59 protein-coding genes and 3 tRNA genes (2 of these 62 cut by a window edge) are annotated in these 54,993 nt (G+C 70.9%); 23 read left to right on the plus strand and 39 right to left on the minus strand.

Translation table 11 applies throughout. The features are described from left to right. Positions 1–96: the 5' portion of a hypothetical protein gene (locus tag ACIQVL_RS05390; RefSeq protein WP_403474482.1), read on the minus strand. The gene continues 75 nt to the left of window position 1, outside the view; the window shows 96 of its 171 coding nt (coding positions 1–96); the start codon lies at positions 94–96; its stop codon lies beyond the left edge, outside the window. A gap of 42 nt (positions 97–138) precedes the next feature. On the opposite strand from ACIQVL_RS05390, the gene ACIQVL_RS05395 reads away from it, so the two are divergent. From ACIQVL_RS05395 to ACIQVL_RS05405, 3 genes are read left to right on the plus strand one after another with little or no spacing between them, the layout of a single operon-like run. Then, complete coding sequence (locus tag ACIQVL_RS05395; protein ID WP_403474484.1) at positions 139–351, plus strand: hypothetical protein; 213 nt, start codon at positions 139–141, stop codon at positions 349–351. A gap of 6 nt (positions 352–357) precedes the next feature. Beyond that, entirely contained in the window at positions 358–1,554 is a 1,197-nt protein-coding gene (locus ACIQVL_RS05400) for an MAB_1171c family putative transporter (protein ID WP_403474485.1), read from the plus strand. Then, on the plus strand, positions 1,551–2,744 hold the full coding sequence (locus tag ACIQVL_RS05405; RefSeq protein ID WP_403474486.1) for a cytochrome P450: 1,194 nt from the start codon (positions 1,551–1,553) through the stop codon (positions 2,742–2,744). The genes ACIQVL_RS05400 and ACIQVL_RS05405 overlap by 4 nt, the downstream gene beginning before the upstream one ends. A 46-nt stretch (positions 2,745–2,790) precedes the next feature. Here the strand turns inward: ACIQVL_RS05405 and ACIQVL_RS05410 are convergent, their stop codons facing one another. Together ACIQVL_RS05410 and ACIQVL_RS05415 are read right to left on the minus strand one after the other, a co-directional pair. Continuing rightward, positions 2,791–3,738 (minus strand): recombinase zinc beta ribbon domain-containing protein, encoded by a 948-nt coding sequence (locus tag ACIQVL_RS05410; protein ID WP_403474488.1) that lies wholly within the window; start codon positions 3,736–3,738, stop codon positions 2,791–2,793. Positions 3,739–3,863: 125 nt separating this feature from the next. After that, complete coding sequence (locus ACIQVL_RS05415; RefSeq protein WP_403474489.1) at positions 3,864–4,067, minus strand: helix-turn-helix domain-containing protein; 204 nt, start codon at positions 4,065–4,067, stop codon at positions 3,864–3,866. 182 nt (positions 4,068–4,249) lie between these two features. On the opposite strand from ACIQVL_RS05415, the gene ACIQVL_RS05420 reads away from it, so the two are divergent. Beyond that, entirely contained in the window at positions 4,250–6,136 is a 1,887-nt protein-coding gene (locus ACIQVL_RS05420) for a tyrosine-type recombinase/integrase (RefSeq protein ID WP_403474490.1), read from the plus strand. 149 nt (positions 6,137–6,285) lie between these two features. On the opposite strand, the gene ACIQVL_RS05425 is transcribed toward ACIQVL_RS05420, so the two are convergent. The 3 genes from ACIQVL_RS05425 to ACIQVL_RS05435 all read right to left on the minus strand — a co-directional run bounded on the left by ACIQVL_RS05425 (position 6,286) and on the right by ACIQVL_RS05435 (position 6,702). Beyond that, positions 6,286–6,362, minus strand: a tRNA-Ile gene (locus tag ACIQVL_RS05425). 189 nt (positions 6,363–6,551) lie between these two features. Then, positions 6,552–6,624: transfer RNA gene (locus tag ACIQVL_RS05430), tRNA-Asn, on the minus strand. A 5-nt stretch (positions 6,625–6,629) separates the two neighbouring features. Then, a tRNA-Asn gene (locus ACIQVL_RS05435) sits at positions 6,630–6,702 on the minus strand. A gap of 134 nt (positions 6,703–6,836) precedes the next feature. On the opposite strand from ACIQVL_RS05435, the gene ACIQVL_RS05440 reads away from it, so the two are divergent. From ACIQVL_RS05440 to ACIQVL_RS05455, 4 genes are all read left to right on the plus strand, one after another. After that, positions 6,837–7,142: a YtxH domain-containing protein gene (locus ACIQVL_RS05440; protein ID WP_403427927.1), complete on the plus strand. Its 306-nt coding sequence runs from the start codon at positions 6,837–6,839 to the stop codon at positions 7,140–7,142. Between the two features lie 158 nt (positions 7,143–7,300). Next, a complete protein-coding gene (locus ACIQVL_RS05445) occupies positions 7,301–8,755 on the plus strand; it encodes an FGGY family carbohydrate kinase (protein ID WP_403427926.1) in 1,455 nt (484 codons plus the stop codon). 165 nt (positions 8,756–8,920) lie between these two features. Next, positions 8,921–10,654, plus strand: coding sequence for an ABC transporter ATP-binding protein (locus tag ACIQVL_RS05450; RefSeq protein WP_403427924.1), 1,734 nt, complete (start codon positions 8,921–8,923; stop codon positions 10,652–10,654). Beyond that, a complete protein-coding gene (locus ACIQVL_RS05455) occupies positions 10,654–12,582 on the plus strand; it encodes an ABC transporter ATP-binding protein (protein WP_403427922.1) in 1,929 nt (642 codons plus the stop codon). Before ACIQVL_RS05450 ends, ACIQVL_RS05455 begins: the two co-directional genes overlap by 1 nt. Positions 12,583–12,773: 191 nt before the next feature. Here ACIQVL_RS05455 and ACIQVL_RS05460 read toward each other — a convergent pair whose 3' ends face one another. The 5 genes from ACIQVL_RS05460 to ACIQVL_RS05480 form a co-directional block, all read right to left on the minus strand. Then, a complete protein-coding gene (locus tag ACIQVL_RS05460; protein ID WP_403427920.1) occupies positions 12,774–14,075 on the minus strand; it encodes a sigma-70 family RNA polymerase sigma factor in 1,302 nt (433 codons plus the stop codon). Between the two features lie 103 nt (positions 14,076–14,178). Then, positions 14,179–16,089, minus strand: a complete 1,911-nt coding sequence (dnaG, locus tag ACIQVL_RS05465; protein ID WP_403474491.1) for a DNA primase — start codon at positions 16,087–16,089, stop codon at positions 14,179–14,181. Between the two features lie 132 nt (positions 16,090–16,221). After that, positions 16,222–17,484 (minus strand): NAD(P)/FAD-dependent oxidoreductase, encoded by a 1,263-nt coding sequence (locus tag ACIQVL_RS05470; RefSeq protein ID WP_403427917.1) that lies wholly within the window; start codon positions 17,482–17,484, stop codon positions 16,222–16,224. Positions 17,485–17,642: 158 nt separating this feature from the next. Then, the gene (locus ACIQVL_RS05475) at positions 17,643–18,923 is read right to left on the minus strand and encodes a deoxyguanosinetriphosphate triphosphohydrolase (RefSeq protein ID WP_403427915.1); all 1,281 of its coding nucleotides are present in this window, start codon (positions 18,921–18,923) and stop codon (positions 17,643–17,645) included. A 208-nt stretch (positions 18,924–19,131) separates the two neighbouring features. Beyond that, complete coding sequence (locus tag ACIQVL_RS05480; protein WP_403427913.1) at positions 19,132–19,866, minus strand: sirohydrochlorin chelatase; 735 nt, start codon at positions 19,864–19,866, stop codon at positions 19,132–19,134. A 162-nt stretch (positions 19,867–20,028) separates the two neighbouring features. Here ACIQVL_RS05480 and ACIQVL_RS05485 point away from each other — a divergent pair, with 162 nt between their 5' ends. Beyond that, a complete protein-coding gene (locus ACIQVL_RS05485) occupies positions 20,029–20,709 on the plus strand; it encodes a vancomycin high temperature exclusion protein (protein ID WP_403427911.1) in 681 nt (226 codons plus the stop codon). Positions 20,710–20,788: 79 nt separating this feature from the next. On the opposite strand, the gene ACIQVL_RS05490 is transcribed toward ACIQVL_RS05485, so the two are convergent. Together ACIQVL_RS05490 and ACIQVL_RS05495 are read right to left on the minus strand one after the other, a co-directional pair. Next, positions 20,789–22,066: an AMP-binding protein gene (locus ACIQVL_RS05490; RefSeq protein ID WP_403474493.1), complete on the minus strand. Its 1,278-nt coding sequence runs from the start codon at positions 22,064–22,066 to the stop codon at positions 20,789–20,791. 546 nt (positions 22,067–22,612) lie between these two features. After that, positions 22,613–23,047 carry a gamma-glutamylcyclotransferase family protein gene (locus ACIQVL_RS05495; protein WP_403474494.1) on the minus strand — a complete coding sequence of 145 codons (435 nt, stop codon included), beginning with the start codon at positions 23,045–23,047 and terminating at the stop codon, positions 22,613–22,615. Positions 23,048–23,185: 138 nt separating this feature from the next. Here ACIQVL_RS05495 and ACIQVL_RS05500 point away from each other — a divergent pair, with 138 nt between their 5' ends. The 8 genes from ACIQVL_RS05500 (at position 23,186) to ACIQVL_RS05535 (ending at position 31,999) form a co-directional block, all read left to right on the plus strand. Continuing rightward, positions 23,186–24,829 (plus strand): M4 family metallopeptidase, encoded by a 1,644-nt coding sequence (locus tag ACIQVL_RS05500; RefSeq protein ID WP_403474495.1) that lies wholly within the window; start codon positions 23,186–23,188, stop codon positions 24,827–24,829. Positions 24,830–25,098: 269 nt separating this feature from the next. Continuing rightward, a complete protein-coding gene (locus tag ACIQVL_RS05505; protein WP_403474496.1) occupies positions 25,099–25,773 on the plus strand; it encodes a YceI family protein in 675 nt (224 codons plus the stop codon). 343 nt (positions 25,774–26,116) lie between these two features. Beyond that, complete coding sequence (locus ACIQVL_RS05510) at positions 26,117–26,641, plus strand: hypothetical protein (RefSeq protein ID WP_403427903.1); 525 nt, start codon at positions 26,117–26,119, stop codon at positions 26,639–26,641. Between the two features lie 167 nt (positions 26,642–26,808). Next, positions 26,809–27,432: a class F sortase gene (locus tag ACIQVL_RS05515; protein ID WP_403427902.1), complete on the plus strand. Its 624-nt coding sequence runs from the start codon at positions 26,809–26,811 to the stop codon at positions 27,430–27,432. 125 nt (positions 27,433–27,557) lie between these two features. Further along, positions 27,558–28,010 carry a hypothetical protein gene (locus tag ACIQVL_RS05520; protein ID WP_403474498.1) on the plus strand — a complete coding sequence of 151 codons (453 nt, stop codon included), beginning with the start codon at positions 27,558–27,560 and terminating at the stop codon, positions 28,008–28,010. Beyond that, a complete protein-coding gene (nirB, locus tag ACIQVL_RS05525) occupies positions 28,010–30,628 on the plus strand; it encodes a nitrite reductase large subunit NirB (protein ID WP_403474499.1) in 2,619 nt (872 codons plus the stop codon). The genes ACIQVL_RS05520 and nirB overlap by 1 nt, the downstream gene beginning before the upstream one ends. Beyond that, complete coding sequence (gene nirD / locus ACIQVL_RS05530) at positions 30,625–30,975, plus strand: nitrite reductase small subunit NirD (RefSeq protein ID WP_403427895.1); 351 nt, start codon at positions 30,625–30,627, stop codon at positions 30,973–30,975. The genes nirB and nirD overlap by 4 nt, the downstream gene beginning before the upstream one ends. 91 nt (positions 30,976–31,066) lie before the next feature. After that, on the plus strand, positions 31,067–31,999 hold the full coding sequence (locus ACIQVL_RS05535; RefSeq protein WP_403427893.1) for an aminoglycoside phosphotransferase family protein: 933 nt from the start codon (positions 31,067–31,069) through the stop codon (positions 31,997–31,999). A 116-nt stretch (positions 32,000–32,115) separates the two neighbouring features. Here ACIQVL_RS05535 and ACIQVL_RS05540 read toward each other — a convergent pair whose 3' ends face one another. Both ACIQVL_RS05540 and ACIQVL_RS05545 read right to left on the minus strand, forming a co-directional pair. After that, positions 32,116–32,685: a YciI family protein gene (locus ACIQVL_RS05540; RefSeq protein ID WP_403427889.1), complete on the minus strand. Its 570-nt coding sequence runs from the start codon at positions 32,683–32,685 to the stop codon at positions 32,116–32,118. Positions 32,686–32,752: 67 nt separating this feature from the next. Beyond that, complete coding sequence (locus ACIQVL_RS05545; RefSeq protein ID WP_403474500.1) at positions 32,753–33,355, minus strand: TetR/AcrR family transcriptional regulator; 603 nt, start codon at positions 33,353–33,355, stop codon at positions 32,753–32,755. A 103-nt stretch (positions 33,356–33,458) separates the two neighbouring features. On the opposite strand from ACIQVL_RS05545, the gene ACIQVL_RS05550 reads away from it, so the two are divergent. Then, positions 33,459–34,268: an SDR family NAD(P)-dependent oxidoreductase gene (locus ACIQVL_RS05550; protein ID WP_403474501.1), complete on the plus strand. Its 810-nt coding sequence runs from the start codon at positions 33,459–33,461 to the stop codon at positions 34,266–34,268. 107 nt (positions 34,269–34,375) lie between these two features. Here ACIQVL_RS05550 and ACIQVL_RS05555 read toward each other — a convergent pair whose 3' ends face one another. Further along, the gene (locus tag ACIQVL_RS05555; protein WP_403474503.1) at positions 34,376–35,536 is read right to left on the minus strand and encodes a lactate 2-monooxygenase; all 1,161 of its coding nucleotides are present in this window, start codon (positions 35,534–35,536) and stop codon (positions 34,376–34,378) included. Between the two features lie 138 nt (positions 35,537–35,674). Here ACIQVL_RS05555 and ACIQVL_RS05560 point away from each other — a divergent pair, with 138 nt between their 5' ends. From ACIQVL_RS05560 to ACIQVL_RS05570, 3 genes are all read left to right on the plus strand, one after another. Then, the gene (locus tag ACIQVL_RS05560) at positions 35,675–36,709 is read left to right on the plus strand and encodes an Lrp/AsnC family transcriptional regulator (protein WP_403474504.1); all 1,035 of its coding nucleotides are present in this window, start codon (positions 35,675–35,677) and stop codon (positions 36,707–36,709) included. A 97-nt stretch (positions 36,710–36,806) separates the two neighbouring features. Further along, positions 36,807–37,562 (plus strand): rhomboid family intramembrane serine protease, encoded by a 756-nt coding sequence (locus tag ACIQVL_RS05565; RefSeq protein WP_403474505.1) that lies wholly within the window; start codon positions 36,807–36,809, stop codon positions 37,560–37,562. 104 nt (positions 37,563–37,666) lie between these two features. Further along, a complete protein-coding gene (locus ACIQVL_RS05570; protein ID WP_403427878.1) occupies positions 37,667–37,954 on the plus strand; it encodes a hypothetical protein in 288 nt (95 codons plus the stop codon). 192 nt (positions 37,955–38,146) lie between these two features. Here the strand turns inward: ACIQVL_RS05570 and ACIQVL_RS05575 are convergent, their stop codons facing one another. The 19 genes from ACIQVL_RS05575 to ACIQVL_RS05665 all read right to left on the minus strand — a co-directional run bounded on the left by ACIQVL_RS05575 (position 38,147) and on the right by ACIQVL_RS05665 (position 50,581). Next, the gene (locus ACIQVL_RS05575; RefSeq protein WP_403474506.1) at positions 38,147–39,382 is read right to left on the minus strand and encodes a tyrosine-type recombinase/integrase; all 1,236 of its coding nucleotides are present in this window, start codon (positions 39,380–39,382) and stop codon (positions 38,147–38,149) included. Between the two features lie 63 nt (positions 39,383–39,445). Continuing rightward, positions 39,446–39,634, minus strand: coding sequence for a helix-turn-helix domain-containing protein (locus ACIQVL_RS05580; protein WP_398882003.1), 189 nt, complete (start codon positions 39,632–39,634; stop codon positions 39,446–39,448). Between the two features lie 462 nt (positions 39,635–40,096). After that, positions 40,097–41,572 carry an ATP-binding protein gene (locus ACIQVL_RS05585; protein ID WP_403474507.1) on the minus strand — a complete coding sequence of 492 codons (1,476 nt, stop codon included), beginning with the start codon at positions 41,570–41,572 and terminating at the stop codon, positions 40,097–40,099. A gap of 2 nt (positions 41,573–41,574) precedes the next feature. Further along, positions 41,575–42,417, minus strand: a complete 843-nt coding sequence (locus ACIQVL_RS05590; protein ID WP_403474508.1) for a bifunctional DNA primase/polymerase — start codon at positions 42,415–42,417, stop codon at positions 41,575–41,577. Next, entirely contained in the window at positions 42,414–43,700 is a 1,287-nt protein-coding gene (locus ACIQVL_RS05595) for a DNA cytosine methyltransferase (protein ID WP_403474509.1), read from the minus strand. Before ACIQVL_RS05595 ends, ACIQVL_RS05590 begins: the two co-directional genes overlap by 4 nt. A gap of 88 nt (positions 43,701–43,788) precedes the next feature. Further along, on the minus strand, positions 43,789–44,079 hold the full coding sequence (locus ACIQVL_RS05600; RefSeq protein WP_403474794.1) for a hypothetical protein: 291 nt from the start codon (positions 44,077–44,079) through the stop codon (positions 43,789–43,791). Between the two features lie 8 nt (positions 44,080–44,087). Next, positions 44,088–44,405, minus strand: coding sequence for a hypothetical protein (locus ACIQVL_RS05605; RefSeq protein ID WP_403474510.1), 318 nt, complete (start codon positions 44,403–44,405; stop codon positions 44,088–44,090). Next, on the minus strand, positions 44,402–44,581 hold the full coding sequence (locus tag ACIQVL_RS05610) for a hypothetical protein (protein ID WP_403474511.1): 180 nt from the start codon (positions 44,579–44,581) through the stop codon (positions 44,402–44,404). Before ACIQVL_RS05610 ends, ACIQVL_RS05605 begins: the two co-directional genes overlap by 4 nt. Positions 44,582–44,592: 11 nt before the next feature. Further along, a complete protein-coding gene (locus tag ACIQVL_RS05615) occupies positions 44,593–44,742 on the minus strand; it encodes a hypothetical protein (protein WP_403474513.1) in 150 nt (49 codons plus the stop codon). Positions 44,743–44,770: 28 nt separating this feature from the next. Further along, positions 44,771–45,046 carry a hypothetical protein gene (locus ACIQVL_RS05620; RefSeq protein WP_403474514.1) on the minus strand — a complete coding sequence of 92 codons (276 nt, stop codon included), beginning with the start codon at positions 45,044–45,046 and terminating at the stop codon, positions 44,771–44,773. 150 nt (positions 45,047–45,196) lie between these two features. Then, positions 45,197–47,278, minus strand: coding sequence for a cell division protein FtsK (locus ACIQVL_RS05625; RefSeq protein ID WP_403474515.1), 2,082 nt, complete (start codon positions 47,276–47,278; stop codon positions 45,197–45,199). Positions 47,279–47,370: 92 nt separating this feature from the next. Further along, entirely contained in the window at positions 47,371–47,580 is a 210-nt protein-coding gene (locus ACIQVL_RS05630) for a DUF6257 family protein (RefSeq protein ID WP_403474516.1), read from the minus strand. An 85-nt stretch (positions 47,581–47,665) separates the two neighbouring features. Further along, the gene (locus tag ACIQVL_RS05635; RefSeq protein WP_403474517.1) at positions 47,666–48,043 is read right to left on the minus strand and encodes a DUF6251 family protein; all 378 of its coding nucleotides are present in this window, start codon (positions 48,041–48,043) and stop codon (positions 47,666–47,668) included. Beyond that, positions 48,027–48,422, minus strand: coding sequence for an RRQRL motif-containing zinc-binding protein (locus ACIQVL_RS05640; RefSeq protein ID WP_403474518.1), 396 nt, complete (start codon positions 48,420–48,422; stop codon positions 48,027–48,029). Before ACIQVL_RS05640 ends, ACIQVL_RS05635 begins: the two co-directional genes overlap by 17 nt. Beyond that, positions 48,422–49,288: a protein spdB gene (locus ACIQVL_RS05645; RefSeq protein ID WP_403474519.1), complete on the minus strand. Its 867-nt coding sequence runs from the start codon at positions 49,286–49,288 to the stop codon at positions 48,422–48,424. Before ACIQVL_RS05645 ends, ACIQVL_RS05640 begins: the two co-directional genes overlap by 1 nt. Next, the gene (locus ACIQVL_RS05650; protein WP_403474520.1) at positions 49,285–49,611 is read right to left on the minus strand and encodes a hypothetical protein; all 327 of its coding nucleotides are present in this window, start codon (positions 49,609–49,611) and stop codon (positions 49,285–49,287) included. The genes ACIQVL_RS05645 and ACIQVL_RS05650 overlap by 4 nt, the downstream gene beginning before the upstream one ends. A 23-nt stretch (positions 49,612–49,634) precedes the next feature. Beyond that, positions 49,635–49,904, minus strand: coding sequence for a DUF6284 family protein (locus ACIQVL_RS05655; protein WP_403474521.1), 270 nt, complete (start codon positions 49,902–49,904; stop codon positions 49,635–49,637). 210 nt (positions 49,905–50,114) lie between these two features. Continuing rightward, positions 50,115–50,306: a hypothetical protein gene (locus tag ACIQVL_RS05660; protein WP_403474522.1), complete on the minus strand. Its 192-nt coding sequence runs from the start codon at positions 50,304–50,306 to the stop codon at positions 50,115–50,117. 107 nt (positions 50,307–50,413) lie between these two features. Next, entirely contained in the window at positions 50,414–50,581 is a 168-nt protein-coding gene (locus tag ACIQVL_RS05665) for a hypothetical protein (RefSeq protein ID WP_403474523.1), read from the minus strand. 886 nt (positions 50,582–51,467) lie between these two features. Here ACIQVL_RS05665 and ACIQVL_RS05670 point away from each other — a divergent pair. Together ACIQVL_RS05670 and ACIQVL_RS05675 are read left to right on the plus strand one after the other, a co-directional pair. Then, positions 51,468–52,235: a helix-turn-helix domain-containing protein gene (locus ACIQVL_RS05670; RefSeq protein WP_403474524.1), complete on the plus strand. Its 768-nt coding sequence runs from the start codon at positions 51,468–51,470 to the stop codon at positions 52,233–52,235. Then, positions 52,235–52,708, plus strand: coding sequence for an NUDIX domain-containing protein (locus tag ACIQVL_RS05675; RefSeq protein ID WP_403474525.1), 474 nt, complete (start codon positions 52,235–52,237; stop codon positions 52,706–52,708). Before ACIQVL_RS05670 ends, ACIQVL_RS05675 begins: the two co-directional genes overlap by 1 nt. Here the strand turns inward: ACIQVL_RS05675 and ACIQVL_RS05680 are convergent. From ACIQVL_RS05680 to ACIQVL_RS05695, 4 genes are all read right to left on the minus strand, one after another. After that, positions 52,696–53,265 (minus strand): HD domain-containing protein, encoded by a 570-nt coding sequence (locus tag ACIQVL_RS05680; protein WP_403474526.1) that lies wholly within the window; start codon positions 53,263–53,265, stop codon positions 52,696–52,698. The genes ACIQVL_RS05675 and ACIQVL_RS05680 overlap by 13 nt on opposite strands. Positions 53,266–53,276: 11 nt before the next feature. Continuing rightward, positions 53,277–53,723, minus strand: coding sequence for a GntR family transcriptional regulator (locus ACIQVL_RS05685; protein ID WP_403474527.1), 447 nt, complete (start codon positions 53,721–53,723; stop codon positions 53,277–53,279). Positions 53,724–53,924: 201 nt separating this feature from the next. Beyond that, the gene (locus ACIQVL_RS05690) at positions 53,925–54,677 is read right to left on the minus strand and encodes a transposase family protein (protein WP_403474528.1); all 753 of its coding nucleotides are present in this window, start codon (positions 54,675–54,677) and stop codon (positions 53,925–53,927) included. Between the two features lie 131 nt (positions 54,678–54,808). Continuing rightward, a protein-coding gene (locus ACIQVL_RS05695) for an alpha/beta hydrolase (RefSeq protein ID WP_403474795.1) crosses the window boundary here: on the minus strand, positions 54,809–54,993 show its end. Its footprint extends 658 nt past the window's final position; the window shows 185 of its 843 coding nt (coding positions 659–843); its start codon lies off the right edge, out of view — the gene reads right to left on this strand; the stop codon is at positions 54,809–54,811.

Genomic DNA, 54,993 nt, shown 5'->3' on the forward strand with positions numbered 1-54,993 from the left:
GAAGCCCAGGACTTCATCATCTACGAGGCGCGCCTGGCCCCCGTGCACCAGCGCCAGGTCGTCCTCCACGAGGTCGGCCACCTCCTCTGCGGCCATGCGACGCATACCGCCATCTCCCCGCTCCTGACGGAGCTTTTCGTGCCCTCTCTGGACCCCGCCCTGGTGCGGCGTGTGCTGGGGCGCGATCACTCGCACACCGACGCGGAACGCGAGGCCGAGTACATCGGCTCGCTCATCGGACAGCGGCTCAGCTCCTGGAGCACCGAGCGGGCACAGACCGTCCCTCCAGAGGCCCATGATCTCGTGGCCCGCCTGTCTGCCCTGGAATCTCCGCGGCCGTCGTCCACCTAGGAAAACATGAACAGCATCGTGTATCCCGTCATTGCCGGCGTGAACTTCATAGCGTTCCTCTACAAGCTGCGCATCCTGCGCAGAGACCGGTCACCAGCCCAGTGGGCACTCTGCGGGAACTTCCTCATCGCCGCTGTCATATACACAGCGTCCACCCCAGCTGTGTGGGTGGCCTTAAGCGCCTCCGTGGGCGTCGTGAACTTCTCCGGCATCTTCACCCAGAGCCTGGCCATACTTCTGGCCGGATGCCAACAACTCGTCCTGCTGCACCTCACTTACGACAGGGACGTGGCCTGGCACAAGGCGAAGTTCCGACTCACGGGCATCAGTGCCGTCCTGATCGTGATGATCACGCTCTTCGTCTTCGCCACGCATGCCAGCGAGTCACCCACCGAGTTCGCGGTGACAACCGCCCGCTACTACCCGGCCTATCTCTCGATCTACATCGCGGCCTATCTCTGGAACCAGATCGACGTCTGTGTCCTGTGCTGGCGGCACGCACGGGTGTCGCCCCGGCCATGGCTGCGCCGCGGGCTACGGATAGCCGCCCTGACCCTGCCCGCCGCCCTGGTCTACGCAGGTTGCCGGATCGCGGACATCATCGCCGGCCAGTTCGGGACAACGGGCCACGCGTGGGAGCCCCTGGTGCCCATCGCCCTCCTGACCGGAACTGTCGGCAAGACCATCGGCTGGACGCTCCCCGACTGGGGGCGCTACCTCACCGCCGCCCAGGAGCGGCTCTCCCGCCAAAGGGCCCATCACGAACTCGCGCCACTGCACCGGCAGATCACCACGCACGTCCCGGAACCGGTCCTCGAACTGGACTCGGGGGAAGACATCCGAACTCGCCTGTACCGCATCGTGGTCGAGATACGGGACGCGCAGTGGGCGCTGCGTCTGTGGATGACGCCTGAAGCGGCCTCCGCAGCTCACCGGGAGGGCGAAGCTCTCGGGCTGCACGGCGATGACCTCCTCGCGTACGTCGAGGCCCAGCAGCTCAAAAGCGCCGTATCGGCGAAGGCGCGGGGGGCCGAACCGGTCGATCAGGCGGTCACGCCGCGTCTCGCCGAGCCGCAGGACCTGGTTGCGGAGCTGGCCTTCCAACGCAAGATCGCCCGCGCCTACCTCCGCTCTCCCGGCCTCCCGGACGGCGCGCCGACGCCCACGACGAACCCAGACTCACACGAGGGAGCACGCGCATGAGCACCCAGGACATCGCCCTCCCTTGCCCCTTCGACACCGGCTTCTTCGCTGATCCCTACACCGTCTACGCCCGGCTCCGCGGTGCGGGCTCGGTCCATCTCGTTGCGGCCCCTGACGGCACTCCAGTCTGGCTTGTCCTCAAGGAGAGGGACGTACGCGCCGGGCTGAGCGATCCCCGCCTGTCGGTGAACAAGGCACACTCCACCCGCGGGTACCGCGGTTTCTCCCTGCCGCCTGCGCTGGACGCCAACCTCCTCAATGTGGACGACATCGATCATCTGCGGCTGCGCCGTCTGGTCTCCCAGGCATTCACACCGCGCCGCGTCGAACATCTGCGGACCGTCATCGAAGCCACGGCCGGTCATCTCGCCGACGCCCTCGTACCGGGCGAAACCAACGACGTGGCAGCGCAGTATGCGAATCTCCTGCCCGTCACGGTGATCGGGGATCTGTTCGACGTTCCGGCAGCCGACCGGGCGCCCTTCTCGTCCTGGGTCGCCACCATGTTCGCCCCGGACCATCCCTCGCAGGTCGCCGAGGCCGTCAACGCCATCCACGTCTTCCTGTCCGGCCTGGTGGCCGCCCGCCGGCGCACACCAGGGGAAGACCTTCTGTCCGCTCTCATCGCCGCCCGGGACGAAGACGACAAGCTGAGTGAAGACGAACTCGTCTCGCTCGCCTTCCTCATCCTCATGGCCGGAACCGAGAACGCCCAGCACGTGATCACCAGCGGCCTGCTCGCGCTCCTCCGACATCCTCATCAGCTGGAGGAACTCAGGGCCGACTTCGGACTCCTGGCGGGCGCTGTGGAGGAGATATTCCGCTACGCGCACCCCAACCAGATGGCCATCCGCCGTTTCACGCTGGAAGACGTCGAGATCGACGGCTGTGTCATCCCCGAGGGCGAGACGGTGATGCTCTGCCTGGCCTCCGCGCACCGCGATCCCGCCCGCTACACGGATCCGGACCGCTTCGACATCCACCGGGGGGACGTGTCCCACCTCGCCCTGGGACATGGGCTGCACTACTGCCTGGGCGCGGCCCTGGCCCGCACCGAGGTCCAAACGGCCCTCTCCACCATGTTGCGCCGTTTCCCACGGCTACACCTGGCCGTTCCTCCCGACCAGCTGCGGTGGCGCTCCTCCTGGCGCTCCCATGCCCTGCGGGAACTGCCCGTCGTCGTGGCATGACGCCTCACCCGACGCACGCACGGCCGGCAACTCCCCGCCCCGGGGATCACCCCCACGTACGCCAGGTCAGACGCACCCTGTTGGCGTCCACCGTGCGCGATCCCCGGCCCCCTGGATAGACAGCGATCTGCTCCAGCAACAGGAACGTCAGCGCCCTCTTGGAGGCGACGGGAGCGTGCTTCCACCACTTCACGAGGTCTGAGACGCCACCGATGTTCACGCGCGCGGCCTGTTCCAGGAAGAGCAGTTCCTCCCTGGCTTCGCGGATCTGCGCGGACAACTCCTTGTCCGCCGCCTTGAAGGCGGACAAGGACATGTCGCGTGACTTCGCATAGTCCTCGCCAAGACGACGCTGGCGTTCGCGGTCATCGTTGACGCGCACCCGGAGCGAGGCTGCCTCACGCTCAGCCTGCTCGCGGGCCTTCTCCACCAGGTCGCGGACTCCTGGCTTCGACAACTCGGCGATTACGTGCTCACCGACGTACGTCTCCAGCAGATCTGCGTTGATCCGTACGCCCCCACAGCCGCCGGGACGCGTCCGAGTGCTCGGTTTGCAGCGGTGGCCGCGGCTGCCAGCGTTGGACGGAGCAGCACTCAGGGCGTGGCCACACAGACCGCACACCGTGCGCTTGCCACTGAGCATGTACTCCCGCTGCGGTGCCCGATCCGCGTCCGGCTGATGCTTCGGCCGCATCTGGCGGATCTTCCGGAACTGCTCGGGTGAGATCAGCTCCAGCCCCCCAGAGGGCAGCAGGTTGCCGTCCGCGTCCTCGTAGAGTCCGGCGATGGCCGGGTGATCCAGAACCGCGGCTAGGACATGAGGCCGCCACTCGCCGCCCAGGGTTGTGCGATGGCCTTCCGCGTTCATCCAGCCCGTGATCTCCTCGTAGGGCTGGCCGGCTTCACGCCGGTTGGCAGCCTCCCTCAGCGGCGATACTTCGTCATCCTTCGCTCTCCTGAACGTGGTACCCGCGAACCCGTACAACCTCGGCACAGAAACTCCCCAGCCTTCTCCGACCCCGGTATACCTCCCATGCTAACGGGGGATAGGTCACACTGTTGCAAAGTGCTGCCACATACCGGCAAGGCGGCATATGCCACAGAGACGTGAGGAAGCGGCTACGCGCCGGTGCCGTCCACGCCGAGCACCTTCCAGAGCTCCGCCGTCGGCACCCGCGTCTTGCCGCCCAGCGCGAGCGTCCGAACTGGAAAGGTCCCGCTCCGGATCAGGGCGTAAGCCTTGTCACGGCTGATCCCAAGGGCCCGACCGGCAGTCACCACGTTGACCGTGGCCGGAAGGGCCAGCAGCTCCTCCAGCCCCATCACTCCGGCCGAAGCTCGCCCACCCGCTTGCTGAGCAGTCATGTCGTTGGTCGCAATCTCCCCCGCGCCAACTCGGACGCCGACTTTACCTCAGCGTCCGACAGCACCAGCAAGATCAAAAAAGATCGCGCACAACACGCACGACCACGGCTGCTGCAGGCCAGTCGAAGGCAGGGGGTCGAATGTTCGCGCCGAGCTACTACCGGCGATGCCAGTGCAAGGGACCACTCAAGGACAAGGAGGGCAACCCCAAACTCAACCCAGACGGTTCCCCGAAGATCGGATCCATCGGCACCACCTGCCCCAAGCTGGGGAAGGGCCACGGTACATGGGCCTTCTACTTCGAGGCTGAGCCGGACGAGAACGGCGACCGGCAGCGCGTACGCCGTGGTGGCTTCGCCAAGCTGGACGACGCCAAGAAGAAGGCGAAGGAACTCTACGACGCCGCCTCGGCCGGCACGGACATCCTCTCCGACGAGAAGTGCGGCGACTTCTTCCTCCGGTGGCTCAAGGCGAAGAAGTCCCTCGCCCGCACCACCCGCCACGGCTACGAAGAGCACATCAACAACTACCTCATCCCCCACCTCGGCCACATCCAGCGCCGCGACCTCAAAGTCCGTCACCTCGACCGCATGTACGACGCGATCGAGAAGGAGAACGCGGAACGGATCCTTCACCAGCTCCGCGTACAAGAACTCCAGACGGCCCGCGACGAGGCCCACCGGACCTGGGTGAGGACCGCCGGTTACGCCAAGCGAGAAGAACGCCGCCCCTACCGGCAGGCATTCCTGGAGGCCAACAAGGCGCTACGGGAGGGCCGCCGCGGCCTGCGCAAGGTCACCTCCCCGGCGACCATGCACCGCATCAACGACACCCTCTCCTCGGCCCTGGCCTGGGGGATCAAGCGCGAGTCGGCCTTCACCAAGAACTGGGCACGTCTCGTGGAACTACCACCGGCCACCCGGCCCAAACCGCTCGTCTGGACTCCCGAGCGCATCGAGCACTGGAAGCGCACCGGCGAGAAGCCCGGACCGGTCATGGTCTGGACACCCGAGCTCACCGGCCAGTTCCTCGACTTCGTCAAAGACGACTGGCTCTACGAGCTGTGGCACTCGTTCATCTTCCTCGGCCCCCGCCGCGGGGAGATGGCCGCACTCCCCTGGACCGAGGTCAGCACCGACGCCCTCTGGCTGCGCATCTCCCAGCAGATCGTCGAAGTCGCCTACAAGCTCTACGGCGAAGCCCCGAAGGCCGACAGCGTCCGCACCCTGTCCCTCAGCCTCGAATCCGGCGACAACTTCGTCAGCTTCCGCGCCAAGCAGGAGCACAAGCGCCAGGAGTGGGGAGAGGCTTACGTCGAAAGCGGCCGCGTGTGGACCCAGGAAAACGGCGAGGCACTGCACCCCGACTGGATATCCCGGCGCTTCGCCCGCCTCGTCGAGCTGTCCGGCCTGCCGCCGGTCCGCCTCCACGACCTGCGTCACCTCGCCGCCACCCTGGCCCTGCTCGCCGGGAACGACATCAAGGTGGTTCAGGAGAAGCTCGGGCACTCCTCACGCCAGATCACCTCCGACACCTACACCAGCGTGCTGCCCGAGATGATGCGAGCCGAGGCCGAATCGGTCATCGCCGTCGTCCCCCGCGACGTGCCCTTCCGCGTACGCACGCCGCTAGAGATCCCCGAGACCGCCTGGCAGGGCGATGTCGCCGTCCTCTTCGCCCACGGCGCACGGCAGTCGGGCAACTCCTGGGCTGTCGGGGCACAGACGCGCCCGGACTCCGAGCTCGTCGGCATGATCACCCTGGACGGCCGAGGCCAGGACGACGCAGCCAACGCCGCCGTGCGCTGGATACGCGACCGCTGCGCCGACAACGACCTGGAGCTGGTCCGGGTCGAGAACTTCAACGACCGCTACCCGGAGGAGCAGAGGGCCGACTTCTCGCTCACCCGGCTGACAGTGGCCCGCGCGCGGCCCCTGGGCCTGGACGACTGGACGCTGCCGACCGGCCTGCCGACGACGGGCAGGACCTCCCGCCGGGCGCCGAGAAGGCGCCAGAAAGCGGCGTGAAGGGCTCTTGCGTCCACTGATCCGGCGCCGCGTCCACTACGCGTCCACTGGATCTTGGTCTGAACGGCCGAGCGGGGGCCACCACGTTGGAGTGATGGCCCCCGCTCAGAGGTTTACGCAGGTCAGAAGGATTCTTCTTGCGTAGCGACTGGTGGGGCGGGTGGGACTCGAACCCACGGCCGACGGATTATGAGTCCGCTGCTCTAACCGGCTGAGCTACCGCCCCATAGCGGCGTGTCGCGTACAAGTGTGCGCGCCGTCTGCCGCAGCATAGCCGCTCATACGATCTCCTGCTTCGGCTGGTCGGCGAACTGCGACGTTCACGACCTTGAGGACATCGGTGCAGGCCCGGCGGTTCCCGCGGATGCGCAACGCGCATGAAAAAGGACCCCCGCGGGGGTCCTCGTTCAGCATGCTCCCCCGACTGGACTCGAACCAGTAACCTGCCGGTTAACAGCCGGCTGCTCTGCCAATTGAGCTACGGAGGACCGAGCTCCCCCGACTGGACTCGAACCAGTAACCTGCCGGTTAACAGCCGGCTGCTCTGCCAATTGAGCTACGGAGGAATGCCTCGTTGCATCGAACGTACCTCCCTGGGTATTCGCCAGGGGGCGCTCGCTCGCTGCGACACATACATTAGCGCAAGCAGGGGGGTGCTCCGCCAATCGGTACTCCCCCACGTCGGAAGGGTGGCACCGCCATGCGCTACAAGCTCACGTTCGCCGTCGGGCTCGCTCTCGGTTACGTGCTCGGCACGCGGGCCGGACGAGAGCGCTACGAGCAGCTGAAGAAGTCCGCCCGCCAGGTCGCCCAGAACCCGGCGGTGCGCAACACCGCGGAGACCGCCGCCCAGCAGGGCCGCGTCTACGCCGGCAAGGCCATCCACTCGGTGAGCGAGAAGGTCGGCGACCGCATGCCCGACTCGGTCGCGGCCCGCGTCCGCTCCCTCCGTGAACGCAACACCAACGGAGCAGCCGCGGACGACTGGGGCACCAGCAGCAACTGACAGCGCTTTCCGGCGCGGCGCAGCCCGTCCGACCTGGGGGCGCGGGGAACGGCGCGACCAGTCCCCGCCCACCCGCACCCGCCGTACGGCACAAGGCACCCGCCCCAGAAGGTGCCCGTCGGCCGAACCACAGCGGAGCGTGCGGCAGAATTTCGGTCATGGGGATAGTCGCCGGGTTGGACAGCTCACCGGATTTCACTCGCATCGTGGTCTGCGACACGGACACGGGTGCGGTGCTCCGCCAGGGATACGCACCGCACCCGGTCGACACGCCGGACGGCGCGGCGCGCCCCAGTGACGTCGACCCGCAGGCCTGGCTGCTCTCGCTCGGCGAGGCCGCCGGCGGCGGGCTCCTGGAGGGTGTCCAGGCCATCGGCGTGTCGGCGCAGCAGAACGCGCTGGTGCCACTGGACGCGCAGGGCAACACCGTCCGCCCGGCGATGGTCGGCGGCGACAAGCGGGCCCAGGTCGCGGCCGCCGATCTCCTCGACGCGCTGGGCGGCCGGGAGGCCTGGGCGCAGGCGGTGGGGTGCGTGCCGCAGGCCGCGCAGCCCGTCACCAAGCTGCGCTGGCTGGCCAAGACCGAGCCGGAGAACGCCCGGCGGACCGCCGTGCTGCTGCAGGCCCACGACTGGCTGGTGTGGCAGCTGCTCGGGCGGCCGGTCCGGCGGACCACCGACCGTGGCGGGGCCTCCGGGACCGGGTACTGGTCGGCGGCCACCGGCGGCTACCGGCCCGACCTCGTCGAACTCGCCCTGGGGCACCAGGCGATGCTGCCCGACGTGATCGGCCCGTCCGACGCCGCCGGTACCACCCCGGAGGGGCTGCTGATCTCCGCGGGGACCGGCGAGACCATGGCCGCCGCGTTCGGTCTCGGGCTCGGGTTCGGGGACGCCGTGGTGTCGCTCGGCGCCTCGGGGTCGGTGATGGCCGTGCACACCGAGGCGCTCGCCGACACCTCCGGGATGATCACCTCGCTCGCCGACGCCACCGGCATGCACCTGCCGGTCGTCACCACCCTCAACGCCGTACGGGCGCTGCGCGGCACCGCCGAGCTGCTCGGGCTCGCCGATCTGGAGGCCCTGTCCGACCTGGCGATGAAGTCCACGCCCGGCTCGCACGGGCTGGTCATGCTGCCGTACCTGGAGGGCGAGCGGACGCCGAACCTGCCGCACACCGCCGGGACGCTGGCCGGGCTGCGCCGGGAGTCGATGAGGGCGGAGCATCTGGCGCGGGCCGCCTTCGAGGGCATGCTGTGCGGGCTCGCCGACGCCCTGGACGTGCTGCGCGGCCGGGGTGTGGAGGTGCGGCGGATCTTCCTGCTGGGGCAGGCCGCCGAGCTGCCGGCCGTGCAGGCGGCGGCGCCGATGCTGTTCGGCGCGCAGGTCGTCGTACCGCAGCCGGCGGACTACGCGGCGATCGGGGCGGCCCGGCAGGCGGCCTGGGCGCTCGGGGTCTCGCAGGGGACGCTGGACCCGCGCACGGCGCCCGTGTGGCAGGGCGCGGCGGCGCAGGTGCTGGAGCCGGGGGACGAGCTGGCGGTCGGGCAGGCGGTGCGGCAGCAGTTCGTCTCGGTGCGGGAGCAGATCCATCCGGGGGCGTTCCGGGCGTAAACCACGCGAAGCGTACGGTCGGGTGCGCCCCCGTGCGTCCGCTGTCGGGTAAATCGGTTGAGGTAACGCGGGTGGAGTGTCGGACGATAGGGGCCTAGGGCACACACCCCGCCCTCCGGGCAGGCGACCCCCGCCCACCCCACCGCCGACTCCGAGAGACGTAGCGTGCTCATACGACTTCTGCGGACCTATCTCAGGCCCTACAGGAAACCCATCTCCATCCTGGTGCTGCTGCAGTTCCTGCAGACCTGCGCCACTCTCTACCTGCCCACGCTCAACGCGCACATCATCGACAACGGCGTCGTGAAGGGTGACACGGATTACATCCTGTCCTTCGGCGCCCTGATGATCGGCATCTCGCTCGCTCAGGTGGTGTGCAACGTCGGTGCCGTCTACTACGGCGCCAGGACCGCGTCCGCGCTCGGCCGGGACGTGCGCGCCGCCGTCTTCGACCGGGTGCAGTCCTTCTCCGCACGTGAGGTGGGTCACTTCGGGGCGCCCTCGCTCATCACCCGTACGACCAACGACGTACAGCAGGTCCAGATGCTGGTCCTGATGGCGTTCACCCTGATGGCGTCGGCGCCCATCATGTGTGTCGGCGGCATCGTGCTCGCCCTCGGCCTGGACGTTCCGCTGTCCGGGGTGCTGGTCGCCGTCGTACCCGTGCTGGGGATCAGCGTGACGCTGATCGTGCGGCGGCTGCGGCCGCTGTTCCGGGCCATGCAGGTGCGGCTCGACACGGTGAACCGGGTGCTGCGCGAGCAGATCACCGGAAACCGGGTGATCCGCGCGTTCGTCCGCGACGAGTACGAGCAGGGCCGGTTCGGGAAGGCCAACCAGGACCTGACCGAGATGCAGCTGGCCACCGGCAACATGCTGGCGCTGATGTTCCCGATCGTCATGACGACGGTGAACGTCTCGTCGATCGCGGTGGTGTGGTTCGGTGCTCATCGCATCGACAGCGGCCAGATGGCGATCGGCGACCTGACTGCGTTCCTCGCCTACCTCATGCAGATCGTGATGTCCGTGATGATGGCCACCTTCATGTTCATGATGGTGCCGCGCGCGGAGGTCTGCGCCGAGCGCATCGAGGAGGTCCTGGACACCGAGTCCAGCGTCGTCCCGCCGCTCGCGCCGGTCACCGAGCTGCGCCGGCACGGCCATCTGGAGATCCGGGCCGCCGGGTTCCGCTACCCGGGTGCCGAGGAGCCGGTGCTCAAGGCCGTCGACCTGGTGGCCCGGCCCGGCGAGGTGACCGCCGTGATCGGCTCCACCGGCAGCGGCAAGTCCACCCTGCTCGGGCTCGTCGCGCGCCTCTTCGACGCCACGGAGGGCCAGGTCCTCGTGGACGGCGAGGACGTCTCCGGCCTCGACCCGAAGCTGCTCGCGCAGACGGTCGGCATGGTCCCGCAGAAGCCGTACCTGTTCGCCGGCACCGTGGCGACCAACCTGCGCTACGGCAACCCGCACGCCACCGACGAGGAGCTGTGGCACGCGCTGGAGGTGGCGCAGGCCAAGGGCTTCGTGGAGAAGCTGGAGGGCGGGCTGAACGCGCCCATCGCCCAGGGCGGTACGAACGTCTCCGGCGGCCAGCGCCAGCGCCTGGCCATCGCCCGTACGCTCGTGCAGCGCCCGGAGATCTACCTCTTCGACGACTCCTTCTCCGCCCTCGACTACGCGACCGACGCCGCCCTGCGCGCCGCGCTCGCCCAGGAGACGGCCGAGGCGACCGTCGTCATCGTCGCCCAGCGGGTGGCGACCATCAGGGAGGCCGACCGGATCGTCGTCCTCGACGAGGGACGCGTCGTCGGCACCGGCCGCCACCATGAGCTCATGGCCGGCAACGAGACCTACCGGGAGATCGTGCTCTCCCAGCTGACGGAAGCGGAGGCTGCCTGATGGCCGGGCCCATGGGACGCATGATGGCCGGGGGCGGCCCCGACTCGCGTTCGCTGGATTTCAAGAACTCGGGCAAACGGCTCCTCGCCCGGTTCAAACCCGAACAGCTCACGATCTACCTGCTGCTGTTCTGCGTGGTCGCGAGCGTCACCCTCAACGTGATCGGCCCCAAGATCCTCGGCCGGGCCACCGACCTGGTCTTCGCCGGCGTCATCGGCAAGCAGATGCCCGCCGGGACCACCAAGGACCAGGTCCTGCAGGGCATGCACGACCGCGGCCAGGACACCGTCGCCGACATGCTCAGGTCCACCGACTTCACGCCGGGCAAGGGCATCGACTTCGGCCAGGTCGGCGACGTCCTGCTGTTCGCGCTCTGCACGTACCTCGTCGCCGGTCTGCTGATGGCGGTGGCGACCCGGCTCGTCAACCGGTCCGTGAACCGCACGATGTACCGGCTGCGCGAGGACGTCCAGGCGAAGCTGTCCCGGCTGCCGCTCTCCTACTTCGACAAGCGGCAGCGCGGCGAGGTGCTCTCCCGCGCCACCAACGACATCGACAACATCGGCCAGACCCTCCAGCAGTCGATGGGCCAGCTCATCAACTCGCTGCTCACCATCATCGGCGTGCTCGCGGTGATGTTCTGGGTGTCCTGGATCCTCGCCCTGGTGGCCCTGGTCACCGTGCCGCTGTCCTTCCTGGTCGCCACCCGCATCGGCAAGCGCTCGCAGCCGCACTTCGTGCAGCAGTGGCGCTCCACCGGCAAGCTGAACGCCCACGTCGAGGAGATGTACACCGGGCACACCCTGGTGAAGGTGTTCGGCCGGCAGGAGGAGTCGGCGCAGCAGTTCGCCGAGCAGAACGACGCGCTGTACGAGGCCGGGTTCAAGGCGCAGTTCAACAGCGGGGTCATGCAGCCGCTGATGATGTTCGTGTCGAACCTGAACTACGTGCTGGTGGCCGTGGTCGGCGGTCTGCGGGTCGCGTCCGGCGCCCTGTCCATCGGTGACGTCCAGGCCTTCATCCAGTACTCCCGGCAGTTCTCGATGCCGCTGACCCAGGTCGCCTCCATGGCCAACCTGGTGCAGTCCGGTGTCGCCTCCGCCGAGCGGATCTTCGAACTCCTCGACGCGGAGGAGCAGGAGGCCGACCCGGTCCCCGGCGAGCGCCCCGCCGAACTGCGGGGCCGGGTCGCCCTGGAGCACGTCTCCTTCCGCTACGACCCGGAGAAGCCGCTCATCGAGGACCTCTCCCTCACGGTGGAACCGGGCCACACGGTCGCCATCGTCGGCCCGACCGGCGCCGGCAAGACGACGCTCGTGAACCTCCTCATGCGGTTCTACGACGTCTCCGGCGGCCGGATCACCCTCGACGGCGTCGACATCAGCCACATGTCCCGGGACGAACTCCGCTCCGGGATCGGCATGGTGCTCCAGGACACCTGGCTGTTCGGCGGCTCCATCGCGGACAACATCGCGTACGGCGCCTCGCGCGAGGTCACCCGCGGCGAGATCGAGGAGGCGGCACGGGCGGCCCACGCGGACCGGTTCGTCCGTACGCTCCCCGACGGCTACGACACGGTCATCGACGACGAGGGCACGGGTGTCAGCGCCGGTGAGAAGCAGCTCATCACCATCGCGCGCGCGTTCCTGTCCGACCCGACGATCCTCGTCCTCGACGAGGCGACGTCGTCGGTCGACACCCGTACGGAGGTCCTCATCCAGAAGGCGATGGCCAAACTGGCGGACGGGCGGACGTCGTTCGTCATCGCCCACCGGCTGTCGACGATCCGGGACGCGGACACCATCCTGGTGATGGAGAACGGTTCGATCGTGGAACAGGGCGCGCACGCCGAGCTGTTGGCGGCGGACGGGGCGTATGCGCGGCTGTACAAGGCGCAGTTCGCGCAGGCGGTGGCCGAGGTGGACTGAGCCGTCACCCGGCGCTGGGGCTGGGCACGGGGGGGGACGCTTACCGGCGCTTGCAGGGTGCCTCCCCCAGCCTTCGGCCGGGGGGACCCCCAGCGCCCACCCGTGCCGCCCCAGCGGCACGACTGCCCGCAGTTAGGCTTTTAGGGGCGCGGGGAACTGCGCGAGCAGCCCCCACGCACCCGCACCCGGCGTCAGTCCAGATAGCCCCGGAGCTGATCCGCAAAGGCGTGATCCCGCAGCTTGTTGAGCGTCTTCGACTCGATCTGCCGGATCCGCTCCCGCGTCACGCCGAAGATCCGCCCTATCTCCTCCAGCGTCCGCGGCCGCCCGTCGGCCAGCCCGTACCGGAGCTGGACGACCTTCCGCTCCCGCTCCCCGAGCGTCGACAGCACCGCCTCCAGATGCTCCCGCAGCAGCAGGAACGCCGCCGACTCGACCGGGCTCGCCGCGTCGCCGTCCTCGATGAGGTCGCCGAGGGCGACGTCGTCCTCCTCGCCGACGGGGGCGTGCAGGGACACCGGTTCCTGGGCGAGACGCAGTACCTCGCCCACCCGCTCCGGCGCCAGGTCCAGGTGCGCGGCGACCTCGTCGGCCGTCGGCTCGTAGCCCCGCTCCTGGAGCATCCGGCGCTGGACGCGGACGACCCGGTTGATCAGCTCCACCACGTGCACGGGGACGCGGATGGTGCGGGCCTGGTCGGCCAGGGCGCGGGACATGGCCTGGCGGATCCACCAGGTCGCGTACGTCGAGAACTTGTAGCCGCGGGCGTAGTCGAACTTCTCCACGGCCCGGATCAGGCCGAGGTTGCCCTCCTGGACCAGGTCGAGCATGGTCAGGCCGCGGCCGACGTACCGTTTCGCGACCGACACCACCAGCCGCAGGTTCGCCTCGATGAGGCGGCGCTTGGCCATCCGGCCCATGACGACCAGCCGGTCCAGGTCCAGCGCCAGTTCGCTGTCGAGGTCGGGGGTGCTGCCCAGCTTCTCCTCGGCGAACAGGCCGGCCTCCACGCGGCGGGCGAGTTCGACCTCCTCGGCGGCGGTGAGCAGCGGGATGCGGCCGATCTCCCGCAGGTACTGGCGGAACAGGTCCGAGGAGGGTCCGCCGGTGTCGGCGCGGGCGGCGGCCCGCGGCCCGGCGGGCTCGGGCTCCGGCTCGGTGTCGGGGGCGTCGGCCGCGAGCTCCTCCGGGGGCGGGCCGTCCGGCTCGGTCTCGGGGTGCAGCGCGGCCCGGCTCTGCGGGGGCACGCCGGCATGGCCGCCGGTATCGGCTTCCGGCTCGTCCGTGAGCGTGCTGCTGCTGTCCGTCTGGGTCAGGGTCTGGGTCTGCACGGGGGCGACCTCCAGGATGATCGCTGCCAGGGGGTACGGCAGCGGTACTTCGGGGGCGGAGACGACGGCCTCGCCGCTGTCCGTCCCGTACGCGATGAGTGGAACGGCGGGGGTGTGGGACCCGTCCGGGACGGGCCGGCCGCGCTCCGAGGACTCAGGCACCGCCCCCAGTGTGGGGTAAGACACATCGCCGCCACGAGGGGCGTGCGGTGACTTTTTGCGTCCGGTCCGTGACCGCGCGGTTATCCTGCCGGCCGGCCGGGGCTCAGAGAGCGGTCGGGCCCAGCTCGCGCAGTGCCTGCCCGTACTGCTGGAGCACCCACAACTCGTTCTGCACGGATGCGAGTTGGGCCGGGTCGCCGCCGCTGCCGAGGCGGGTGAGGGTGATCTGGATCTCGTGGATGCGGCGGTCGACGGCTCTGCGGCGGACGGTCACGAGTTGTTCGCCCGCGTAGTTCTCGTCGACCGTGCGGCGCATGATCGCCTCGACGGCGAGCTCGGTGACCATCGCCCGGACCGCGTCGTCGGCGGCGGCCTCGCGGACCCGCACCAGGTACTCCTGCGGGTCCTGCACACCGTACTCGGCGCCGCCCGCCTCCATGATCGTCTGGCGCACGGCCGCGTAGGGCTCGGCGGTGAACTCGTCGATGCCGTACGCGTCGAAGGCCGGGGAGACCAGCTCGGGGCGCTGCAGGGCGAGTTTCAGCAGCTCGCGTTCGGTGGCGAAGACGGCGTTGCGGAGGTTGAGGGCGGGCCCGGAGACGGCGGGACGGCCCGCACCGGTGTCGTACGACGGCTGCTGCGGACCGCGCGCCTGGCCGGAGGTCCGGCCGCCGCCCTTCTCGCGGGCCCAGCGGGCCAGCTGGGCCACCCGCTTCACCACGAACTGGGTGTCGAGGATGCCGAGCATGCCGGCGAGCTGCACGGCGACCTCGTGCTGGGCGCCGCTGTTCTTGATCCGGGCGACGACCGGCGCCGCCTCGTCGAGGGCGGCCGCGCGGCCCGCGGGGGTGTCCAGGTCGTAGCGGGCGACGATCTGGCGGAGCGCGAACTCGAAGAGCGGGGTGCGGGGTTCGGTCAGGTCGGCGACCGCCTCGTCGCCCTTGGCCAGGCGCAGCTCGCAGGGGTCCATGCCGTCGGGGGCGATGGCGATGTACGTCTCGGCGGCGAACTTCTGGTCGTCCTCGAAGGCGCGCAGGGCCGCCTTCTGCCCGGCCGCGTCGCCGTCGAAGGTGAAGATCACGCGGGCCGAGCCGTTGTCCATCAGCAGCCGCCGCAGGATCTTGATGTGCTCGCCGCCGAAGGCGGTACCGCAGGTGGCGATCGCGGTGGTCACCCCGGCCAGGTGGCAGGCCATGACGTCGGTGTAGCCCTCGACCACGACCGCGCGGCTGGCCTTCGCGATGCTCTGCTTGGCGAGGTCGATGCCGTACAGGACCTGGGACTTCTTGTAGATCGCGGTGTCGGGCGTGTTGAGGTACTTGGGCCCGTTGTCCGCCTCGTAGAGCTTGCGGGCGCCGAAGCCGACGACCTCGCCGCCGATGTCCCGGATGGGCCACATCAGGCGGCCCCGGAAGCGGTCGATGGGCCCGCGCCGCCCCTCCTGGGACAGCCCGGACGTCAGCAGCTCCTTGTCGGTGAAGCCCTGGCCGCGCAGGTAGCGGGTGAGGTGGTCCCAGCCCTGCGGGCTGTAGCCGACGCCGAAGTGCACGGCGGCGGCGTGGTCGAAGCCGCGCTCGGCGAGGAAGACCCGCCCGGTCTCGGCCTCGGGGCCGGCGGCGAGCTGTTCCGCGTACCAGACGGCGGCGATCTTGTGCGCCTCGACCAGGCGGATGCGCTCACCGCGCTGGTGGGACGGGTTGTACCCGCCCTCCTCGTAGCGCAGGGTGATGCCGGCGCGGGCGGCCAGCCGCTCGACCGCCTCCGAGAAGGACAGGTGGTCGACCTTCATCACGAAGGTGAGGGTGTCGCCGCCCTCCTGGCAGCCGAAGCAGTGGAAGAGTCCCTTGCTCGGGCTGACCTGGAAGGACGGCGACTTCTCGTCGTGGAACGGGCACAGGCCCTTCAGGTTCCCGCCGCCCGCGTTGCGCAGCTGGAGGTACTCGGACACGACGGCGTCGATCGGGACCGCGTCCCGTACCGCCTTCACATCCTCGTCATTGATCCGTCCAGCCACGGGTGAATTCTACGGTCACTCACGCGCCCCGAAGGGGCGCTGGGGGTCCCCCCGGCCGAAGGCTGGGGGAGGAACTGCGCGAGCAACCACGCACCACCCGCACCCGCGGGACAACCGGACCCCCGCAGCCCCTCAGGCGAGCGACTCCAACGGCACATGAGGATCCGCCAAGGCATCGGTGTCCACCGCCGCCCGCGAAGTGATCAGCTTCTGGATCGGCTCTGTGACATCCCACACGTTCACGTTCATCCCGGCCAGCACCCGCCCCTCCTTCACCCAGAACGCGATGAACTCCCGCTTCCCGGCGTCCCCCCGGATCACCACCTGGTCGTAGGACCCGGGCGGCGCCCACCCGCTGTACTCCATGCCCAGGTCGTACTGGTCGGTGAAGAAGTACGGCACCCGGTCGTACACGGCGTCCCGCCCGAGCATCGACCGCGCCGCCGCCGGGCCGCCGTTCAGCGCGTTGGCCCAGTGCTCCACGCGCAGCCTCGTGTCGAACAGGGCGTGCGGGAAGGCGGCCACGTCGCCGGCCGCGTAGATGTCCGGGTCGGACGTCCGCAGCCGCTCGTCGACGACGATCCCGCCGCCCTGCGCCCGGTCGGCCAGATCGAGGCCGGCCGCCTCGGCAAGCCCGACCCGCGGCGCCGCGCCGATCGCCGCGAGGACGTCGTGCGCCGGGTGCTCCTCGCCGTCGTCGGTGCGTGCGGCGAGCACCATGCCGTCCTGGCCGACGATCTCGGTGAGCCGTACCCCGAAGCGGAACCGGACCCCGTGCTCCTCGTGCAGCTGGGCGAAGACGTTGCCCAGTTCGGGCCCGAGCACGCTGTGCAGCGGGGTCTGCCCGTGCTCGATGACGGTGACCTCGGCGCCGTAGGTCCGGGCCGCCGCCGCGACCTCCAGGCCGATCCAGCCGGCGCCGGCGATGACGAGGTGCCCGTTGTCCCGGCCGAGGGCGGCGAGGACGCCCTTGAGGCGCTCGGCGTGCGCGAGGCGGCGCAGGTGGTGGACGCCGGCCAGGTCGGTGCCGGGGATGTCGAGGCGGCGCGGCTCCGCTCCGGTGGCGAGCAGCAGCTTGTCGTAGCGGACCAGGGTGCCGTCGTCGCCGAACCGGACGGTCTTGGCGGCGCGGTCGATGCGGTCCACGGTCTGGCCGAGGTGCAGTTCGATGTCGTGCTGCGCGTACCAGGCGGGCTCGTGCACGAAGACGCTGTCGCGTTCGGCCTTGCCGAGCAGGTAGCCCTTGGAGAGCGGGGGCCGCTCGTAGGGGTGGTCGCGCTCGTCGCAGATCAGTATCACCCGGCCGCTGAAGCCCTCGGCTCGGAGCGTCTCGGCCGCCTTCGCACCGGCGAGTCCGCCTCCGACGATGACGAATGTCTGGTCCGCGTCGACCACTTGATGCCTCCTCGTAAGGGTGCCGCCACATATGCCGCCCACATGCGCCGCACTGTGAGCCTCCCGCACGCAGCGTGATGCGGGAAGAGGGAGTGACCCCCGCTGACGCGATCTTGCCCCGATCAGGCCAGCGGGAGTCGCGGAGCGTCACAAAGTGTTCACATACGTCCCGTCAGCCGCGCGTGCAGCGACCGCGCGGAGGCGTCGGTGAGTGACGCGATCTGGTCGACGATCACCCGCTTGCGGGCGTGGTCGTCGCCGGCCGCGTCGAACAGCGCCCGGAACTGCGGGTCGAGTCCGTCGGGTGCGCGGGCGGTGAGCGCCTCGGCGAGTTCGGCGACGACGACCCGCTGGTCGGCGCGGAGCCGCTCCTGCTCGGCGCGCTGCATGACGTACCGGTGGGCGATGGCCTTGAGCACCGCGCACTCCATGCGGGCCGCGCGCGGTACGACGAGTTCCGCGCCGTACCGGGTGAGGCGGCCGCCGCCGTACGCCTCGCGGGTGGCGGCCTCCGCGGCCAGGCAGAACCGGCCGATGAGCTGGCTGGTGGCGTCCTTGAGGCGGGCCTGGGCGACCGCGCTGCCGTCGTAGCCGTGCGGCCACCACTCCTCGTCCTGGAGCCGGTCGAGGGCGGCGGCGAGTTCGGCGGGGTCGGTGGAGGCGGGCACGTACAGGCCGACGGCGACGGCGAACACCTCCTGCCGTTCCGGCTCCGCGTGCAGGCAGTTGGGGTCGATGTGGCCGGCGTGCAGGCCGTCCTCGACGTCGTGCACGGAGTAGGCGACGTCGTCCGACCAGTCCATGACCTGGGCCTCGAAGCAGGTGCGGGTGCCCGGGGCCTCCTTGCGGACCCAGTCGAAGACCGGCCGGTCGTCCTCGTACACACCGAACTTGGGGGACGCCGGGGCGGTGGGGTGCGCGCCGCGCGGCCACGGGTACTTGGTGGCCGCGTCCAGGGCGGCGCGGGTGAGGTTGAGGCCGACGGAGCCCTCGGGGGTGAACCGCTTGGGCTCGATGCGGGTGAGGAGCCGCAGGGACTGGGCGTTGCCCTCGAAGCCGCCGCAGTCGTCGGCGAACTCGTTCAGCGCCTGTTCGCCGTTGTGGCCGAAGGGCGGGTGGCCGAGGTCGTGGGAGAGGCAGGCGGCCTCCACGAGATCGGGGTCGCAGCCGAGGGCGGCGCCCAGTTCCCGGCCGACCTGGGCGCATTCGAGGGAGTGGGTCAGGCGGGTGCGGGGGCTGGCGTCCCACGCCTGGGCGGAGGTGCCGGGGGTGACGACCTGGGTCTTGCCGGCGAGCCTTCTGAGGGCGGCGGAGTGCAGGATGCGGGCGCGGTCGCGCTGGAAGGCGGTGCGGCCCGGGCGTTTGTCGGGTTCGGGGGCCCAGCGGTCGGCTGACGCCGGGTCGTAGGCCGAAGAAGGCGCGGGTGCGGGGACTGCCATGGTTCGACAGTACGGGGCGGTAGTGACAAATGGGTGTTTGGTGGGCCTACTCGTCCGCCGGGTCGGGTTGCGTTTGCGGCTGCGGGTGCGTGGGGGTTTGTCGCGCGGTTCCCCGCGCCCCCAAGAAGGTGGGTCCACCGGGCCGACCTGAAGGAGCGCGGGGAACTGCGCGATCAGCCACAACGCACCCGCAGCGATCCACGCACCCCTAGGCGGCTGCGGTCACCGGCGTTGCCAGTGACTGCTCGTAGCGGTGGAGGACCAGGTCGGCCATCGCGTCGTGGGCTCCCAGGGGGGCCGAGGCGAGCCACGGGGCGTGGGCCGCGCACTCGGTGGCGAAGCGGCCGGGGGCCGTGAAGTAGGAGGCGAGGGCGATGTGGCGGCGGCCCCTCGCCCGCAGCGCGGTGATCGCCTCCGGGACCGTCGGGGCCGCGGCCGAGGCGTAGCCGGGGAGGACCGGGACGCCCAGGCGGGCGGCGAGGAGGTCGGCCATGCGGTTGGTGTCGGCCGCGGAGTCGGGGGCTCGGGAACCCGCCGCCGCCAGGACCACGGCGCTCGCGGGCCGCGGGCGCCAGCCCGCCTCCCGCAGGCGGGCGTGCAGCGTGTCGGCCAGCAGGGGGTGCGGGCCCAGCGGGGCGGCGACGCGGGTCCGGGCGCCGGCGGCGGCCGCCGTCGCCGGGATGTCCCGCTTGACGTGGTAGCCGCGGCCGAGGAGGAGCGGGACCAGGACGGCCTCGGTGTCCCCGAGGGCGGCGAGGGTGTCCGGGAGCAGCGGCTCGTTCAGTTCGATGTGACCGAGGCGCACGGGCAGGCCGGGGCGCCGTGCGCGCACCCGGTCCACGAGCGCCCGTACGGTGCTGAGCGCGCGCGGGTCGCGGCTGCCGTGGGCCACCAGGACCAGGGCGGGCGGGCCGGGGCGCGGGGAGAGGTCGGTCACCGTCATGCGAGGATCCTCGCCGGGCGAGGTTGCGCGGCCGTTGCCTGGCCGTCACGCGTCTTTTCCGGCCCTTCACGGCACGCACCCGCGCGCTGTGAGCGAACCGGAACCCGCTGCGCTGCGTCCTCCATGGTCGAAGCCCACGGGGATCACAGGGGGGACGAGCGTATGAGGATCCGCCGACCGCGGCTGCCGCGGACGCGTGCCGGCCGGCGGCGCCTGGTGCAGGGCGTGATGGCCGGGTGCGTGCTGGCGCTGCTGCCGGCCACCTGGCTGTACGTCTCGACGGCCGGCCGGCTGCGCACGGTGGCGGACGTGCCGCGCGCCGACGTCGCGGTCGTCTTCGGCGCGGGCCTGTGGGACGGCGAGCCGTCGCCGTACCTCGCCAACCGCCTGAACGCGGCGGCGACGCTGTACAAGGAGGGCCGCGTCAAGGTCGTCCTCGTCACCGGCGACAACAGCCGCAAGGACTACGACGAGCCGGACGCCATGCGCACGTACCTCACCCGGCACGGGGTCCCGGCCGGACGCGTCGTCAGCGACTACGCCGGGTTCGACACCTGGGACTCCTGCGTCCGCGCGAAGAAGATCTTCGGCGTGGACCGGGCCGTACTGATCAGCCAGGGGTTCCACATCCGGCGCGCGGTGGCGCTGTGCGAGGCGGCGGGGGTGACGTCGTACGGGGTCGGGGTCGACGCCAAGCACGACGTGACCTGGTACTACGGGGGCACGCGGGAGGTCTTCGCGGCGGGGAAGGCGGCCCTCGACGTGCTCTTCGAGCCGAACCCCCGGTTCCTCGGGAAGAAGGAGCCGGGGGTGGCCGCCGCCCTGGCCGGGGCGGCGCACTGAGCAGCCTCCGGCCGGGGGAGGAACCGCACGACCGGCCACGACGGCGCCGCAGTCGGCCGGCCGCATGTCGCGGCCGGGTCTACCGGCGGACCGTCACCGCGCCCGCCGGGCGCTCCCCGGCGAGCCGCAGCAACGGCCGGTCGGCGGCGCGGCCGAGGTGTTCCAGGTGGCCGTCTGGGGTCCAGCGGCCGAGGCCGCGGGTGTGGAGCATGGTGCGGCCGGCGCCGAGGAACGGGTCGGGGGCGTACCGCTCGGCGTTCAGGGTGTCGTCGCCGAGGTAGCCGGCCGGGACGCAGTCGCCGCCCGCCCACACCTCGCCGGTCTCGCCGATGGGCAACGGCCGGCGGTCGGCGCCGAGGACGTACACCGTGCTGTTGGGCAGGGGCCGCCCGGTGGCCGGGGTGCGGCGGCCCATGGTGGTGGCGAGGGCCGCCTCGGCCGGGCCCCGGCTGTGGAGGAGGGCGGCCCGGCTCGACCAGCGGTCGGCGAGGGGGCGCGGGCAGGGTTCCCCGGCGACGGCGACCGTGCGCAGGTGCGGGCAGCCGGCGGGGTCGATGCCGGACAGCACGGCCGGCGTGGCGATCAGGACGGTCGCGGTGCGGGCCGCGGCGCCGGTGTCCGTGCCGCCGATGGCCAGGGTGGCGCCGCGGGTGAGGCAGCCGAGGATCTCCCAGGCGGCGGGAGCCGAGGCGATGCCGAGGAGTTGGGCGACCCGGTCGCCGGGGCGGATGCCGAGCCCGCCGGGTTCGGTGAGCAGCAGGTTGGCGAGGTTGCGGTGGGTGAGCCGCACGCCGTGGGTGCGGCGGCCGGCGGTCCCGGGGACGAAGAGGACGCAGCAGCCGTCGTCGGGGTGCGGCGGCAGCGGCGGCGGCATGGGCCCGGGGTCGTAGGGTGCCGGGTCGTCGAGGGCGATCAGCCGGTGGCCGCCGGGGAGGGGGACGCGCGGGGCGTGTTCCTTCTGGGTGAGGATCACCCGGGTGCGCGCGGTGCGGATGACGTCGGCGAGCCGGTCCGGGGGCGTGCGGCCGATGTCCTGGGGGACGTAGGCGGCACCCGCCTTGAGGACGGCGAACAGGCCGACCAGCATCGGGATGGAGCGCCGGGCGAACAGGCCGACGTGGTCACCGGGCCGGACGCCCTCGCGGACCAGCCGGGCGGCGAGGGCACCGGCGTAGCGGTCGAGTTCGCCGTAGGTGAGGGTCGCGCCGTGGTGTTCGGCGGCGACGGCGTGGGGGTGGGCGATGGCGTGCCGCTCGATGGCCCGGTGGACGAGCGGTTCGTGGACGGGTACGTCGGCGCCGCGGCCGTACTGCCAGAAAAGGTGCTGGTCGCGGGGGGTCAGGTGACGCAGAGGCATGGCTCGGAGACCTCCTGGCTGGCTCTTGCGAGTGGGGGAGGCCGAGTCCGGGAGCGGCGGGGCCCGGTCAGGGCGGGGGTCGGGCGCCGTGCGGGTCGTACGGGGTGTGCCAGGGCGTGCGGGGTGGGTGCTACGGGGTCCTGCCGGGCGCGTGGGGTCCGGCGCGGTCTTGCGGGGTCCTGCCGGCTTCTGCCGGGTTCTGCGGGGCTGCGGGGCTGCGGGGCTGCGGGGCTGCGGTGGCAGACGACGACTGTAGTCGGGCCCGTTGAGGACTCAACGGGGCGGGACCGGCCAACAGGGGTGGGGAATGAGCCACCTGCGGGGGTTGCCGGGCGGAGGGAGAGCGGCAGACCAGGCGCCCGTCAGCCCCGGGCGGGGCCGGTGCCGGCGGCCGCCGGCCTGCCATCGGTTCTCACGATGGCTGGGATACCGCGGGCGGTTGACCGTTCCGGCCGGGCGACCCGGGTCCGTCACGGGACGTGACACACCGGAAGCACGCCGGTCGGCGTGGAGACCGCCCCGACCGTCCTCTCCGGCCTCCGCCGCTCAGCCGTGGCCCAGCCAGTCGCCGCCGTCGATGCGCCGCCCGTCGCGGCGCAGCCTCCCGGCCACCACGGGCCCGGCGACGTACACCCAGGCCCGGACCGCGGCCCCGTCCCGCAGCCGTACGACGTCCCGCGCGACGCGTACGTACAGGCTCGCCGGGTCCTGCGGCACGCACTCCTCCAAGGCGTCGAGTTCCAGGAGGAGCCGGTCGTACGACTCGGGGCGTGCGGTGACCAGTTCGCCGCGCACGGTCGCCGGTCCGGGCTCCTCGACGGCGTAGGGGTAGCCGGGCCCGTCGTAGAGCACCGCCCCGTCGAGGCGGCCGGGTTCCTCGGTCTCCGTCCGCCCCCGCAGGTACGCGTCGTGGTTGACCTCGCCGGGCCGGAGCGTGCCGTAGACGAAGAACGGGAGGTGACGGGGGTTCCGGGTGGTCACAGGAAGGATTCTGCACCCCCTCCACCTCCACACACATCTCCATGGAGGCGCTATGGACATGACATGTCATGGCCTCTTAAATCTCAGTCGTCATCAGCGCCACCCCCACGCCTTCGAGGCGCACCTCCAAGGAGACCGATGAGCCGGACCCGGAACACCCGAGTTTCCCGTCTCGCCACCGCCGGCGTCGCCGCCACCACCGCGACCCTGCTGGCCGCCGCGCTCTCCCCCGCCGCCCACGCCGACGCCAGACCCACCCGGGCCACCGCGATCGCGAACGCGGCACAGGCACTCCTCCAGCACGCCACCGCCCTCGGCCTCACGTCCGCCGAGGGCACCTCGGTCCGCGACGTGATCGTGGACAGGAACGGCACCCAGCACGTCCGTTACGACCGCACGTACCGTCAGCTCCCGGTCCTGGGCGGCGACTTCGTCGTCCATCTGAAGTCGGACGGCGCGTACCGCAGCGCCGACCGGGCGACCCGGAGCCGGATATCCCTGGCATCGACCGTCCCGGACGTCTCCGCCCCGAAGGCCGCCGACCTCGCGGTGAACGCGCTGCGGGCGGCGAACCTCGGCGACGCGCTGAAGCAGGTGCAGGCCAGGCCACAGCTGGTCGTCGACGCCCTGCACGGCACCCCGAAGCTGGCCTGGCGCACCAACGCCGTCGGCAGGGACTCGCTCGGCAACCCGGTCGCCCGTACGGTCCTGACGGACGCCCGCACCGGCGCCCAGATCGACGCCTGGGACAGCATCGAGACGGCGACCGGCGACGGCAAGTCGCTGTACAGCGGCACGGTCCCGCTGGAGACCACGCAGTCCGGCTCGACGTACAACCTCACGGACCCGACCCGCGGCAACACGTACACGGGCGACGCGGCGAACAAGACCGACCTGTGCATCTTCGGCATCTGCATCAGCCGGGCGCCGTCGACGGTGTTCACGGACGCCGACAACCACTGGGGCACGGGCGCCGCTTCGGACCGCTCCTCGGCCGCGGTCGACGCCCAGTACGGCACCAACGAGACCTGGGACTACTACAAGAACGTCCACGGCCGCAACGGCATCGCGGGCGACGGCAAGGGCTCGTACAACCGCGTCCACTACGGCAACAGCTACAACAACGCCTTCTGGGACGACAGTTGCTTCTGCATGACGTACGGCGACGGGGACGGGACCACCTTCGGCCCGCTGGTGGCGCTGGACGTGGCCGGCCACGAGATGACGCACGGGGTCACCTCCAAGACGGCCGCGCTGACGTACTCCGGCGAGTCCGGCGGCCTGAACGAGGCGACCTCCGACATCCTCGGCACACTCGTGGAGTGGTACGCGGGGAACGCGTCGGACCCCGGGGACTACCTGATCGGCGAGAAGATCGTCCGCTCCGGCTTCGGGAAGGCGGCGCTGCGGTTCATGGACCAGCCGTCGAAGGACGGGAGTTCAGCGGACTACTGGAGTTCCTCGGTGGGCAATCTGGACGTCCACTACTCCTCCGGCGTCGCGAACCACTTCGCGTACCTGCTGGCGGAGGGCAGCGGCCCGAAGACCATCAACGGCGTGAGCTACAACTCCCCGACGTACAACGGCTCGACGGTCACCGGCATCGGCCGCGACAAGCTGGGCGCGATCTGGTACCGCGCCCTGACGGTCTACATGACGTCCTCGACGAACTACGCGGGGGCCCGCACGGCGACCCTCAACGCGGCGAAGGACCTGTACGGCAACGGCAGCACGGAGTACAACGCGGTCGCGGCGGCGTGGAGCGCGGTGAACGTGAACTGAGCGACGGCCAGGCCGCATGAGGGCGGCGGCGCATGAGGGCGGCCGCCCCGGCGAACGAACCGGGGCGGCCGTCACATACAGCCCAGACAACGGGGAATAGCGCAATTCAAGGAAACCGGGAAACATGGAACCCGGGAAATACCGAGCACTTCCTGAGTGGATCTCATGACGACGGTGTGCAGTTTCGGTGACGGTATACGGAATTCCCGAACTCCCTTGTCCTGGCGAGCACTTGCGGCAATTCCCCGAGTCGACTAACTAGATAAATCATGAACTTGTTCAGCCGCCCCCACACGTCCCGCCGCACCCCCACGGTCCCCCCACGCCCGGCGACGGCGCCGACCTCCCCCACCTCGGCCCCCGTCCTCCTGGACCCCGCCCTCGCCGCCCTCACCGGCGAGTGGATCATCGACCCGGCCCACAGCAGAATCGGTTTCTCGGTCCGGCACGCACTGGTGACGACGGTCCGCGGGGCCTTCACCGAGTACAAGAGCCGCCTCTACTTCGACGGCCGCGACCCGGCCCGCTCACAGGCGGAGATCATCCTGTCCACGGCGAGCGTCGACACGGGCGTGGAACAGCGGGACGCGCATCTGGCGGGGCGCGACTTCCTCGACTCCGCGGCCTATCCGCGGATGCGTTTCCAGAGCACGGCGGTGCGCCTGAAAGCGCCGGACGTCTACGTCATGACCGGCGACCTGACCATCAGGGAGACGACGCGCCCGGTGGACCTGGAACTCACCTACATCGGCAACGTCACGGACCCCTTCGGCTACCAGCGCGTCGGCTTCGACGGCACCACCACCATCAACCGCATGGACTGGGGACTTGCCTACAACTCCCGCCTGGCGGAGGGCGGGGCGATGGTGAGCGAGACGGTGCGGCTGCAGTTCGACATCGCGGCGATCCGGACGACACCGGAGCGCGTGCAGGGGATGCCGTAGCTCCGCAGGCGCGGCCCGGCCGTCCGGCGCACGCGCCCTCGACGCGTCCGGCCTCGCCCGCGCCCGCAGCACCCGTCCGCCCGCCCGAGCGGCTGTCGCGGGCGGCAGGCCCCGGAGGGGGTCACCCGTTCACTCCCCCCACCCCCCACCATTCGTGTGTTCTTCATACTGATGCTTGCGCAACCCCCTTGACCTGCCCGTATTCACCCTCAACGGGCTCCTCGGCCGTCCGCCGTGCCACCCGTTCATCCCAAAACTGACGGTGCCTCAGGGAGCGCGGCCGGGCGGTTGGCTTTTACCTCGGTAGAGCAAGGGAGTGGACGACCTCGACCGAGGGAGCACCATGCGAAGCACCGCCCGTCTGGTGACCGGGACCGCGCTGGCCGTGGCCACGGCCGGACTCGCCGTCGCGCCGGCGTACGGCGGCGCGACCGGCAGCCTCGACGTGTACCCGTCGACCGCGGCGGCGGGCGGCCAGGTCACCGTGAACACGGCGGCCTGCGGCGAGAAGGGAACGGCGGTCGGGGACGCCAGTTCCGTCGGCGCCGGCACGTTCACCCTTGCGCCGAGCACGCACGAAGGCGAGGCGATCGGGCAGTTCCAGGTGCCGCCGAGCGCGCAACCGGGGACGTACGAGATCGTCGCGAAGTGCGCCGCGGGGAACCGGCAGGTGACCGGGGACCTGGTGGTGGCACTGGCGCCGGCCGCAGGGCAGCAGGTGCAGCCCCACGGCAGTGTGAAGACGGGGGTCGGTGGTGCCCTTGGCCCCGACCCCGTGCAGACCGCGGCAGGCGTGGCGGCTCTGGCCGTCGCCGCCGCGGGCGGTACCTGGCTCCTGCATCGCCGGGCGAGAGGCGATGCGTTCTGACGGACACCCTCCGCTGTCCGTCCGCCGGTACCGCACATCCCACCCCCTCCGGGTCCGACGCCCCTCGCGGCCCGGAGGGGGAGGGGGTCACCTTCGCCAGAGGCTCTCACCGCCGTTGGCGGCCCACCCCCTCGTTTGAAGTTCTCACCTCAGGGAGAGGGGTTCACATGCGCAGGATCGGGGACACCGCGATAGCCGCCGTGACCGTCATGGCCCTCGGCTCCGGCGTATGGCTGCTCGGCCCCGGCAGCGGACCGCACGACGCGCCGCCGCAGCCGTCCGCCGCCGAGGGCCGCCCCGACCCCGGCGAGGAGCGCCTGGAGGCCCCCGCGCTGCCGCCCTCCCCGCCCACCCGCATCCGCATCCCCGCCATCCGCGTGAACGCCCCCCTCATGGGCCTCGGCCTCACCGCCTCGGGCAGCCTCGACGTCCCGCCCGCCAAGCAGAAGAACCTCGCCGGCTGGTACGAGGCCGGCACCACCCCCGGTGAGACCGGCACCGCGATCGTCGCCGGGCACGTCGACAACACCGACGGCCCGGCCGTCTTCTACGACCTCGGCAGCCTCAGGCGCGGCACGGCCATCGAGGTGGACCGGCAGGACAGGAGCGTCGCCGTGTTCAGCGTCGACGCGGTGGAGGTCTACCAGGCCCGCGACTTCCCCGACGAGAAGGTGTACGGCGCCGCGAAGCGCCCCGAGCTCCGGGTCATCACCTGCGGCGGCGGCTACTCCCGCACCACCGGCTACCAGGGGAACGTCGTCGTCTTCGCCCACCTGACCGGCAGCCGCTGACCGGCGGCCGCCTCTCCTCCCCACGGGCCCCTCACACTCACCCCCGCTCCCCGAAGAGGGCAGCGTTCCTCCCGGGAAACAGCGGTGATGCGGCCGGGTAACGTCGGCCCCGCAGGCTCCTGGACATGACCTCGAAGACGCGTGTGGTGGTGACCGGCGCCCCGGTGCCGTGCGAACCGCGCGAGCCGCGCGACACCCGCCGCACATGCGAGCCGCACGAGCCGCACGAGCCACGCGAGCCGCGCGAGGCATCCGTGCCGCACGAGGCACCCGTGCCGCGCGAGGCACCCGTGCCGCGCGAGGCACCCGTGCCGCGCGAGGCATCCGTGCCGCGCGTCGGCGGTGAGGAGCGGCGCCCGTGCCGCCGGGTGCCGCTCGCCGCGGTGCCGACCGGCCGCCGCCACTCCCCCGAGGCGACCGCCCGCCCCCGCCCCACGCCCACCAGGCCCGGCTGCCCCCGGCTCCGCCCGCCGCTTCCCCCGCCGGCCCCGCTTGACCCGCCTTTCCTGCTTCTCCCGCTTCCCCTGCTTCTCCCGCTTCTCCCGCTTCCCCTGCTCCTCGACGACGGAGGCTCCTGATGACCGCCACCCCCGGGGCCACCCCCACGATCGTGCTCGTCGGCCACGGCATGGTCGGGCAGCGCTTCCTGGAGGCGCTCGCCGAACGCGGCCTGACCGCCACGCACCGCGTGGTCGTGCTGTGCGAGGAGCCGCGCCCCGCCTACGACCGGGTCGCCCTCACCTCGTACTTCTCGGGCCGGACCCCCGACGAACTCTCCATGACCGACATGGAGTTCATCGACGCACACGGCATCGAGCTGTACCTCGGCGACCCGGCCGAGACGGTCGACCGCACCGCACGGACCGTAACGGCCAGGTCCGGCAGGGTCGTTGCGTACGACACGCTGGTACTCGCCACCGGCTCCTACCCGTTCGTGCCCCCGGTCCCCAACAAGGACGCTACCGGCTGCTTCGTCTACCGCACGATCGAGGACCTGCTCGCGATCGAGGAGTACGCGAAGTCGAGGGCGACGGTGGGCGCGGTGGTCGGCGGCGGGCTGCTGGGCCTCGAGGCGGCCGGGGCGCTGAAGGGGCTCGGACTCGCCGCCCACATCGTGGAGTTCGCGCCGCGGCTGATGCCGGTGCAGGTGGACGAGGGCGGCGGCGCGGCCCTGCTGCGCACCATCGAGGAGATGGGGCTGACGGTCCACACGGGCGTCGGCACGCAGGAGATCGTGGTCGACGCCGCGGGCGCCGTGACGGGCATGAAGCTGTCCGACGGTTCCGAACTCGCCACCGACCTGGTGGTGTTCAGCGCCGGTGTCCGGCCGCGGGACCAGCTCGCCCGGGACTGCGGGCTGACCGTCGGCGAGCGCGGCGGCATCGCGGTCGACGAGCAGTGCCGTACCGTCGCCGACCCGCACGTGTTCGCGATCGGCGAGTGCGCGCTGGCGGCGGACGGCCGGGTGTACGGGCTGGTGGCGCCGGGCTACGAGCAGGCCGGGACGGCCGCCGCGACCATCGCCGCCGACGAGGCCGCCTTCACCGGCGCCGACCTGTCCACCAAGCTGAAGCTGCTCGGCGTGGACGTGGCCTCCTTCGGCGACGCGCACGGCACGGCCGAGGACTGCCTGGACGTCGTGTACTCCGACGCCCGTTCGGGCCTGTACAAGAAGCTGGTCATCGGCCGGGACGGCACCCTGCTCGGCGGCATCCTGGTCGGCGACGCGGACGCGTACGGCACCCTGAAGGCCTTCACCGGTTCGGTGCCGCCGGTCCCGCCCGAGTCGCTGGTGCTGCCGGCCGGTGCCGGTGAGTCCGTCCAGCTCGGCCCGGCCGCGCTGCCCGACGACGCGGTCATCTGCTCCTGCAACAACGTCCGCAAGGGCACGATCCGCGGCGCGGTCACGGAGCACGGCTGCAGCACCGTGCCCGAGGTGAAGAAGTGCACCAAGGCCGGTACGACGTGCGGCAGTTGCGTCAAGGTGCTCGGCCAGCTGGTGACGGCCGAGCTGGAGGCGTCCGGCATCGAGGTCGACAAGGGCCTGTGCGGCTGCTTCGCCCAGACCCGCGAGGAGCTGTACGAGATCGTCCTCGCGCTGCGCGTCAGCACCTACCGGGACCTGCTCGACCGGTACGGCCGGGAGGACGCCCGCAGCGGCGACGGCTGCGAGGTGTGCAAGCCGGCGGTGGCGTCGGTCATCGCGTCCCTCGCCCCGACGATCGGCGCGAGCGGTTACGTCCTGGACGGCGAACAGGCGGCGCTCCAGGACAGCAACGACCACTTCCTCGCCAACCTCCAGAAGAACGGCTCCTATTCGGTCGTCCCGCGCATCCCCGGCGGCGAGATCACCCCGGAGGGCCTGATCACGATCGGCGAGATCGCCCGCGACTTCGGCCTCTACACGAAGATCACCGGCGGCCAGCGCATCGACATGTTCGGCGCCCGCGTCGAGCAGCTCCCGCTGATCTGGACGCGGCTGGTGGACGCCGGCTTCGAGTCGGGCCACGCGTACGGAAAGGCGCTGCGGACCGTCAAGTCCTGCGTGGGGTCGACCTGGTGCCGGTACGGCGTCCAGGACTCGGTGCGGATGGCGATCGACCTGGAGCTGCGCTACCGGGGGCTCAGGTCGCCGCACAAGCTCAAGTCCGCCGTCTCGGGCTGCGCCCGCGAGTGCGCGGAGGCCCAGTCGAAGGACTTCGGCGTCATCGCCACCGCGAACGGCTGGAACCTGTACGTCGGAGGCAACGGCGGCGCCACCCCGCGCCACGCGGACCTGCTCGCCCAGGACCTCACCGACGCCGGACTGGTCCGGCTGATCGACCGCTTCCTGATGTTCTACATCCGTACGGCCGACCGCCTGGAGCGCACGTCCACCTGGCTGGAGCGGATCCCGGGCGGCCTGGACCACGTCCGTGACGTGGTGGTCGAGGACTCCCTCGGCATCTGCGAGGAGCTGGAGTCCCTGATGGCGGCGCACGTCGCCCACTACGCCGACGAGTGGGCGACCACCATCGACAACCCGGAGAAGCTCGCCCGGTTCGTCTCCTTCGTCAACGCCCCCGACACCCCCGACCCGGTCGTCGGCTTCGTGCCCGAGCGGGACCAGATGAAGCCCGACCTGCCGCTGCTGTCCATCGGCCTGCGCCGCCCGGACGGCACGGCGACCGTTCTGGAAGGAAGCGCCCAGCGATGACCCTGGCCCCCGAGACCACCGGCCTGAAGGTCCAGCTCCGGCTGGCGGACACCTGGTTCGCGGTCTGCGACCTGAGCCTGCTCACCCCCGGCCGCGGGGTGGCCGTACTTCTCCCTGACGGCCGCCAGGCCGCCGTCTTCCGCGACCGCGCCGACCGCCTCTACGCCATCGACAACCGCGACCCCTTCGGCGGCGCCGCGGTCCTCTCCCGCGGCCTGACCGGCACCCACCGGGGCCGCCCGTTCGTGGCCTCCCCGCTCCTCAAGCAGCGCTTCGACCTGGAGAGCGGCGCCTGCCTGGACGACGAGACGGTACGGGTGACGGCGTACGAGGTACGGGCGGCCTGAGGGCGTCCCCGGTGACCGAACGGTCCGCCGGGGTCCGGACTTTCGCCCGGTGTGCCCGCGTGAGCTCGTCAGCGCCGCGTAGGGTGCCAGGATGATCGGCATTCCGGAGGCGCTGGTGCGGGGCACGATCGAGCGCGAGGGCGACCCTGGGGCGGCGTGGATCGGCGAACTCCCGGCCACGGTCGAGGATTTGCTGCGGCGCTGGGACTGCGTGCCGGACGGCGAGGTGACGCACGGCGGTGTGGGTGTGATCGTCCCGGTCCGCGTGCGGCCCGCCGGCCTCCCCTGCGTCGTCAAGGTGTCCTTCCCGCACCCCGGCAACGTCCACGAGCCGGACGCGTTCGAGGCGTGGGCGGGCCGTGGCGCGGTCCGCCTGCACCGGCGCGACGACGCCCGCTTCGCCCTCCTCCTGGAGCGGGCCCACCCGTCGACGCTCGCGGCACTGGAGCCCGACGACGAGACGGTGATGACGATCGCCGGCCGCCTGAACCACCGCCTGGCCGTCCCGGCGCCGCCGCACCTGCCCCGGCTCCGGGACCGCGCGGACGCCTGGGCGGCGGAGCTGCGCGAGGACGCCGCCGAGCTGCCCCACGCCCTGCCGCCCCGGGCACTGGACGCGGCCCTCGCCACCGCCCGCGAACTGGGCCGGACCCAGCCGGACACCCTCATCCACGGCGACCTGCACGCCCGCAACATCCTGCGGGCGGACCGGGAGCCGTGGCTGGCGGTCGACCCCAAGGGCTACGCGGGAGACCCGGCGTACGACGGCGGCACCCTCCTCAAGTCCCGCGCGCTGAGCCTCCTGCAGTGCGACGACCTCCCGAAGACCGCCCACCGCCTCCTGGACGTCTTCGCCGAAGCGGCGGAACTCGACCGCGAACGCGTCCGCCGCTGGGCCCAGCTGCACGCCGTCCAGGCGTCGTTCTGGGGCCGCCGGCACGGCTTCCGCATCGCCCGCACCGGCCCCCGGCTCGACCGCGTCACCCGATTCGCGGACCGGCTGGCGGAGTGCCTGGCGGTCTAGGCCACGGTCCAGATCCCGCTCCCGATCCAGGTCCCGGTCCCGCTCCCGATCCAGGTCCCGGTCCTGATCCAGGTCCCGGTCCCGGTCCCGGTCCACGGTGCACATCACCGTCCAGGTCACCGTCGCCCGCCGAACTCCCACTCGTGCACCTCGACGTCCGCGTACCGCACCGGCGCCAGCACGCCCAGCGCCCGGTCCCGGTCCGCAGCCCGGACCAGCGCCGCCGTGCCGACCCAGGTGGTGCCGTCGTCGGACAGCAGCGGGCCGAAGGCGATCAGGTCGTCGTGATCGGTGCCGGCCGGCAGGCCGCCGGGCTCGCCGGCGGCGCCGTCGGCGTGCACCGGGCCCAGGCCGAGCACCAGGTACCGGTCGCCGCCGGCCGGGCCGCCGGGGAACTCCCACATGGTCCGCCCCAGCAGGTTGCGCCACCGCCGCAGCAGCACGTCCCGGTACACGCCGGCCTGGTGGTTCGGCTCGTCGAAGGCGAACGTCCGGGCGGCGGCGGGGCCGGGCAGGTCCACGACGTGCACACTCCCGCTCGGCTCCGCACCACCGGCGCGGAAAGTCGGCCCCCGGGCGATCAACCCGGCCGCGTAGCCGTCCATGTAGCCCCAGTGGTCCTCCACCAGCTCCGCACGCAACGCCGCGGAACCGGCCCGGTCACGGTGATAACAGAAGAACTCCATACCTGCGGAGCCTTCCGCACGGCGGCCCGACCCCTCAACACGGTTTCCCCGGACCGCCGGAGAACCCCTACGGGCGCAACGCGACCGCGACCGCCACGCCCAGCCTGCGCACGAACTCCGCGCGGTCGCCGACCCGGTGCTTCCAGCCCTCGCCGGCCGCCTGCAGGACCTCGGCGATCTGGCGCGGCGTGACGTCGCCGGGTGCCGTACGGCCGGAGTCGGCGGTACGGCCCGAGTCGGCGGTACGGCCGGAGTCGGCGATCGCCTGCGCGAGCGTGTCGAGGAAGGCGTCCCGGTAGTCGTCGTACATGTCGTGGAGCTGCGCGGCCCCGTGCTCCAGCAGTTCGTCGACGCCCTCGTTGAGGTGCGTGCCGACGTACCGGCCGAGGTGGGCGTCGAGCGCGGCCGCCAGGCGGGTCTCGAGGTCCGCGCCGGGGGCGGCCAGTGCCGTGCGGACGTCCGTCAGCGCGCGGTCCAGCTCCTGCCGCATGGTCTCGCGGAACAGCTCCTCCTTGCCGGAGAAGAGGAAGTACAGGCCGGGGCGGGAGATGTCGGCGGCCCGGGCCACCGCGTCCATCGACGTCTTGCGGTAGCCGAACGTGGCGAAGACGGTCAGCGCCGCCGCGAGCACCTGCTCACGGCGTTGGGTGTCCCCTCGGGTCGCGGTCATATGCACACCATACCGACTGGGCGTGCTATACATGTTTTGTCGATTCTGTTTAGTGAAGCAGGAGGCGACCGGGGGGCACAGCACACACGCGAGAGAGAGCATCATGAGCAAGACCGTTCTGATCACCGGCGCCTCCACCGGCATGGGAGAGGCTCTGACCTTCGAGTACGCGGCGCGCGGCTGGAACGTCGCGGCCACCATGCGGGACACCGACCGGGCCAACCCGGCCTTCGCCGGCCTCGGCAACGTCCTGGTCACACGCCTCGACGTCACCGACCCGGCCGGCGTCGAGCAGGCCGTCAAGGCGGCCGTCGACCGTTTCGGCGCCGTCGACGCCCTGGTCAACGCGGCCGGTTACGGCCAGGTCGGCGCCGTCGAGGAGATCAGCCCCGACCAGCTGCGCGACCAGCTGGAGACCAACGTGGTGGGCCTGGTCCAGGTGATCCAGGCCGTCCTCCCGCACATGCGGGAGCGCCGCTCGGGCCACATCCTCAACATCGGCTCCATGGGCGGCCACGTCAGCCTGCCCACGATGGCCGTGTACTGCGCCTCCAAGAGCGCCGTGCAGAACCTGACGGAGGGCCTGGCCCTGGAGCTGGCCCCGCTGGGCATCCACGTCACCCTGGTCGAACCGGCCGGCTTCGACACCGGTTTCGAGGGCAACGCGAAGCTCCCCGCCGCCTCCATCCCGGACTACGCGCCCGCCTACGCCACCATGGCCGGGTTCGCCGAGCAGGCGGTGCGCGGGAACCTGGTGCGGTCGATGGCGGCCGTCGCCGACGTCACCGGCACCGACGCGCCCCCGCTGCACCTGGCGGTGGCCACCGCCGGTCTGGAGATGGTGCGCGGCCGCTTCGCCGAGCTGATGGCCGAGTACGACCGCTGGGAGCGGGTCACGGCCGGCACCGACTGACAGACCGGCTGCCCTGGTCGGCAGGGCTGCCCTGCCGGCCAGGGCAGCCCCACCGGTCAGGCAGCCCCACCGGTCAGGCGGCCCCACCGGTCAGGCGGCCCCACCGGTCAGGCGACCCGGCGCAGCGCCTCCGGCGTGAGGTCGGCGAGCGTCGGGTAGCCGTCGACGGCCATGATCAGATCGGCCTCGGCGAGCAGCGCCCGCAGGACGTGGACGAGGCCGGGCTCACCGCCGTTGGCGAGGCCGTACGCGTAGGGACGGCCCACGCCCACGGCGGTGGCGCCCAGCGCGACCGCCTTGACGATGTCGGCGCCCGTCCGGACCCCGGAGTCGAACAGGACCGGCAGGCCGTCGGCGGCCTCGACCACCTCGGGCAGCACGTCGAGGGATGGCAGGCCGCCGTTGGCCTGGCGGCCGCCGTGGTTGGAGCAGTAGACGCCGTCCACGCCGGCGTCCCTGGCCCGGCGGACGTCCTCGGGGTGGCAGAGTCCCTTGAGGATCAGCGGCAGATCGGTGATCGACCGCAGCCAGGGCAGGTCGTCCCAGGTGAGCGGGTTGCCGAAGATCCCCGCCCAGAGCGCGACGGCGGCCTGCGGGTCGTCCTCCGGGTTCTTGCCGAGACGGGCCCGGAAGACGGGGTCGCCGGTGTAGTTGGCCAGGCAGTTCCCGCGCAGCTGCGGGAAGTTGCTGGTGCTCAGGTCGCGGGGCCGCCAGCCGGTGATCCACGTGTCCAGGGTGACCACGATCCCCTTGAACCCGGCCCGCTCGGCCCGGTGCACCAGGCTCTCGGCCAGTTCGCGGTCGGTGGGGGTGTAGAGCTGGAAGAAGCCCGGGGTGTCACCGAACTCGGCGGCCACCTGCTCCAGCGGGTCCACGGTCAGCGTCGAGGCGACCATCGGTACGCCGGTCCGGGCGGCGGCGCGGGCGACGGCGAGGTCACCGTGACCGTCCTGCGCGCACAGCCCAATCACCCCGACCGGGGCCATGAACAGCGGCGAGGGCAGCCGCATCCCGAACAGGTCGACGGACAGGTCCCGCTCCGTGGCCCCCACCAGCATGCGCGGCACCAGCCCCCAGCGCTCGAACGCGGCGACATTGGCCCGCTGCGTCCGCTCGTCACCGGCGCCGCCCGCGACGTACGAGCGCACCGCGGGGGGCAGCGCGGCCAGGGCCGACGGCTCCAGATCGCCGTACGTCATGGGGAACTGCGGCACGACCCCGCGCAGCCCGTCGAGGTAGATCTCGTTCTGGTAGTCGGCGAACGCCATGCTCCGGCCCTTCTTCACGCCCCGGGCCCGCGGGGGTGCGGGCCCCTGGAAGTCCACAATGGAAGAGTGGCGCACGACGACTCCGAAACGCAGGATTCCCGCTCTGCTGACGAACGGACGCAGGATGCTGCCGCCGTCGTGCCCGTGCCGCCCCTGCTGAGCGAGGACGAGCTGGCGCTGATCAACGCGCTGCAGCTGAGCCCGCGCGCCTCCTGGACCGAGCTCGGACGCGCCCTGGGCGTCGACCCGGTCACGGTGGCCCGCCGCTTCCACCGCCTCTCCGCGCAGGGCACGGCCTGGGTCGGCTTCTCGCCCGGCCCGCGCCTGCTGGAGCAGATCTGCGTGGCGTACGTCGTGATCGACTGCGCCCCGGGGAGCACGGCCCGGGTCGCCGAGGCCCTGGGCGGCCACCCGCACATGGTGACGATCGAGCGGACGGCCTCGGGCCACGACATCCTCGCCACGGTCGCCACCCCCGGCCTGCCGGCCCTGTCCCGCTACACCCTCGACCTGCTCCCCCACCTGCCGGGCATCACCGCCGTACGGTCCCGGATCGTCACCCACATGTTCACCGAGGGCGGCCACTGGCGCATCGCCGCCCTGGCCCCGGCCCAGCGCGCCCGGCTGACGCCGCAGGCGCCCGCCCCCACCGCGCAACGGACCACCCACCGGCAGCTCACCCCCGCCGACCGCGCCCTGGCCGTCCGCCTCGCCCACGACGGCCGCGCGCCCTACCAGACCCTGGCGCGGGACCTCGGGGTCAGCCTCTCCACCGCCAAACGCCGCGTCGAGGCCCTCACCCGCCACGGTCTGCTCCGCTTCCGCTGCGACTTCGCCCGCCCCCTCGGCGGCTGGCCGGTCGCCGTCACCTTCTGGGCCAGGGTGCCGCCCGCCGACCTCCCCGAGGTCGGCCAGTCCCTCATCCGCCTCCCCGAGACCCGCAACTGCGCCGCCGTCAGCGGCCCGCAGAACCTCGTCCTCCAGGCCAGCCTGCACTCGGTCAGCGACATCCTCCGCCTGGAGACCCAGCTGGCCGCGGCCCACCCCGCCCTCGACATCGCGGACCGGGTCATCACCCTGCGCCAGGACAAACTCCTCGGCCGCCTGCTGGACGCACACGGCCGTTCCGTCGGCGTGGTACCGGCGGACCTGTGGACGGAACCGGCCCTGTAACCGGCCCTGCAGCCGGCCCGGCTGTCAGTGGGCTCCCGTAGAGTGCGCCGTGGTGGGGACGCGACGGCGTTCGAGCGGTTCGAGGGGGGAGCCCACCGTGGACAGGCCGAAGAAGGAATCGCAGAAGGTACCGAAGAAGGACCGGCCGGTACCGGTACCGATGAGTCCCGAGCAGATGATCGCGGAGGCGCGGAAGGCGTTCTTCGTGATGTTCGGTCTGCTGGCGGTCGTCTGGCTGGTGCAACTGGCCAACTACTCCGACCACTACGCCCTCTCCCGGGACTACGCGGTGGTCTCCGGCGACGTCGGCACCCTGCCCGACATCCTGGTCGCACCGCTGCTGCACTGGAGCTGGGCGCACATCGAGAGCAACTCCGGCCCGCTGTTCGTCTTCGGCTTCCTCGCCGCCTACCGGGGAGTGGCCCGGTTCCTCGGCCTCACCCTCCTGATCGCGGTGAGCAGCGGCCTGGTGGTGTGGTTCTTCGAGCACGGCGACGTGGCGACGGTCGGCGCCAGCGGACTGATCTTCGGCTACTTCGGCTACGTCGTCGTACGGGGCCTCTTCGACCGGCACCTGATCGACACGCTGATCGGGATCGTCATGGGCGCGTCCTTCGCCTACCTCCTCACCGTGGCCGTCCCCGGCACCCCCGGCGTGAGCTGGCTCGGCCACCTCGGCGGGCTGCTCGGCGGCCTGGTCGGAGCCTGGCTCTTCCGCGACCGCCGCGCCCCGCGCAAAGCCACCGGCGCCCTCGCCCCGAGAACACCGCCCGCCGGCAACGCCCCACAGCCCGGCCCCGGTTCCCCGCGCTCCGACCTGTACAAGGAACTCGACGACCTCGGTCTGCTCTGACAGGCCACCGCAGCCGAGGCCGGCAGCTAGGGCGCGTATGGAGTCGTGATCAAACTCCCTGCTTTCACCCGCCGCCCGTGCGACTCGCGTGAGAGCATCCGCCCATTAGCAGCGACCTGGAAGTGAGCGCTCTGGCGATCAACGTCACGATCCCGCAGGCGCTCCGCTGGACGGACACTCGACGTGGTGAAGAGTTCCAACTGACCACACTCAATATCCGGCTTCTCCCGGACGGTCGCCTCGCCGCGAAAGCCTATGGCCGACCAGTCGGCGGTGGTCGGGGCGCATACGTCTCGTTCCCCGTCCCCGACGCACCAGAACTGGCTGCTCTGGTTGTCGACGCGGCCAGCCGCGCCGGGGCGTTGTGGGCCGCGCATCGCGGTCTCGGCTGAGCCTGGTCCGACTCGGGTTCCGGAGCGTCCAGGAGCGGAACAGCCGCCGCGATGGCTGCTTCCTGAACGGCAGGATCCGAAGCGTGGAGGATCCCAGCCGTTGACGCACCAAGGGGCGGCACCCCCGCACAGGGTGCAAGACCAGCCCCCTGACCAGGGAACTAGGGGTCTGCCGCCCCTCTCAGGGCACTCTCAGGGCACATCGTTCAGCGCAGCCTCCATCATGCCGGCAGTCCGGTCCTCCTCCGCCTCCCACAGGTGGGTGTAGACGTTCAGCGTGATCGACGGCTTGGCGTGACCGAGCCTCATCTGTACTTGCTTCGGCGTCGCCCCGTTCTTGATCAGAACCGAGGCATAGAAATGACGCAGATCGTGAAGCGTCGTGTCCTCGGGGACGCGGACCTTGCTGCCTGACTTCTTCAGGTGCGCGTTTGCCCGCTTGACGTTCCGGGCCCACACCTTCGCCCAGCTCCCGCGCCGGATCGCTCCGCCGGTCTCGCTGGTGTATAGCAACCGGGCATGGCGCCATACGGGCTTCCGGGGGTTCGTCCGATCCTCGATGTGCACGACCCGAGGCGGGAACTTCTCACGGTGCCGTGCAATCTCGTCTACGACCGAACGCCCCTGCGGAACAGACCGATAGCTCTGCTTGGTCTTCGGTTCCCCGAGGTATGGCACCCCCTTGTCCGGGCCGATCAACTGTTGTTTGACCGTCACAGTCTCGGCGGGCTCTCCGTCCTCAAGCCCGAATAGCTCACCTTGCCGTAGACCGGTCGATGCAGCGTGCCTCACCAGGGCGCGGTACCGGGGAGAGGCGGTCACGATGAGCGCCTTCACTGCCTCCGGGTGAAGCGGGTGGATCTCCGGATAGAAGACCTCCGGCGGTTTCAGCCCCTCCCATGGGTACTTCGGGATGATTCCCTCTTGGTGGGCCATCTTCAGGATGCTGGTGCAGACGTTCCAGGGCGTCGCAAAGGTCGACGGCGCGATGACCGCCGACCGCTCTTTGATCCACCTCTGTCCGTCTGCCCGCTCAATTCGCCCAATCGCCCGATCGCCGAACGTCGGGTAGATGTGCAGCCGCAGGGCCCGCTCAACGTTTGTCTCGGTCCGCTCGCGGTGAACAGCCGTTTCCTGCCAGCGCTCAGCGATGGCCCTAAACTTCTGCTTGCCCAACTCCCGGTTCACGAAGGTGCCGTCGTCCAGTTCGGCCGTCACCTTGGCCGCGCGGGAGTCCGCGGCAGTCTTCTTCTCGAAGTTCTCCTTGCACTGCTTGCCGGACAAGTCCCGGTAGCGCACCTGCCAGCGTTTCCCTGTGCCGTGGTCGGTGCTGGGATACAGCGTCTGTGTCTTGCTGCTGTGCGCCTCGCAGGGCGCAGCGTCGACCGGAGGGCGAGAGAGGTGCCATCGGTCGTACACCTCAGCCATCGGTGCCCCTCCCCTCAGAGCAAGCCGAATCGGCCATGAGGTGAGGGGCGTTGCTGTTTCGGGTCATGCTGCGCGCCGGCCTCCGATCTCCTCAGCGTCGTACTTGTCGAGCGCTTCGGCGTCGTACAGAACGTGTCGACCGCGCCGTATGAAGCACTGCGGACCGGTTTCGGCGTAGCGCCAGTAGCGGATGGTCGAGGGCGATGTGCGATAGCGCTCGGCGACTTCCGCAGTCGTCAGGTACTTCTTCATGAGGTCCTTCCGGTGAGGAAGAGGAGGAGCAAGTCCCGCCCCGGGGTGCCGGGCTGTGTCCGAGGTGCGGATTTCTGCGTCATCGCGTCACGCACGTCATTTGGGTTCCTGACCTGCGTCTATGGGGTGACGCGGGCCGCGCGGGGCGTGTCACAGGGCAGCGCGAGGCTCTGTCACGCGTGACACGGATGACGTGGGATGACACAGGTTTTGGCCGTCTGCGTCATCGCTGTTGCTGCTGGTCAGTGATGGGTTTCGTGTGGCTGGTGACGTGGGTGACGCAGGGTTTCCTCTCTTAGGAAAAAGACGGGGTGGTGTCTGTGGTTGTGCGCGGCTCAGACCGTGAAGAAGGAGCCGCTGCGCGGCGCGACTTGTGCAGCGGCGGCACGCCGCCGGAACAGCAAAAGGAGCACCCGGGCGCGGGGTGCTCCTCTTGCTTGGTCGTCGCGGCGGTGGCGCGGGTCAGAACGCCGCTTCCTGCTGGTTCGGAGGCGTGAGCAGGGGGCGGGTCATTTCGATGTAGCGGGCGGAGCTGGTGCGGCCCCAGTCGATGAGGACGCCGCGGGCGGCGAGGGTCGGCTGAAGCCGCTTGAGTCGGTCGGAGAGGACCTTGCCGGTGGTGGGCCAGCCCTTGGGCAGGGGACGGCATTCCTCGCCGCTGTAGAGGCTGGTGAGGCAGTGCAGCCACTCCGAGGACGTCATGCGGACTTCCGCGCCCGGCTCAAGGCCGGCGGCGTGCTGCAGAACCGTCTGAGCCAGCAAGTCTCCTTCGATGACGTCGTCGTTGAGGTCGTCAAGGCTGGCCCGGTACGCGGCCAGCGCGCCGAAGCCGGTAGCCACATCGAGCTGCGCGCACAGGTGGGCGAAGTCGGCCATCCGCAGGTCGGTGGGTGTCTCCGCGGCGGCGGCCCGCACCTTCACGGTCAGATCGAGCAGGGAGCCGAGAACGACCGGCAGGATCTCCGCATACTCCGTCCAAAGCTCCGCCTCGGTGCGCCGCACCTGGGGCCGCACGAGACGGAGCGGGAGGAGGCGTTCGGCGAGGTCGGGGCGGATGACGCCGACGTCGATTCCGGTCAGGAGCATGGGGCGCCGGTAGCGGGAGCGGACGACGTCGCCGTCGGTGAACAGCGCGCGTTTGATGCTCTCGGCTCCGGTGACGATGCAGCACATGAGGTCGGACAGGTCCGGGGGAAGGTGGGAGAGGTTGTCCAGGGCGGTGACCCATCCGGCGGCGACTGCCGTGATCATGTTCTCCTCGTCCTTGGGTGCTCGGCGCAGGTCGCCGCTCATTCCTTCGATGATCCGCACCAGCATTCGGCCGCCGGTGGACTTGCCCGCGCCCTGGGGGCCGGTGAGGAAGGGGGCGGGGACGGGCACGGACGGTTCCAGGCAGCCGATGAGCCAGGCGAGAGCCAGGCACTCGGTCTCGGCACTGGCGAAGTTGCACAGGCGGAGCAGGAGGTCGATGCCCTTGCCGTCGGTGTCCTTGGCCGGCAGCGGGAGTTCGCCGGTGAGCTGGGTGCGCCGCCAGCAGACTTCCTGCGGGTCGGGGGTGCGGATGTCCCAGCCGGTGGGGTGGATGCGGACGGACTTGCCGTCGACGCGGCCCAGGTCGAGCCAGGTCGCTCCGTCGAAGCCGGGTGCGACGCGGATGTGGGTGGGCTGTACGTCCTCGGTCAGGGCGAGTGCTTCGATCAAGTCGAGTGCCTCCTTGAGTGCCGTGCCGTTGAACACGCCGACCCCGTCCCTGAACAGGCCGACCATGAGTTCTTGGCGGTGGCTGCCGTTGGTGCCCTGGGAGCGGATGGGGCGGGCGACGGGGTGGCCGTTGCGCTGTGCGTAGACGGTGCCGTCGATGGTGCGGAAGTACCGGAAGTGCGCTTGGGCGTAGTCGGTGATGATCTGGCGGGCCGGGGTCTTGTCGTCCTCGGACATGGCTACATCCCCAGTGCGGTGCGGGCGTTGGTCCATGCGTCGGTGCAGTGCCGGACGGTTTCGCCCTTGGCCTGCGCGGCGGTGAACAGCCGGGCGACGTGGGCGTCGGTGAGGCAGCCGCACCGGCCGTGCGTCGACAGCACCGCGAGGAACGTGCGGTACACGGTCGCGTGGACCGCGCTGCGGGCCTCGGTGATGCGCTGTACGCCCATGGCGATGCCACGGTCCAGGTAGGCGGGCGTGCGGTGCGGGCACGCGCCTCCATGGCCCCTCAGGGGCGCTGTGAGGCTCTGTGGCGCCCTGCGAGCGGGCGCAGGGTCCTTTACTGCCAGGGTGCGCGCAGCGTCCGGCAGAGCGGTCGTGGCGCCGGTGCCGGGGCCGAGCCAACGGGCGTACTGCATAAGGGACTTGATGTCGACGCCCGGCCGGACCGCGTTCGCGGACGGCATGGTGCCCTGGTAGATCCAGTGCTCTCCCCGGGTGGTGGTCACGGTCCGGGTGGCGGGCAGGGTGGCGCGGGCCCACTGGATGGCGGCGGGGTCGTCCAGGTCGACCACGGTCACGCCGGCGCCGCCGGGGTGGTAGGCGACCGTCGCCGCGTGCCGCCATGCCGACGCCCACGCGGAGGAGTTGAGGGTGTGCGGGTCGGTGCTGGCGGCGGCCCATCCGTGGCACGGCTGGGGGCAGGAGCAGGGCCCGGGGGTCTTCATGTTCGGCCGCCCACCGCACGCGTTCTGGGCACAGGCCGGGCAGTTGCCGAACGGGACCTTTCCCGCCCGCAGGGGCAGCACCGGTACACCGGCTGCCGCGAGGTGCAGCGCCGTCTTGAGGAGAGTGCGGTTCATGCGATGTCCAGGGCGAGTTGTGCCGGCGCGGCCGGTGCCGCCGTTTCGGGGGCGAGGGTGGCGAGCAGTGCGCGGTAGGCGTAGTGGGCCTGGTGGATGACGACGCCGTTGCCCAGGATCTTGAGCTGGTCGGAGCGGGACAGTCCCAGGTCGGGGCCGGTGACCCAGCCGGGTTCGGCGCCCATCATCCATTCCACGAACGCCGGGGACAGACGGCGGTTTCCCTTGGTGCCCGCCTCGGTCGGCTCCGGCGCGGGGCGCCCCAACACCTGCTCCCAGCGCCGGATGGCGGGGCCGTAGTCGGTGCCGTTGGTGGCCACCCACCGCGAGCCGTCGGCCAGGTCGCGGGCCAGGTACTCGATGGACGGGCGCGAGCTCGCACCCAGCGAGGCGGACCGGTTGCGGCCGTACCGGGACGCAGTCGGGGTGGGCAGGAGGTTGACGACCACTTCGTTCAGCGGCCGGGAGTTGACGCCGATCAGGTTGGAGGCGCCGGACTTCCAGTCCCGTGCCGCCGGGGTGGGCAGAAGGGTGACGGCGGTGCGCAGGTTCATGCCGCCCTGCCGTTTGGGGGAGGTGCCGGGGCCGCCGGTTCCGTCGGCGGCGGCCGGGGTGGGCAGCAGCCTCAGGCCTCGGTCGGGGGCAGCAAGAACACCACTTCGTCCTCCAGCGTGGGCCCGTGCCCCCCGGCCTTGCGCTTGTCCGGGTGCTGCGGGCCGCCGTTCCTGCCGAGCTGCGAGGTGGGGGTCTTCAGCAGCGGGATACGCGACGGCGAACCAGCGGTCGCGGCGGTGGCAGGCTCCCACTTCGGGATCTCCAGCGCGTAGGCACATCCACCGCGCGTCATACCCGATCGCGGCCAGGTCGGCGGCGACGACGTCGAGCCCCCTGCTGCGCAGGGCGGCGACGTTTTCCAGGAAGACGAGCCGGGGTCGAAGGTGGCGAACGGCTTGGGCGATGGTTTTCCAGAGTCCGGAGCGGTCACCGGCGATCCCTCCCCGAGGTCCGGCGTTGGAGATGTCCTGGCAGGGAAACCCGGCCGTCAGCGACGCCGGGCGCGGCAGGTCCGCGGCCAGGGCGAGCCAGTCGACGGCGGTGATGTCACCGAGGTTGCGGGCGTGGGGCAGGCGGGCGGCCAGCAGCCGGGAGGCGGCCGGGTCCTTCTCGCCGACCAGCACCGTGGGCAGGCCAGTGACGGCTTCCACGGCCAGATCGAGTGCTCCGGAGCCGGTGCACAGGCTGATGTTGCCGCCTTCCGGCGGCACGGCGGGGTGATGGGTCATGCTGGAGTCCTCCACAGGTCAGTTCGTGGCAGGCGGAGACAAGGGCGGCCCCGGGTTCTTGGCGGAATGGGGGCCGCCCTTGGCGTGGCTAGAACGGGGGTTCGTCGCTGTGTCCGGCGGGGCTCCACGGGTCGCGGCTCTCACTCCGTCGGCGCAGCCACTTGGGGCGGCGGGGCAGGGGCAGCAGGCGCAAGCGCCGGTTCTCGTTCCAGCAGGGGCAGGGCTCCCACTCGGTACCGGCGTACTCGCCGGTGTGGTCGCCGTAGTCGTGCTCGAACCCGCCGTCTCCCTCGCAGCCGGGGCAGGCGGGATCGGGGGTGTCGGTCAGGACCAGGACCTTGCGCGAGTAGCCGGTGACCTGGAAACGCAGCCGGGGCAGGGGGCGGGTCACGCGGTGCGCTCCGGGGTGGTGGCGTTCAGGCGGCGGGCGACGGCGTCGAGCTTGGCGGTGAGGTCGGCGGCCGGGGTGTCGGTGAATGAGTGCAGGGCGACGGCGGCGGCGATGATGACGTCGCACAGTTCATCGGCGACGTCGCGAGTGGTGGTGTGGGTGGTACTGGTCAGGAGGATGTAGGCGGCGGACGCCTCGCCCGCCTCTTCGGTGACCTGCATCAGGCGCACCGCCTTCTCGTGCTTGCTGCTGCCGTGGGCGGCGGTCAGGGCGGCGGCGATGCGGGCCGCGACGGGCATCAGGATGGCGCTCACTGGGTGGTCCCTTCAGCGGCGGTGTCGGGGTGGTGGTCGGCGGTGACGTACAGGCGGGTGCGCATGCCGTCGCGGGTCGGGCACGTGCGGGGCGTGCCGGTCCGGAAGGCGGAGGTGAGGGTCTGGCTGATGCGGTCGGCGTCGCCGGGGTCGCAGATGACGCGAATCTCGAACACAACCCTCCTGCTTACGGGTTGGGGATGGACTGGACGATGGCGGTGGTCATGTTGGTGATGGGTCCGGCGGCGCCGGTGGAGGCAAGGAAGAACCCGAACATGACGGCGATGAACGCGGCGCCGGGGGTCAGGCTGTTGCTGCGGAGCAGGAAGAACAGCACCAGCCCGAGCAGGAGGACGAGGGAGAGGTCACGGCCATTCGGAGTACTCCCGGTCGTTGAGGCGGCGAGGGTGGGTGCGGCGGGTGCCGTCGCGGTGGACGGCACGGCCGGTGTTGAGCAGCCGCCGGCCGAGGCGCAGCCGGTAACGGCGGCCGTGGCAGCGGCGGCACAGCTTGACCTTGCGGCGGCCGGTCTGCCGGATGCCGGTCCCGGAGCACTTCCGGCACGGCGCGAACGGCCGGACCGCGCACAACACTGCGTAACCGGCGAGGATGAGCAGGAGGGCACAGCTAGCGAGAGCCACTAGGGCTCACATCCCTTCCAAGGGCGGTTTCAGGGTGTTTCCGCAGGTAGGCCGCTAGACGCTAGTTGGCTGATCAGCGGCGGTGCGGGCTGCTAGTACGGGTGCTAGACCTAGCGGCCGGGGCTGCTAGGTCTAGCACCCGTGCTGGGGTCAGGCGGCGGCCCGATCGGCGTTACGGCGCGTAATCGCAGCGGTGATGTCGGCGCGCTTGATGCCGCGCCGGTTGGCGCCCTCGCCGTCATCGGTGGTGCCCCAGACCTGCCCCGGCTTGATGCCCCAGGGCTTGAGCGCGGCGGTGACGTTCTCGCCCTGCCATCCCGCGTAGGTCTCGGGGCGGGCGGCGGCGAGGCGGGCGGCGATCCGCTCGCACCACACGGCTTTCTCGTCGTCGGCGATGACGTCGAGGGTGTCGGCGAGGATGTCGGAGCCGCTGTTCGTGTTCTCGGGGCCCTTGCCGATGGCGTGGCCGGTGACGTTGCCGTACTGCTCGCGCACGATCCGGGCGCGGGCGACGATGTGTTCGGCGGCGACGGCATCCACGAACGCTGAGGCGACGATGCGGGGGTCGTCGCCCTCGCCGGCCATCCAGCAGATGCCGCGGTCGGAGCGGGAGAACATCGTGGCCCGGTAGCCGGACTTGTACATCGAGGTACCGAGCACCATGTCGTTGGCGGGCTGGCCCATGACCTTCAGGCAGAACCGCAGCACAGCGTTGGCGCTGATCCCCGTGGGCAGGGACTTCGCGTCCGGTCGCTGGGTGCCGAACATGGCCACGATCCCGAGTGCGGGGCCGCGCTTGACCAGGTCGGTGCAGATGGCCTCTATCTCCTTGCCGTACTGCTCGTGCTCGAAGGGCACCTGGCACTCGTCGAAGCCGACCACGATCGGGTGCAGCCCCAGCTTCTTGTCACCGGCCAGTTCGGGGGTGACCTTCGACTCCGGGCAGCGCGAGCGGGGCAGGGACTTGATGACCTTCGCGCGGCGGCGCAGTTCCTCCTTCAGCTCCCGCAGCGCGCTGACGACGTACTCGATGTCGTCGTCCTCCTCGCCGGCGCGGTAGCGGTGGCAGACCGGCTCCAGCGCGCCGAAGTCGCCGGTGCCCTTGAAGTCGAACGCGTGCAGTTCGGCCCGCGGGTCCAGGGCGGCGATGAGCAGGAGCAGCCGCATCAGGAACGTCTTGCCCATGCGCGGGATCGAGCCGACCACGACCGATGCGAACATGAGGGTCACGGACACGTCGCGCATGCGCTGGTCGTTGCCGAACACGACCGGCCGGAACAGGTCGACCGTGCCCGACTTGGCCAGCGGCCACGCCGGCTTCGTCGTCTCGTTCATGGGCTTGTCGCCCACCCACAGCACCAGCCGCCCTTCATGCTGCTCGGGGTCCGGGGAAGGCCACACGCAGCCGGTCTTGCGGCGCAGGCCGGAGGCGAGCGGCTTGCGGGCCTCCATGATGTCCTCGGGCGTGACGCCGTAGGGAAGGTCCAGGTCGGCGCGGTAGCCGGGCCCGTCCCGCACGATCTCCGAGACGAACCGCAGCCCGTTCATGTCGCCGCCCTTCTTGATGGCGGCCGTCACCTTCGCGTTCCCGATCGAGTCGAGACCGCGCAGCACGATCGAGCCGGTGAGCTTCTGCACCTCGGTCTTCAGGACCGCGGGGCCGACGACCGGGGCGTCGGGCTGTTGTCCCCCGATGCCGAGCAGCAGCACCCCGCCCGCGGCAAACGCGTAGAGGTAGGCGGGGGCGAGGACGTACAGGTACAGGGCGAAGCCGAGACCGAACACGGCGGCGACCAGGGTGACCAGGCCGCGCAGCCGTATCCGCCCGGCACGGAGCCGAGCGAGGCGCATGTACTCCTCGACGTCCTCGGTGCGCACCGCGAACTCGCGCAGGGGTGCGGCTTCACGGTCCCACACCCACCGGTTGGTGGACGCGATGAACCGGCACGCCCCCCGCGGGGACATGAGGGCGAGGCGTCCGGCGTACACGGGGATGCGAACACCGTGGTAGAGCGCGGCGTAAGCGACGTTCGCGCTGGTGTGGCGGGTGGTGGCGAGGAAGTCTCGCCGGTTGGTGAGCCATCCGGCAAGGACCGGCTTGCGCTTCTCGATGCGCACTTTCGGATCCGGCAGCGCCGGGTTGTCGACCGCGACCGGCGCCGGCGGGGCGTCGTCGTCGGGGAAGGGGGCGGGCACGGGGCGCAGCTGCGGGCCCGTCGTGCTGTCCGTCATTCTGGGTACTCCCTGCTGCTCACAAAGTGGGTGATGGGGTGGCCCGGGGGCGGCCTGTTTCCTTGGCCGGGACGACCGCCCCCGGGGCGTTGCTACTTGCCGTTCTTACTGGTGGCGGCCTGTTCGGCGCGCTTGCGGGCCTGGTTCTCGATCCGCTCGACCTTGCGCTGAAGGTCGCTGTGGTCGACCCGGCCGCCGAACTGGCGGTCGTCGGCGAGTCCACGCTTGGCCATCCGAGCGACCAGCAGGGCCAAGCGGGCCTTCTCACCGGCGGTGAAGCGAAGCTGTTCACTGCTGCTCACGGTGTCTCCCGTTCCGGGCCGGACTGTCCGGCTCCCCACGACCCCCGGCGGGGTGAGCCCCCGGGGATCGCAGGCAACCGTCAGCTCAGCGCCGACGGGTGCGGCGGACGGTGTCCGCGGCGCGCTTGCCGTCCTCGCCGCCGACCGAGCGGACGACGGTGACCACACCCCACGCGCACACGGCGGCGATCAGGGCGAGCAAGGCGAGGTTGGCGGCCATGGCGGTGAGCACGCCGACCAGCAGCGGGCCGAAGTACACCCCGGCCGCCACGGTCCCGGCCCCGACCCCGGAGCCGAGCGCGATGCGCTGCACGGTGCGGTCCGGCGGGGCCTGGTGCACGTGCTGGTGGATGACCTGCGGACCGCTGTAGATCTGCTGCGGGGCCGCGGGCAGGTGGTCGGCGTAGGTGTAGGTGCCGTCCGGGAGCTGGACGACCCGGGGGATGTCAGGCAGCGATTCCATCGCGGGACCCTTCGTCGGGGTAGGCGCACGGCACGCACATGCCGAGCGAAGAGGGGATGACGTATCCGGCATCACGCCGGCAGACGGGGCAGGTGCGGCGGGCGAGCATCGCGAGCGCGAGCGCGCGCCACTTGCGGGAGGTCATCGGCCGCACCGGAAGGGCCCTGTCGACGTGGTAGAGGTAGGCGACGCGGGGGGTTCCGGCCCGGCGGTTGGTCCGCATGACCTGGGCCGCTACCGGCTGGCCCCCGGGACGCAGACCTTGGGCCCGTAACTGGCGGCGGGTGGCGAGCCCGTCGGGGGCGAGCTTCCAGGGATAGGTGGGCACGCCCCAGCGGGCCCCGGTGGGGTCGTAGCACTTGCCCCACGCGGCGGACATCAGGCCACCACACGCTTCCAGGCGGCCCGAAGGCGGACCTCGGAGGCGGAGTGGCCGGCCGCGCGGAAGCGGGTGGCCATCTCCCGGTACGACAACGGCGGGTCCTGGCTGTGCCGGATCTCATCCACCAGCACGTCAAGGGCCGCGTCCGTGAGCGCGGGGGCCGACTCCAGCGCCGCAACCGCCTCGGAGGGGCCCCACACCGGGAGCTCCCACGAGGGTGTGACGTCGGGTGTGACGCGGCTCGTCACACTGGTCAGGGCCCGACCCGTGCTCTCGCCCTTGCGGGCCGTCTCCAGCGTCGACCATGCCCCGGCAAGGGTCTCTGCGGTCTTGGCCTGGACGCGTGCGACGCGCGCACCGGCCTCGGTCACGGCCGTCAGCCGCGTCTCCTCGGTGGACGCTTCGGCCCGCAGTCGGGCACGGGCCACGGCCGCGTCGTCGCGGGCTTCCTGCTGAATGCCCCGGATCTGATCCAGCGCGGCCGGGGTGAGCGCGGTGCGCTCCCACAGCCCGTGGACCAGCCACAGGGCTTTCGCGGCAATCGGCAGCCACGCCACCGCCAGCCATGCCCCCGCCGACTGGTCGGCGGTGAGCGCGTGGGTGACCAGGACCCCTGAGGCGACTGCGCCGAAGGACCAGCCGACGGCGGTCACGGCGTTGCTGTGGTCGCCCTGCGCGGCAAGGCGCCGCTCATAGGCGAGGGTGGCCAGCCATCCGCCGTCGATGCCCAACCCGACGACCAGGGCGACCGGCCACGGCACGGCCGTGCCCAGCCACATCACGACCACGGCCAGGGTGAGCACCATCGAGACGGCCGTCATCGCGACGGCCGGCAGCACGGTCTTGGTGGACTGGGCACTCATGCCGCACCCCCTACCGCGGTCGTGTCGGCGGCCGGGGCGTCCGCGTAGGCGGTCAGGGCGACCTCGGCACCGCCGAAGAGGCCTTCCGCGCGCAGCACCCGCGTGCGGCCGTTGCCCTGGACGCGGAAGACCACCGCGTCGGGGGCGATACCGAGCGCTTCGCGCCACATCTCGAACACCGCGAACGTGTCAGACGTCAGGTCCACGTCGTGAAGCGACAGCTCCAGCCGTGCCGCGTCGATGGGCGACAGGTGCACGAACGGGGCGGGCAGGTGGGAGTATTCGGCGGCGAGCAGCCGCAACGCCCGAAGCGCGGGCGTCATCTCCCCCAGGGTGCAGGCGTCCGTCATGCCGCACCGCCGGGCAGGGTCGCACCGGCCGTGCGGTTGATCAGGGCCACCCGGGCGGCGAGCGCGCGGCGGCGGGCCCGGCGGATCCGGCGCACGTCCACCTCAGTCGGGGTGCGGTCCAAGGTGATGATGTGCGCGTCCAACAGGTCGACGTCCGCCAGGATCAGCGGCATCTCCAGCTCGATCGCGTCCAGTTCCGCGTCCGTCGGCTCGATCCAGTCGGCGAACGCGGTAACAGCGTCCTGAACAGTCACAATGGGGTCCATGGGTCGTGCTCTCCCTCGCAGGTGGAACGGCCCGTCAGCGGCTCCCGGGAGGCACCCCGGGAGCCGCGCGCCGTCGTGGTGGAAGGCCGCACGCGAGCGGTGCGGCGGGCCGCGCGGTGGCGGCGGCGCCCCGGGCGGGATTCGATCCCGCACCATCACGGCGGTGCCGGGGCTGATGACCGGTACAGGACCGGCGGATATGTTGGCTGGTCAGCGGCGGCGGGCGTGTTCGGCATCGAAGTCGGCCCGCGTGCAGCCCTGCGCCTGTGCATCGCGCGTCGCGTTGTCGGCGGCCCGAAGCGCACCGATGGCCTGCGTGCTGTTGAGCCCGTAGTCGTTGACGGCCTGAGCGGCGACCGCGCCGGCGTCGACGGCACGGGCGGCGGCATCCTGCTTGGGCATGGCTTCCCCTTCGGATCGGTTGAGGTCGGCGGTGCGTGCCCCGGGCCGGATCCGATCCGGCGCCCCTCACGGCTGGTCGCCGGGGCTGTAGAGGTGGCGGGTGAGCGTTACCGGGGCTGCTCGGTCAGGTGAGCCGCGTCCTCGTATGCGGTGCGGATCTCCTGCTGCTGCCAGGCCCGCTCAGCCGCGGCCGGAGCGGGGTCCTGCCGGCCGAGGTCGGCGGCCCACGCGTCCGCGCGGGCTTCCATGTGCCAGGCCGCCGGGTCGGTCGCCATCAGCGCACCTCCGCGTGCGGGTGCGGGCGAGGGGGACGGACGGGAAGCGGCGGCTTGGTCCTGGTGTGCTCGGTGTCGGCCATCACCGACCGCCCCGGGCACGGGCGTTGTCCGCGCTGCGCTTGTTCGCCTCCGCGGCCTTACGGGCCAGTTCCGCCCGCTCCGCATCTGTCAGACTGGTGATCACAGGTGCCTCCAACCAGGTGCCTGCACGCGGTCCCCGGGGTGCGACCCGGGGACCGCTCTTGTGTGGTGGGGCCGTGGGATTCCGACTCCCCCCGCCCCGCCCGGACGGACCCGCGCACCAGGCGCGCTCCGCACGGGCGGGAAGAGGCAACCGGCCGCGGCGCTAGCCGCCGCGAATCGGTGGAAGGTGACCGGTCGCCCGCAGCCCTTCGAGGTGCTCACGGACGGGGGATGAAACGGCGCGGCCGTGCCGGTCGATCACGGCCGCGCCCATCGCTTTCGTCGACTCACTGCCACTCCTTCGGACCGCTGAACAGGGGAAATGCACTGCAAGGGGGACTGTGTCCCCACACGCCGGCCGTTGCTCGCGGTCACCGGGCCACCTCGCCAGTCGGGCCGAAACCCTGTCCCCTGGCCTTTAGCGGGATTGCAGCGTCCCCGCCCTGTGCATACGTGCACCCGACCGGCCGTCGAAGCGAACCGATCGAGAGGAACATGTATTACGTGTTCCTCATCTTGCAGAGGGAGCTTCACCCCGTCAAGCCCTTCGGCTGTTTGGAGTTCGCGCGCCCCTCGCGCTCGATGTACCTACAGAGTGGCGTCGGCACCGGCGACGCTCGACTTCGCACCTGTACGACTCAGGTCGTTCTTAGCTAGCGTGAAGTCGTACCAAGTCGTCCCGGGAGAGCGGAGGTTGGACGTGGCGAACGAGCGACTGCGCGGTGCGATAGTGGACTTGGGCCTGACCCTCGATGAGGTCGCCGAACGTCTCGGTGTCTCAGCCAAGACGGTAGAGCGCTGGATCAACGACCCGGAGCGCAAGCCGTATCGCCGCTTCCAGTACGCGACCGCCTCACTTCTGAAGTGCGAAGTCTCGTACCTCTGGCCGGACGAACGGACGTCGGCCGAGGTGACCGCTACCGGCAACGCCGAGTTGGTCAGGCTGTATCCGCACCGGTCCGTAGTGATGCAGACCCTTTGGACGAACCTGTACTCCAAGGCGACCCGACAGTTTGACCTACTGGTGTACTCCGGGTTCTGGCTCACCGAGGACGCGACGTTTCACCGCATCGTGAAGGAGAAGGCGGCCGACGGAGTACCCATCCGCTTCATGCTGGGGGAACCCAACTCGCCGGCCGTGGCCGTGAGGGGCGAGGACGAAGGGATCGGTGGCGCGATGGCGGGCAAGATTCGCAACGCCCTCATCAACTACGCCCCGCTCTTCGGTCTCCCGGGTGTCGAGTTCCGCTTGCACGGCACCACGCTCTACAACTCGATCTACCGGGCCGATGACGAGATGCTGGCGAACGGTCACCTCTACGGGGTCGGTGCCTACATGGCTCCCGTGCTGCATCTGCAACGCGTCCCCGGCGGCGAACTCTTCGACGCCTACGCTGAGAGCGTTGAAAAGGTGTGGCAGGCGGCCCGTCCGATCTCGTCACCTACTGATTGGGAAGGCACACGCTGATGAGCCGGATTGACTACTTCCGCGACCCGAAAGCCCCCAAGGCCAACTCAGTGGTCCCGTCGGTGACGGCGGTGGTCCGAGACGATGCGGGACGGCTGCTGCTCATCCACAAGACCGACAACGACCTTTGGGCCCTGCCCGGTGGTGGCCACGACATCGGCGAGCGCATCGCGGACACGGTCGTCCGTGAGGTACGGGAAGAGACCGGCATCGACGTTGAGGTAGACAACATCGTCGGGCTCTACACCGACCCCGAGCACGTGTTGGCGTACGACGACGGCGAGGTTCGGCAACAGTTCTCCATCTGCTTCCGGGCCCACCCGGTCGGCGGTTCCCTACGGACAAGCAGCGAGTCGAAAGAGGTCCGCTGGATTGATCCGGCGGACCTTGACGGACTAGACATCCATCCTTCGATGATGCTGCGCATCCGGCATGGTCTCGATGACACGCGGCGCGAGCCCTACATCGGCTGACCGCCAACGGAGGCTTCGGCCATCCGGTCCGCGACCCGCTTCGACGCTGCATGGATCTCGGGTGCCGCGCGCCGGATGAACCGCACGACGATCGAGTCCGGGCCGTATCGCTGCCCGATTTCATCCAACCGCTCAGCCGGCGTCGTCTGCGTCCCGTCCGGCGTCGTCGTCATGTCGCAGTACAGCAGGGCGTCGACCAGGTCGGGACGCTCTAGCTCGAACTCGCTCTCAAGTTCCTGACGAAGTCCGCGTTCCTCCGCTTCCAGCAAAGCACAGGAGTGATGCGCTACGAGACGAACAACCCGTTCGTCCCCGCCTTCCTGATCCCTGAGGAACCGCGCGCCATCCAAGGGGTGGAAGCCCGTGACGGCGATGGCCGGCGAGTAGCCGATGTCATGCAGCACCGCGGCGGCTTCCAACAGTTCCGCGTCGTCCCCCAGGATCGGACTCAGGGAGCGAGCGCGCTTGGCGACCCCGAGCGAGTGCGCCCACCGACGCGGGAGCGGATCGGAGAGCAGCGATTCAGAGAGCGTGTACGCCCACTCAGTCAGTCCCATGGCGGCCAAGACTACGGCCGGGCGGTGGAAGCCGGGAGGGCGCGCACGGTCCGCCCCTTGCCGTGCACGGTGGCAAGCAGACCGTTTCCCTCCATCTGAGCGAGAACACGGCGCACGGCCGTCCGGGACGCGCCGAATCGCTCGCAAAGCTTCGCTTCGGATGGGTACGAGTCGCCCACTGCCAACGAGTCCTCCGAGATCACATCCGTCATACGCTCGGCGAGAGACCGACGGTCCTCACCGCGAGCGAAGCGCCATCCGATGCCGGGAACCGACTGAACAAGGCCATCGGCTTCCAGAACCTTGAGGGCTCGACGGATCGTGTTGCGACCAACGCCGTGCGTGCGCATCATGACAGCTTCCGACGGCAGGGCGTCGATGCCCTCTCCTTCTTCAAACTCAATCCGTAGCGCCTCTGCGATGACCAGATAGGTTCCGCGTGGACTGGCCTGCGGCACAAGCACTCCCCTCCACCAGCTTTCGACTACGGTCTTCAGCTTCCCACGTGTAGCTACACCGATGGAGTCTCCGTAGCTACGCAGTGGGCTTGCGGGCGGCGGTCTCGTGGATCTCCTCTTTCACCAGCGAGTGCTGCTCCGACGAGCCAGCTCAGCAATCAGCCTCCACCGAGCGCCGGCAGTGAGCCTTTTCCATCTTGATCACCTGGCGAGTTCGACGGCGACGACGGCCCGGACGATGGAGGTGATCCGGGTGGTGCTGCAGCGGAGTTTCCGCAGGACCCGCCAGCATTTGAGGGTGGCCATGGCGCGTTCGCCGAGGCTGCGGATCTTTGTGTGGTCCCGGTTGTGGCGATGGTGCCAGCCACGCAGGTTCTTGCCCCGGATCGGAACGCGGATGGCCGGCCCGGCGCTCTGGTACGCCTTGTCTGCCCAGCATTTGACGTCGGCGGCGGAGAGAGCGGTGGGAATGCCGTGAGTTCGGGCCGCGGTCAGGTCGTGGGTGGCTCCCGGCAGCGCGTCCGAAGCCCAGATCAGGCGTCCGGCTGGATCTGCGATGACCTGCACGTTCATCCCGTGGTACTTCCTCTTCCCCGAGTAGTACGGGCGGTCGGCGGCAATGCGGTCGATGGGCAGCACGGTGCCGTCCAGGATCACGTACGCCTTCTTCCGTACGGTCTCCATGGCCTGTTCGAGCGTGGGCGCGAGGGCGGCCAGGAGGTCGACCGCCTCGCGTATGTATCGGTAGACCGTCGCGATCCCGACGCGGAAACCGGAGGCCAGGCGGGCGTAGGTGTCTCCGCAGCGCAGGTGGGCGAGGGCGAGCAGGGCCTGACGGCCACAGGTCAGGCGGCGCCAGCGGGAGCCGATGCGGCGGCGGTGACCTGCGAGAAGGGCGGAGAGGTCTTGCAGGGTGCGGCTGGACAGATCGATGGCGGATGGGTATGCGAGCACGACGACGCTCCTGGTCAGGCGAGTGATCTTGATTGTGGACTCGCCTGACCAGGAACTGCACGCCTTTGTGCGACCAGGGCTGCATCTCACCTCACCGCGGCCGGTGCCTGGTTGGATGACGCGTGTACCGATCACTCCTCGTCGGGCCGCCACAGCCAGCGCAGAGCGTCCGGCAGCAGGACCCCGCCGTGGTTGGGGCTGTGTCCGCCGTCTCCCAGGACAAGACGGAAGTCGTAGCCCGCTTCTGCGAGAGCGGCTGCCACGCGCAGGTTTTCGGCGAGCCAGTTCCACTGAGGCTCATTCCAGTGCAGGTCGC

It is taken from the genome of Streptomyces sp. NPDC090499 (genome assembly GCF_044769305.1).
Taxonomy (GTDB): domain Bacteria; phylum Actinomycetota; class Actinomycetes; order Streptomycetales; family Streptomycetaceae; genus Streptomyces.

Excerpts from the sequence above, each read along its gene's own strand:
- ACIQVL_RS05545 (WP_403474500.1), bottom strand. The coding sequence starts at position 33,355 with ATGACCGCGACCCGAGGGGACACCCAACGCCGTGAGCAGGTGCTCGCG.
- ACIQVL_RS05475 (WP_403427915.1), bottom strand. The coding sequence starts at position 18,923 with ATGGCAGTCCCCGCACCCGCGCCTTCTTCGGCCTACGACCCGGCGTCA.
- ACIQVL_RS05675 (WP_403474525.1), top strand. The coding sequence starts at position 52,235 with ATGAGCCGGATTGACTACTTCCGCGACCCGAAAGCCCCCAAGGCCAAC.
- ACIQVL_RS05590 (WP_403474508.1), bottom strand. The coding sequence starts at position 42,417 with ATGAACCGCACTCTCCTCAAGACGGCGCTGCACCTCGCGGCAGCCGGT.
- ACIQVL_RS05415 (WP_403474489.1), bottom strand. The coding sequence starts at position 4,067 with ATGGGGCTGGAGGAGCTGCTGGCCCTTCCGGCCACGGTCAACGTGGTG.
- ACIQVL_RS05515 (WP_403427902.1), top strand. The coding sequence starts at position 26,809 with ATGCGCAGGATCGGGGACACCGCGATAGCCGCCGTGACCGTCATGGCC.
- ACIQVL_RS05655 (WP_403474521.1), bottom strand. The coding sequence starts at position 49,904 with ATGGACCCCATTGTGACTGTTCAGGACGCTGTTACCGCGTTCGCCGAC.
- ACIQVL_RS05405 (WP_403474486.1), top strand. The coding sequence starts at position 1,551 with ATGAGCACCCAGGACATCGCCCTCCCTTGCCCCTTCGACACCGGCTTC.
- ACIQVL_RS05575 (WP_403474506.1), bottom strand. The coding sequence starts at position 39,382 with ATGGCTGAGGTGTACGACCGATGGCACCTCTCTCGCCCTCCGGTCGAC.
- ACIQVL_RS05645 (WP_403474519.1), bottom strand. The coding sequence starts at position 49,288 with ATGAGTGCCCAGTCCACCAAGACCGTGCTGCCGGCCGTCGCGATGACG.
- ACIQVL_RS05640 (WP_403474518.1), bottom strand. The coding sequence starts at position 48,422 with ATGTCCGCCGCGTGGGGCAAGTGCTACGACCCCACCGGGGCCCGCTGG.
- ACIQVL_RS05520 (WP_403474498.1), top strand. The coding sequence starts at position 27,558 with ATGACCTCGAAGACGCGTGTGGTGGTGACCGGCGCCCCGGTGCCGTGC.
- ACIQVL_RS05555 (WP_403474503.1), bottom strand. The coding sequence starts at position 35,536 with ATGGCGTTCGCCGACTACCAGAACGAGATCTACCTCGACGGGCTGCGC.
- ACIQVL_RS05535 (WP_403427893.1), top strand. The coding sequence starts at position 31,067 with ATGATCGGCATTCCGGAGGCGCTGGTGCGGGGCACGATCGAGCGCGAG.
- ACIQVL_RS05665 (WP_403474523.1), bottom strand. The coding sequence starts at position 50,581 with ATGGCGACCGACCCGGCGGCCTGGCACATGGAAGCCCGCGCGGACGCG.
- ACIQVL_RS05625 (WP_403474515.1), bottom strand. The coding sequence starts at position 47,278 with ATGACGGACAGCACGACGGGCCCGCAGCTGCGCCCCGTGCCCGCCCCC.
- ACIQVL_RS05400 (WP_403474485.1), top strand. The coding sequence starts at position 358 with ATGAACAGCATCGTGTATCCCGTCATTGCCGGCGTGAACTTCATAGCG.
- ACIQVL_RS05455 (WP_403427922.1), top strand. The coding sequence starts at position 10,654 with ATGGCCGGGCCCATGGGACGCATGATGGCCGGGGGCGGCCCCGACTCG.
- ACIQVL_RS05510 (WP_403427903.1), top strand. The coding sequence starts at position 26,117 with ATGCGAAGCACCGCCCGTCTGGTGACCGGGACCGCGCTGGCCGTGGCC.
- ACIQVL_RS05585 (WP_403474507.1), bottom strand. The coding sequence starts at position 41,572 with ATGTCCGAGGACGACAAGACCCCGGCCCGCCAGATCATCACCGACTAC.
- ACIQVL_RS05485 (WP_403427911.1), top strand. The coding sequence starts at position 20,029 with ATGAGGATCCGCCGACCGCGGCTGCCGCGGACGCGTGCCGGCCGGCGG.
- ACIQVL_RS05580 (WP_398882003.1), bottom strand. The coding sequence starts at position 39,634 with ATGAAGAAGTACCTGACGACTGCGGAAGTCGCCGAGCGCTATCGCACA.
- ACIQVL_RS05490 (WP_403474493.1), bottom strand. The coding sequence starts at position 22,066 with ATGCCTCTGCGTCACCTGACCCCCCGCGACCAGCACCTTTTCTGGCAG.
- ACIQVL_RS05595 (WP_403474509.1), bottom strand. The coding sequence starts at position 43,700 with ATGACCCATCACCCCGCCGTGCCGCCGGAAGGCGGCAACATCAGCCTG.
- ACIQVL_RS05440 (WP_403427927.1), top strand. The coding sequence starts at position 6,837 with ATGCGCTACAAGCTCACGTTCGCCGTCGGGCTCGCTCTCGGTTACGTG.
- ACIQVL_RS05635 (WP_403474517.1), bottom strand. The coding sequence starts at position 48,043 with ATGGAATCGCTGCCTGACATCCCCCGGGTCGTCCAGCTCCCGGACGGC.
- nirD (WP_403427895.1), top strand. The coding sequence starts at position 30,625 with ATGACCCTGGCCCCCGAGACCACCGGCCTGAAGGTCCAGCTCCGGCTG.
- ACIQVL_RS05550 (WP_403474501.1), top strand. The coding sequence starts at position 33,459 with ATGAGCAAGACCGTTCTGATCACCGGCGCCTCCACCGGCATGGGAGAG.
- ACIQVL_RS05660 (WP_403474522.1), bottom strand. The coding sequence starts at position 50,306 with ATGCCCAAGCAGGATGCCGCCGCCCGTGCCGTCGACGCCGGCGCGGTC.
- ACIQVL_RS05505 (WP_403474496.1), top strand. The coding sequence starts at position 25,099 with ATGAACTTGTTCAGCCGCCCCCACACGTCCCGCCGCACCCCCACGGTC.
- ACIQVL_RS05420 (WP_403474490.1), top strand. The coding sequence starts at position 4,250 with ATGTTCGCGCCGAGCTACTACCGGCGATGCCAGTGCAAGGGACCACTC.
- ACIQVL_RS05680 (WP_403474526.1), bottom strand. The coding sequence starts at position 53,265 with ATGGGACTGACTGAGTGGGCGTACACGCTCTCTGAATCGCTGCTCTCC.
- nirB (WP_403474499.1), top strand. The coding sequence starts at position 28,010 with ATGACCGCCACCCCCGGGGCCACCCCCACGATCGTGCTCGTCGGCCAC.
- ACIQVL_RS05650 (WP_403474520.1), bottom strand. The coding sequence starts at position 49,611 with ATGACGCCCGCGCTTCGGGCGTTGCGGCTGCTCGCCGCCGAATACTCC.
- ACIQVL_RS05500 (WP_403474495.1), top strand. The coding sequence starts at position 23,186 with ATGAGCCGGACCCGGAACACCCGAGTTTCCCGTCTCGCCACCGCCGGC.
- ACIQVL_RS05540 (WP_403427889.1), bottom strand. The coding sequence starts at position 32,685 with ATGGAGTTCTTCTGTTATCACCGTGACCGGGCCGGTTCCGCGGCGTTG.
- ACIQVL_RS05480 (WP_403427913.1), bottom strand. The coding sequence starts at position 19,866 with ATGACGGTGACCGACCTCTCCCCGCGCCCCGGCCCGCCCGCCCTGGTC.
- ACIQVL_RS05445 (WP_403427926.1), top strand. The coding sequence starts at position 7,301 with ATGGGGATAGTCGCCGGGTTGGACAGCTCACCGGATTTCACTCGCATC.